General features: G+C 37.2%; 51 protein-coding genes and 1 pseudogene (2 of these 52 cut by a window edge). 8 read left to right on the top strand and 44 right to left on the bottom strand.

The features are described from left to right. From MKX67_RS20235 to MKX67_RS20275, 9 genes are all read right to left on the bottom strand, one after another. A protein-coding gene (locus MKX67_RS20235; RefSeq protein ID WP_307318912.1) for a peptidoglycan DD-metalloendopeptidase family protein crosses the window boundary here: on the bottom strand, nucleotides 1-403 show its start. It extends 980 nt beyond the left edge of the window; only the first 403 of its 1,383 coding nucleotides appear in the window; the start codon lies at nucleotides 401-403; the stop codon falls past the left edge of the window. A gap of 91 nt (nucleotides 404-494) precedes the next feature. Next, nucleotides 495-1,388, bottom strand: a complete 894-nt coding sequence (gene ftsX / locus MKX67_RS20240) for a permease-like cell division protein FtsX (protein WP_095371855.1) — start codon at nucleotides 1,386-1,388, stop codon at nucleotides 495-497. Then, nucleotides 1,378-2,064 carry a cell division ATP-binding protein FtsE gene (ftsE, locus tag MKX67_RS20245; protein ID WP_095371854.1) on the bottom strand — a complete coding sequence of 229 codons (687 nt, stop codon included), beginning with the start codon at nucleotides 2,062-2,064 and terminating at the stop codon, nucleotides 1,378-1,380. Before ftsE ends, ftsX begins: the two co-directional genes overlap by 11 nt. Before the next feature lie 526 nt (nucleotides 2,065-2,590). Beyond that, nucleotides 2,591-2,944, bottom strand: a complete 354-nt coding sequence (cccB, locus tag MKX67_RS20250; protein ID WP_095371853.1) for a cytochrome c551 — start codon at nucleotides 2,942-2,944, stop codon at nucleotides 2,591-2,593. 56 nt (nucleotides 2,945-3,000) lie between these two features. Beyond that, nucleotides 3,001-3,876 (bottom strand): YitT family protein, encoded by an 876-nt coding sequence (locus MKX67_RS20255; protein WP_095371852.1) that lies wholly within the window; start codon nucleotides 3,874-3,876, stop codon nucleotides 3,001-3,003. Between the two features lie 521 nt (nucleotides 3,877-4,397). Continuing rightward, nucleotides 4,398-5,486 (bottom strand): hypothetical protein, encoded by a 1,089-nt coding sequence (locus MKX67_RS20260; RefSeq protein WP_342488678.1) that lies wholly within the window; start codon nucleotides 5,484-5,486, stop codon nucleotides 4,398-4,400. Nucleotides 5,487-5,670: 184 nt separating this feature from the next. Then, nucleotides 5,671-6,781, bottom strand: a protein-coding gene (gene prfB, locus MKX67_RS20265) for a peptide chain release factor 2 (RefSeq protein WP_157733891.1) whose coding sequence is annotated in 2 segments (ribosomal slippage) — nucleotides 5,671-6,708 and nucleotides 6,710-6,781 — 1,110 coding nt in all. Because the reading frame shifts where the segments join, the coding sequence is not laid out codon by codon here. Nucleotides 6,782-6,911: 130 nt separating this feature from the next. Then, entirely contained in the window at nucleotides 6,912-9,437 is a 2,526-nt protein-coding gene (secA, locus tag MKX67_RS20270; protein ID WP_307319552.1) for a preprotein translocase subunit SecA, read from the bottom strand. A gap of 190 nt (nucleotides 9,438-9,627) precedes the next feature. Further along, nucleotides 9,628-10,695 carry an SEC-C metal-binding domain-containing protein gene (locus tag MKX67_RS20275; protein ID WP_307319554.1) on the bottom strand — a complete coding sequence of 356 codons (1,068 nt, stop codon included), beginning with the start codon at nucleotides 10,693-10,695 and terminating at the stop codon, nucleotides 9,628-9,630. 350 nt (nucleotides 10,696-11,045) lie between these two features. Between MKX67_RS20275 and MKX67_RS20280 the strand changes: the two genes are divergently transcribed. Next, entirely contained in the window at nucleotides 11,046-11,351 is a 306-nt protein-coding gene (locus MKX67_RS20280) for a DUF1232 domain-containing protein (protein WP_095371847.1), read from the top strand. Between the two features lie 420 nt (nucleotides 11,352-11,771). Next, a complete protein-coding gene (locus MKX67_RS20285) occupies nucleotides 11,772-12,197 on the top strand; it encodes a VOC family protein (protein ID WP_095371846.1) in 426 nt (141 codons plus the stop codon). A gap of 244 nt (nucleotides 12,198-12,441) precedes the next feature. On the opposite strand, the gene MKX67_RS20290 is transcribed toward MKX67_RS20285, so the two are convergent. Genes MKX67_RS20290 through MKX67_RS20320 form a run of 7 tightly spaced genes read right to left on the bottom strand, consistent with a single transcriptional unit; the run spans nucleotide 12,442 to nucleotide 19,296 of the window. After that, a complete protein-coding gene (locus MKX67_RS20290) occupies nucleotides 12,442-13,509 on the bottom strand; it encodes an ABC transporter ATP-binding protein (RefSeq protein ID WP_095371845.1) in 1,068 nt (355 codons plus the stop codon). 20 nt (nucleotides 13,510-13,529) lie between these two features. Further along, the gene (locus tag MKX67_RS20295; RefSeq protein ID WP_328198144.1) at nucleotides 13,530-14,345 is read right to left on the bottom strand and encodes a carbohydrate ABC transporter permease; all 816 of its coding nucleotides are present in this window, start codon (nucleotides 14,343-14,345) and stop codon (nucleotides 13,530-13,532) included. Nucleotides 14,346-14,358: 13 nt separating this feature from the next. Beyond that, nucleotides 14,359-15,321 carry a sugar ABC transporter permease gene (locus MKX67_RS20300; protein ID WP_342488680.1) on the bottom strand — a complete coding sequence of 321 codons (963 nt, stop codon included), beginning with the start codon at nucleotides 15,319-15,321 and terminating at the stop codon, nucleotides 14,359-14,361. Nucleotides 15,322-15,345: 24 nt separating this feature from the next. Next, nucleotides 15,346-16,671, bottom strand: a complete 1,326-nt coding sequence (locus MKX67_RS20305) for an ABC transporter substrate-binding protein (protein WP_342488681.1) — start codon at nucleotides 16,669-16,671, stop codon at nucleotides 15,346-15,348. 18 nt (nucleotides 16,672-16,689) lie between these two features. After that, nucleotides 16,690-17,514, bottom strand: coding sequence for a metallophosphoesterase (locus MKX67_RS20310; RefSeq protein WP_307319379.1), 825 nt, complete (start codon nucleotides 17,512-17,514; stop codon nucleotides 16,690-16,692). 22 nt (nucleotides 17,515-17,536) lie between these two features. After that, on the bottom strand, nucleotides 17,537-18,322 hold the full coding sequence (locus MKX67_RS20315) for a tyrosine-protein phosphatase (protein ID WP_342488682.1): 786 nt from the start codon (nucleotides 18,320-18,322) through the stop codon (nucleotides 17,537-17,539). After that, on the bottom strand, nucleotides 18,319-19,296 hold the full coding sequence (locus tag MKX67_RS20320) for a metallophosphoesterase (protein ID WP_342488683.1): 978 nt from the start codon (nucleotides 19,294-19,296) through the stop codon (nucleotides 18,319-18,321). Before MKX67_RS20320 ends, MKX67_RS20315 begins: the two co-directional genes overlap by 4 nt. Before the next feature lie 214 nt (nucleotides 19,297-19,510). Here MKX67_RS20320 and MKX67_RS20325 point away from each other — a divergent pair, with 214 nt between their 5' ends. Next, nucleotides 19,511-20,158, top strand: coding sequence for a GntR family transcriptional regulator (locus MKX67_RS20325; RefSeq protein WP_095371839.1), 648 nt, complete (start codon nucleotides 19,511-19,513; stop codon nucleotides 20,156-20,158). A 128-nt stretch (nucleotides 20,159-20,286) separates the two neighbouring features. On the opposite strand, the gene raiA is transcribed toward MKX67_RS20325, so the two are convergent. From raiA to MKX67_RS20425, 20 genes are all read right to left on the bottom strand, one after another. Next, a complete protein-coding gene (gene raiA, locus MKX67_RS20330; RefSeq protein ID WP_095371838.1) occupies nucleotides 20,287-20,835 on the bottom strand; it encodes a ribosome-associated translation inhibitor RaiA in 549 nt (182 codons plus the stop codon). A gap of 151 nt (nucleotides 20,836-20,986) precedes the next feature. Beyond that, nucleotides 20,987-21,364, bottom strand: a complete 378-nt coding sequence (locus MKX67_RS20335) for a hypothetical protein (protein ID WP_180316929.1) — start codon at nucleotides 21,362-21,364, stop codon at nucleotides 20,987-20,989. Nucleotides 21,365-21,373: 9 nt separating this feature from the next. After that, nucleotides 21,374-21,724, bottom strand: a complete 351-nt coding sequence (locus MKX67_RS20340) for a hypothetical protein (protein WP_251162128.1) — start codon at nucleotides 21,722-21,724, stop codon at nucleotides 21,374-21,376. Next, a complete protein-coding gene (fliS, locus tag MKX67_RS20345) occupies nucleotides 21,721-22,119 on the bottom strand; it encodes a flagellar export chaperone FliS (protein ID WP_095371835.1) in 399 nt (132 codons plus the stop codon). The genes MKX67_RS20340 and fliS overlap by 4 nt, the downstream gene beginning before the upstream one ends. An 11-nt stretch (nucleotides 22,120-22,130) precedes the next feature. Continuing rightward, nucleotides 22,131-24,230, bottom strand: coding sequence for a flagellar filament capping protein FliD (gene fliD / locus MKX67_RS20350; RefSeq protein ID WP_342488685.1), 2,100 nt, complete (start codon nucleotides 24,228-24,230; stop codon nucleotides 22,131-22,133). A 125-nt stretch (nucleotides 24,231-24,355) separates the two neighbouring features. Beyond that, nucleotides 24,356-24,706: a flagellar protein FlaG gene (locus MKX67_RS20355; protein ID WP_342488686.1), complete on the bottom strand. Its 351-nt coding sequence runs from the start codon at nucleotides 24,704-24,706 to the stop codon at nucleotides 24,356-24,358. 205 nt (nucleotides 24,707-24,911) lie between these two features. Continuing rightward, nucleotides 24,912-26,105 (bottom strand): flagellin, encoded by a 1,194-nt coding sequence (locus tag MKX67_RS20360; protein ID WP_342488687.1) that lies wholly within the window; start codon nucleotides 26,103-26,105, stop codon nucleotides 24,912-24,914. Between the two features lie 238 nt (nucleotides 26,106-26,343). Then, entirely contained in the window at nucleotides 26,344-26,571 is a 228-nt protein-coding gene (csrA, locus tag MKX67_RS20365) for a carbon storage regulator CsrA (RefSeq protein WP_095371831.1), read from the bottom strand. Next, complete coding sequence (fliW, locus tag MKX67_RS20370; RefSeq protein WP_322909704.1) at nucleotides 26,559-27,011, bottom strand: flagellar assembly protein FliW; 453 nt, start codon at nucleotides 27,009-27,011, stop codon at nucleotides 26,559-26,561. The genes csrA and fliW overlap by 13 nt, the downstream gene beginning before the upstream one ends. Before the next feature lie 12 nt (nucleotides 27,012-27,023). Next, nucleotides 27,024-27,602 carry a DUF6470 family protein gene (locus MKX67_RS20375; RefSeq protein WP_328198155.1) on the bottom strand — a complete coding sequence of 193 codons (579 nt, stop codon included), beginning with the start codon at nucleotides 27,600-27,602 and terminating at the stop codon, nucleotides 27,024-27,026. Nucleotides 27,603-27,665: 63 nt separating this feature from the next. Then, a complete protein-coding gene (gene flgL / locus MKX67_RS20380; protein ID WP_342488688.1) occupies nucleotides 27,666-28,718 on the bottom strand; it encodes a flagellar hook-associated protein FlgL in 1,053 nt (350 codons plus the stop codon). A 14-nt stretch (nucleotides 28,719-28,732) separates the two neighbouring features. Beyond that, a complete protein-coding gene (gene flgK / locus MKX67_RS20385) occupies nucleotides 28,733-30,592 on the bottom strand; it encodes a flagellar hook-associated protein FlgK (protein WP_322909707.1) in 1,860 nt (619 codons plus the stop codon). Nucleotides 30,593-30,616: 24 nt separating this feature from the next. Further along, nucleotides 30,617-31,099, bottom strand: a complete 483-nt coding sequence (locus MKX67_RS20390; RefSeq protein ID WP_095371826.1) for a flagellar protein FlgN — start codon at nucleotides 31,097-31,099, stop codon at nucleotides 30,617-30,619. A gap of 12 nt (nucleotides 31,100-31,111) precedes the next feature. After that, entirely contained in the window at nucleotides 31,112-31,387 is a 276-nt protein-coding gene (gene flgM / locus MKX67_RS20395) for a flagellar biosynthesis anti-sigma factor FlgM (RefSeq protein WP_095371825.1), read from the bottom strand. A 146-nt stretch (nucleotides 31,388-31,533) separates the two neighbouring features. Further along, nucleotides 31,534-31,941 carry a TIGR03826 family flagellar region protein gene (locus tag MKX67_RS20400; protein ID WP_095371824.1) on the bottom strand — a complete coding sequence of 136 codons (408 nt, stop codon included), beginning with the start codon at nucleotides 31,939-31,941 and terminating at the stop codon, nucleotides 31,534-31,536. Between the two features lie 58 nt (nucleotides 31,942-31,999). Continuing rightward, nucleotides 32,000-32,683: a ComF family protein gene (locus MKX67_RS20405; protein WP_340976514.1), complete on the bottom strand. Its 684-nt coding sequence runs from the start codon at nucleotides 32,681-32,683 to the stop codon at nucleotides 32,000-32,002. Next, nucleotides 32,676-34,163, bottom strand: coding sequence for a DEAD/DEAH box helicase (locus tag MKX67_RS20410; RefSeq protein WP_342488689.1), 1,488 nt, complete (start codon nucleotides 34,161-34,163; stop codon nucleotides 32,676-32,678). Before MKX67_RS20410 ends, MKX67_RS20405 begins: the two co-directional genes overlap by 8 nt. Before the next feature lie 84 nt (nucleotides 34,164-34,247). Next, nucleotides 34,248-35,087: a DegV family protein gene (locus MKX67_RS20415; protein WP_095371821.1), complete on the bottom strand. Its 840-nt coding sequence runs from the start codon at nucleotides 35,085-35,087 to the stop codon at nucleotides 34,248-34,250. Nucleotides 35,088-36,519: 1,432 nt separating this feature from the next. Further along, the gene (locus tag MKX67_RS20420; protein WP_224937162.1) at nucleotides 36,520-37,203 is read right to left on the bottom strand and encodes a response regulator transcription factor; all 684 of its coding nucleotides are present in this window, start codon (nucleotides 37,201-37,203) and stop codon (nucleotides 36,520-36,522) included. A 73-nt stretch (nucleotides 37,204-37,276) separates the two neighbouring features. After that, nucleotides 37,277-38,419 (bottom strand): sensor histidine kinase, encoded by a 1,143-nt coding sequence (locus MKX67_RS20425; protein ID WP_095371820.1) that lies wholly within the window; start codon nucleotides 38,417-38,419, stop codon nucleotides 37,277-37,279. A 337-nt stretch (nucleotides 38,420-38,756) separates the two neighbouring features. On the opposite strand from MKX67_RS20425, the gene MKX67_RS20430 reads away from it, so the two are divergent. Together MKX67_RS20430 and MKX67_RS20435 are read left to right on the top strand one after the other, a co-directional pair. Next, nucleotides 38,757-39,395 (top strand): YigZ family protein, encoded by a 639-nt coding sequence (locus MKX67_RS20430; RefSeq protein WP_342488691.1) that lies wholly within the window; start codon nucleotides 38,757-38,759, stop codon nucleotides 39,393-39,395. An 88-nt stretch (nucleotides 39,396-39,483) separates the two neighbouring features. After that, a complete protein-coding gene (locus MKX67_RS20435; RefSeq protein ID WP_307319510.1) occupies nucleotides 39,484-40,590 on the top strand; it encodes an LCP family protein in 1,107 nt (368 codons plus the stop codon). 269 nt (nucleotides 40,591-40,859) lie between these two features. Here MKX67_RS20435 and MKX67_RS20440 read toward each other — a convergent pair whose 3' ends face one another. The 4 genes from MKX67_RS20440 to MKX67_RS20455 form a co-directional block, all read right to left on the bottom strand. Continuing rightward, on the bottom strand, nucleotides 40,860-41,843 hold the full coding sequence (locus tag MKX67_RS20440) for a hypothetical protein (protein ID WP_342488692.1): 984 nt from the start codon (nucleotides 41,841-41,843) through the stop codon (nucleotides 40,860-40,862). 234 nt (nucleotides 41,844-42,077) lie between these two features. Then, nucleotides 42,078-43,127 carry an MraY family glycosyltransferase gene (locus tag MKX67_RS20445; RefSeq protein WP_307319514.1) on the bottom strand — a complete coding sequence of 350 codons (1,050 nt, stop codon included), beginning with the start codon at nucleotides 43,125-43,127 and terminating at the stop codon, nucleotides 42,078-42,080. A gap of 144 nt (nucleotides 43,128-43,271) precedes the next feature. Beyond that, nucleotides 43,272-44,378, bottom strand: coding sequence for a glycosyltransferase (locus tag MKX67_RS20450; RefSeq protein ID WP_322909713.1), 1,107 nt, complete (start codon nucleotides 44,376-44,378; stop codon nucleotides 43,272-43,274). 76 nt (nucleotides 44,379-44,454) lie between these two features. Further along, complete coding sequence (locus MKX67_RS20455) at nucleotides 44,455-45,186, bottom strand: WecB/TagA/CpsF family glycosyltransferase (protein WP_095371816.1); 732 nt, start codon at nucleotides 45,184-45,186, stop codon at nucleotides 44,455-44,457. A 99-nt stretch (nucleotides 45,187-45,285) separates the two neighbouring features. Between MKX67_RS20455 and murJ the strand changes: the two genes are divergently transcribed. Further along, on the top strand, nucleotides 45,286-46,821 hold the full coding sequence (gene murJ, locus MKX67_RS20460; protein WP_307319521.1) for a murein biosynthesis integral membrane protein MurJ: 1,536 nt from the start codon (nucleotides 45,286-45,288) through the stop codon (nucleotides 46,819-46,821). A gap of 62 nt (nucleotides 46,822-46,883) precedes the next feature. Here the strand turns inward: murJ and MKX67_RS20465 are convergent, their stop codons facing one another. From MKX67_RS20465 to MKX67_RS20480, 4 genes and pseudogenes are all read right to left on the bottom strand, one after another. Further along, the gene (locus MKX67_RS20465; RefSeq protein WP_322909715.1) at nucleotides 46,884-48,182 is read right to left on the bottom strand and encodes an O-antigen ligase family protein; all 1,299 of its coding nucleotides are present in this window, start codon (nucleotides 48,180-48,182) and stop codon (nucleotides 46,884-46,886) included. Nucleotides 48,183-48,348: 166 nt separating this feature from the next. Next, a complete protein-coding gene (locus MKX67_RS20470) occupies nucleotides 48,349-51,126 on the bottom strand; it encodes an SH3 domain-containing protein (RefSeq protein WP_322909716.1) in 2,778 nt (925 codons plus the stop codon). Between the two features lie 365 nt (nucleotides 51,127-51,491). Further along, nucleotides 51,492-52,688 (bottom strand): annotated as a pseudogene (locus MKX67_RS20475) (CDP-glycerol glycerophosphotransferase family protein); the annotation flags it as partial. Between the two features lie 28 nt (nucleotides 52,689-52,716). Further along, on the bottom strand, nucleotides 52,717-56,043 hold the full coding sequence (locus MKX67_RS20480) for a CDP-glycerol glycerophosphotransferase family protein (RefSeq protein ID WP_322909717.1): 3,327 nt from the start codon (nucleotides 56,041-56,043) through the stop codon (nucleotides 52,717-52,719). A gap of 426 nt (nucleotides 56,044-56,469) precedes the next feature. Here MKX67_RS20480 and tagD point away from each other — a divergent pair, with 426 nt between their 5' ends. Both tagD and MKX67_RS20490 read left to right on the top strand, forming a co-directional pair. Then, nucleotides 56,470-56,868 (top strand): glycerol-3-phosphate cytidylyltransferase, encoded by a 399-nt coding sequence (gene tagD, locus MKX67_RS20485; protein WP_307315881.1) that lies wholly within the window; start codon nucleotides 56,470-56,472, stop codon nucleotides 56,866-56,868. Beyond that, nucleotides 56,861-57,671, top strand: partial view of a CDP-glycerol glycerophosphotransferase family protein gene (locus tag MKX67_RS20490; protein WP_322909718.1) — the 5' portion only. Its footprint extends 404 nt past the window's final position; the window shows 811 of its 1,215 coding nt (coding positions 1-811); its start codon is at nucleotides 56,861-56,863; the stop codon falls past the right edge of the window. The genes tagD and MKX67_RS20490 overlap by 8 nt, the downstream gene beginning before the upstream one ends.

Genomic DNA, 57,671 nt, shown 5'->3' on the forward strand with positions numbered 1-57,671 from the left:
CACCTGATTCTTGCATCGAACGTGCTCGGTCTTTTAAAAGTTCATTTCTTTGTTTAATACGTTCTTTTAAATCTTCTATTTCTTGTTCAAGCTTTTTAATTTCTGCTTTCTTTGCTTCAATTTCTTTGTTTTTCTCATCTATTTGCGCTTCTGCATCTGAGATTTCTTTCGTTAGTCTTTCTACAGCAGTCTTAGCATCCTCTTGTTCGCCTACTAATCTTTCAATCTCTTTTTGAGACTTATCAATCTGCGAATCAATATTAGATTGCTCTTTCTTAAGTTCTTCACTTTGACTTTCTAAATCACCAAGCTTATCGGCAAAAGCATTCGTTGGCAATGTTGCCGTAACCGTTCCAACACTCATCATTGCGGCTAAAGATAATGTAACCATCTTTTTCTTCAATTTCATTTTCCCCTCTCGTATGTTTCTCCCCGTGGCAAATATGTATAAAGAGCTGAAGTCAGCATCTCATGCCAACTCAGCTCAAGCATCCTTATATTTTCAAAAACTTACGAACAGACATTAAACTTCCCCAAACGCCAATAATTGCGCCTAATAGTATGAGAATCGCACCTACTTGATAAACAAATGGTGTTACCTCTAACAGTTGAATAAAATGTCCTTGAAGTTTTGGCGATACGTAATCATAAAAGTAATAATAAGCTGTACCTACAGCAGCGACAGGAATAATCGAACCGAGTAACCCTAGCCATAACCCTTCTAAAAAGAATGGCCAGCGTATAAAGGAATTTGTTGCCCCAACTAATCTCATAATCTCAATTTCGTGACGTCTTGAAACGATAGTGATTTTAATCGTGTTTGAGATTAAGAACATAGCAGTAAATAATAAACCAACAATTAAAATAATGCCTATATTACGGCCAAAGTTAATGGTAGAAAATAAATTCTCAACCGTTCCTTGTCCATAATTCACGTTAGCAGTGAATTCCATTTCATCGATTTCCTCAGCTAATGGAATCGTATCACTTGGTGTTTTTGCTTGCACAACGTAAACATCATTTAATGGGTTGTCCTGTTGGAAAAGCTTAAACGCTTCTCCCTCTTCACCTAAGCTACTAATTAAACTATCTAGTTCTTCATCTTTCCCAGAGAATGTCACAGAATCAACTTTCGGCAGTGCAGCTATCTTCTCTTCTAATGCTGTGGCATCTTCTTCTGTTGCGGTTCGGTCAATATAAACTCGAATCTCAACATCACTTTCAATACTGCTAGCCATATGGTTAAGGTTCATCATAATGGCAAAGAATACACCAACAAGAATCAATGTAACCGTGACGGCACTTGCAGAAGCAAATGTCATCCAACCGTTACGACCTAAGCTTTTGAAACTTTCTCTTATATGCCTTAAAAAAGTATTAGATTTCATATCCGTAATCACCTCTTTGCTCATCACGGACAATTCTGCCACTCTCAATCGCAATGACACGATGCTTAATCGTATTAACGATCGTTTTGTTGTGGGTAGCCATGATAACCGTTGTACCTCTCGTGTTGATTTCCTCAAAGATATTCATGATTTCCCAAGATGTATCAGGGTCTAAGTTTCCTGTTGGTTCATCGGCAATAACCAACTTAGGCTGATTGACAATCGATCGTGCGATGGAAACACGCTGTTGCTCTCCACCTGAAAGCTCATCTGGAAACATGCGCACCTTATGCTTCAAACCAACTAAATCTAATGTATCCATTACTTTTTTCTTTATATTTTTCGGATTCTCTTCAATAACTTCAAGTGTATACGCTACATTTTCATATACATTCAACTTCGGTAGCAACTTAAAGTCCTGGAAGACAACTCCGATATTACGCCTAATGAGTGGAACTTTACTGTTCTTTAATGAACCCATATCTATTCCATTTAAAGTGATTGTACCGCTTGTTGGCTTTTCTTCTCGATACATCATTTTTATAAATGTAGATTTACCTGCACCACTTGGACCAACGATATAGACAAACTCACCTTGGTCAATCTTCACGTCAATGCCATTTGTTGCAGTAACACCATTTTTATATTTTTTATATACATTTTTCATTTCTAACATGTAGATCACCTTATATCCGGAGTTTATTTTTAGTAAAAATTGCGCAAGCCTAACCCAATTATTTTTTATAAAATAATCATCAGTTAAAGTGGGTTTCTTTTCCTTAGGCGGGGCAATTGCGGTGTGTGAATGATAAAGATGCATTTAATCGACATAAACTGACATCTTCTTCTAAAAACCATTGACTCGAGGGATCAAACAACATTTCTTACGTTTACTTCACCCATTATAACATCATATATTGTCAAAATAACGCATAAAATTATTACATTTTCTTTTCAACACAGTAATATTATAGGTAAATATGTCTACTTTTGAGGAATTATAATAGAATTATTTTCCAATATTAGATAATTAGACCTTTCTTTTGTCGCAATTTTCCGTTTAATATTATGTAAGCAGCTCTATTGTTGACTGGATATGCTAGTGACGTTTTTCACCCTAAGGTAATGTAACATTTGTCGATTTTTCTTTATTTTTCCCAAAGAAAAAACGCGCTGTGAGTGAGCGCGATTTTTCTCTTTTATTACTTTTTAGCTGCAAGCCATTCAGCAACTGTATTTGCTTCTTCTTCATTCAAGAGTCCGCCAGGCATTGCACCTTTACCGTTGATAATAATATCGTGAATTTCATCAGCAGAGTAGTTAGCACCGATTTTATCTAGCGCAGGTCCAGCGCCCCCTGAAAGATCGCCACCATGACAACTCATACAGTTATTGTCATACAGTTTTTGTGCATCTCCCGCATCTGCTGTTGACTCTTCACCACTCGTATTATCATCTGTTGCAGTGTCTTCACCTGCCTCATCATTGCCACCACATGCAGCGAGTGAAAAAACAAGAGCTGAGCCGAAAAGAATTGATAAAAGCTTTTTCTTCATTACATTTACCTCCCTTTATAGGAAAATTTACAGATTACAGTGAAATTATACCAATATTACGCCCGTTTAAAACCCTCTCCAAGTACCTCTGAAGCATCGCTAACAATGATAAAAGCAGATGGGTCAATTGATTGAACCAGTTGTTTCAATTTCGTGAACTCTGTCTGATCAACCACACACATTAAAACAGGACGTTCATGATCTGTATATCCACCGTATGCTGATAGTTTTGTCACACCTCTATCAATTTTATTCAAAATTCCATCACGAACTTCATCTTGACGGTTAGTAATAATAAGCGCCATTTTTTTCCTACCAAGGCCAACCTGAACTATATCAATGGTTTTACTCGTTACATATAGGCCAATTAATGCATATAAACCTTTTTCAATATCAAACACTACAGCAGCTGCTATCACAATCAATCCATCAATAAGTGCCACACATACACCGAGAGATAATCCCGTATATTTATGAATAATCTGAGCTGCTAAGTCAGTCCCACCTGTAGATGCCTTCCCGCGGAAAGTAATACCTAGACCCAAACCGACACCGATACAACCGAACAAAGAGGCAAGTAGCGGATCCATAGTCCAAGGCTCCAAGTCTTTTGTTAAGAAAACGACGAAAGGAAGGAATATGGTTCCTACTAATGTTTTAATACCGAATGATCCACCTAATAATATGACGCCAGCAATAAATAGGGGAATATTTAGTGCCCACTGCACATAAGCTGGCTCCCATCCTGTAATTGCCTTCAATATTGTACTAATCCCGCTTACTCCCCCTGAGGCCACTTCATTTGGTAGTAAGAATAAGTTAAAACTGATAGCGACAAGTGCCGATCCAATCAATACGAATACGTATTCAACTAGCTTTGAGTTCCCTGATCCTGTCTTTCGTTTCTTTTTATTTACTTTTTGAGTATTCATTTACGTAAAATGCCTCCTTAGTGCCAAGTCTTATATGATGTTCATTTGCTAAAGGACACGAGGCAATAAGAAATCGTCTCAATTACGAGTAAATGCACACAATTCAATCTTTTCATCACCTTTGTCTTTTCAGAGAGTGAGTATAGCATGGCTTTTATCCTATGTAAATGACATTCAACTACTGTGTTAAAGGGGTAAATAAACAAAGATATAAATTTTATTATGAGTTGTGGTGGATGGGATTATGCGGGAAGACTATACGTTCTCTATTTAGATTTATTTTAGGGATACATGTGGTGGGTGTAAGGAGAGGCTTACTTTAAAGGGAGCTGCTTGGTTTCAGCTAGTTGTATTTTTTGATTTTTTGTAGCCATGAATAGCCGGATAATTCTAATTCGTATAGAAACTCAATCCTTTTTCCATTGTGGAATCTTCTTGACTGGATGCGCTAATTGTTCGTCCTCAACATAGATGTGAAAACCTTTCAAGGGATACGGTAGCTGTGCTTCCACTTCTGATTTTCATTTTGAGTGACTTGCTATTTCTGTTTGTGAAGCTCTCAGCTTCGGTTCTCTTTCTGAGTGACTTGCTATTTCAGTTTGTGAAGCTCTCAGCTTCAGTTCTCTTTCTGAGTGACTTGCTATTTCTGTTTGTGAAGCTCTCAGCTTCGGTTCTCTTTCTGAGTGACTTACTATTCCTGTTTGCGAACCTCTCATTTTCGGTTTTCTTTCTGAGTGACTCACAATTCCAGTTTGTGAAGCTCTCATTTCCAATTTTCCTGCTGAGTGACTTACTAATCCAGTTTGCGAAGCTCTCAGCTTCAGTTCTCTTTCTGAGTGACTTACTAATCCAGTTTGTGAAGCTCTCATTTCCAATTTTCCTGCTGAGTGACTTACTAATCCAGTTTGCGAAGCTCTCATTTTCAGTTCTCTTTCTGAGTGACTTGCTATTCCTGTTTGCGAAGCTCTCATTTTCGGTTCTCTTGCTGAGTGACTTGCTATTCCTGTTTGTGAAGCTCTCAGCTTCGGTTTTATTTCTGAGTGACTCACAGTTCCAGGTTGTGAAGCTCTCATTTTCGGTTTTCTTTCTGAGTGACTTACTATTCCTGTTTGTGAAGTCCTCATTTTCGGTTCTCTTTCTGAGTGACTCACAATTCCAGTTTGTGAAGCTCTCATTTCCAATTTTCCTGCTGAGTGACTAACTAATCCAGTTTGTGAAGCTCTCATTTCCAATTTTCCTGCTAAGTGACTTACTAATCCAGTTTGCGAAGCTCTCCTTTTCGGTTTTCTTTCTGAGTGACTTGCTATTTCAGTTTGCGAAGCTCTCCTTTTCGGTTTTCTTTCTGAGTGACTCACTAATCCAGTTTGCGAAGCTCTCCTTTTCGGTTTTCTTTCTGAGTGACTCACTAATCCAGTTTGCGAAGCTCTCATATTCGGTTCTCTTTCTGAGCGACTTGCTAATTCAGGTTGTGAAGCTCTCAGCTTCGGTTCTCTTTCTGAGTGACTCACTAATCCAATTTGCGAAGCCCTCATTTCCATTTTTCCTGCTGAGTGACTCACAATTCCAATTTGCGAAGCTCTCTTTCCCAATTTTCCTGCTGAGCGGCTCACTAATCCACTTTACAAAGCTCTCATTCTCATTCCCCTTCTTCTTTCCAAGTGACTCACAAACCCCGCTTCACATAGCGTTCATCCCCCCTCACTTCTGCCCCACTTACCAAACCTCGTTTCCAACATAAAACTATCACCAATATAAGAAAAGCAACGTCCTCCATTGCGGACGCTGCTTTCCTTCTTATTCACCTAAGCTCAATTTAGAGCGTAGGTAAGCGTTGATGAAGATGTCTAGGTCTCCGTCCATGACGCCTTGTACATTGCCTGATTCGGTGTTTGTACGGTGGTCTTTGACCATAGAGTATGGGTGGAAGACGTAGGAACGAATTTGGCTTCCCCAACCAATTTCTTTTTGTTCTCCACGGATCTCTAGTAATTCTTGCTCTTGTTCTTCGATTTTCTTTTGGTAAAGTTTCGCTTTCAACATTTTCATTGCTTGTTCGCGGTTTTTAATTTGGGAACGTTCTGACTGGCATGTAACAACGACATTTGTCGGTAAGTGCGTAATCCTTACCGCTGAATCCGTTGTATTGATATGCTGTCCACCTGCTCCACTGGCACGGTACGTATCAATTTTCAAATCCTCTGTCCGGATATCAATTTCAATTTCATCGTTGAATTCTGGCATTACTTCACAAGATACGAAGGAAGTATGGCGACGGCCAGAAGAATCAAATGGCGAAATACGTACGAGTCGATGAACGCCTTTCTCCGCTTTTAAATAGCCGTATGCATTATGTCCTTTAATAGACAATGTTACGCTCTTAATTCCCGCTTCGTCACCTGGCAGGTAATCTAATGTTTCTACTTTAAATCCTTTTTTCTCTGCCCAACGAGTGTACATACGTAATAACATCGAACCCCAGTCCTGAGACTCTGTACCACCAGCACCTGGATGAAGTTCTAAAATCGCGTTATTTTTATCGTATTCTTCACTTAAAAGCAATTGCAGCTCAAAATCAGCTAAACGCTTAGATAAAGCGACGATCTCCGTTTCAAGCTCTTCTTGTAGCTCTGCATCTGCTTCTTCTTTTACTAATTCATATGTTAATTCGAGATTCTCGAACGTCTCATTTAAATCATTGAACTCATTGACTTGTTCTTTTAATGCATTGGACTCATTGATCACTACTTGTGCGGCTTGTTGATCATCCCAAAAACTAGGATGAAGCATCTCGTTATCAAGTTCTGCAATACGTGCCTCTTTGTTTTCTAAGTCAAAGAGACCCCCTAAAGTCCGCTAAAATTTTAGCTGTTTTCTCTAACTCATGACGAATCTCTGCTAATTCCATCTTGGTCACCTCTACACATATTTTTAACCTTTATATTATATAACTTCTCCCGGCAAAGTGAAACACTTCGTGTAAAAAGCCGGCAGCGACCCTTATAAACAGGTTTTTGCCGGCTCTTATTCAGATATTGTTAACCTTTTGCACCACAGCAGTTTTTATATTTTTTTCCACTGCCGCAAATACATGGATCATTACGACCAACATCCATTTGTTTGACAACAGGCTTTTTCTTCTTCTGTTTACCGTCTTCACTTTCTTTCGGGTTGACAGCTTGGCCTTTTGCTACTTCTTGACGTTGAAGATTGTCACGAATTTCTGCTTTCATCACATATTTCGCTACATCTTCTTCAATAGCAGCAATCATCATTTCAAACATGTGGAATCCTTCTTTTTGATATTCGCGCAGTGGATCAATTTGTCCATACGCACGCAGGTGAATCCCTTGACGAAGTTGATCCATGGCATCAATATGATCAATCCATTTTGTATCAACAGCACGAAGCATAATTACTTTTTCGAATTCGCGCATTTGTTCACTTTGCATTTTTTCTTCTTTTTCATTATAGAAGGCAATGATTTTATCCCAAATATGATCGATTACTTCATCCGCTTCTTTTCTGCGAATATCTTCCACCGTAACCGTTCCTTCTGGAAGAAGATTTCCTTTAACGTAATCAATTAATCCTTCATAGTTCCATTCATCGTCACCATCTTCTTCTGTTTGTGAAGCAAAAGCGTGGACGTTCCGTGTTAAGACGCTATGAACCATACGCTCGACAATTTCTCTTAAGTTCTCTGAATCAAGCACTTCATTTCTTTGTGTATAAATAATCTCACGTTGCTGACGCAAAACATCATCATATGAAAGCAATTGTTTACGTGCGTCGAAGTTATTTCCTTCTACACGTTTTTGGGCGGATTCAACTGCACGTGAAACCATTTTACTTTGAATCGGTTGCGAATCATCCATGCCGAGCTTCGACATCATGTTTTTCATATTATCCGAGCCAAAACGACGCATTAATTCATCTTCCATTGATAAATAGAACTGGGTGACACCAGGATCACCTTGACGACCAGAACGACCACGGAGCTGGTTATCAATTCGACGACTTTCATGTCGCTCTGTACCGATAACAGCTAAGCCGCCAACTTCTTTGACACCTTCACCAAGTTTGATATCAGTACCACGACCAGCCATATTTGTAGCAATCGTAACGGCGCCAGACTTACCAGCATCTAAAATAATATCTGCTTCACGACCATGGTTTTTCGCATTCAAGACATTATGCGGAATCCCTTTTTTCGTTAAGTATTTTGAGATAATTTCAGACGTTTCAATGGCAACTGTACCAACAAGGACTGGTTGCCCATTTTTATGGCGTTCTGCTATGTCTTCCACTAAAGCACGATATTTTCCATCCACCGTTGCATAAATTAAATCAGAACGATCATCACGTGCAACAGGACGGTTTGTCGGAATTGCAATGACATTCATATTGTAAATGTTACGGAATTCCTCTTCTTCTGTTTTTGCTGTACCTGTCATACCTGATAATTTCTCATACATACGGAAGTAGTTCTGGAATGTAATGGAAGCAAGGGTCATACTTTCATTCTGAATTTCTAAGCCTTCCTTCGCTTCAATTGATTGGTGAAGACCATCACTATAACGACGACCTTTCATGAGACGGCCAGTGAATTGGTCGACAATCACAATTTCGCCTTCTTGTACAACGTAGTCCACATCTTTATGCATACTTGTGTGTGCCTTTAGCGCTTGCGTAATATGGTGATTCAAAGAAACATGAGAAACATCAAACAAATTTTCAATGCCAAAAGCTTTCTCGGCCTTTGTCATCCCTTCTTCCGTTAATTGCACACCTTTTGTTTTTTCATCGTAAGTGAAGTCTTCCTCTACCTTTAAGCGGCTAACAAAGGCATTCGCTTGTAAATAAAGTTTCGTTGATTTTTGTGCGGATCCAGAAATAATTAATGGTGTACGCGCTTCATCAATTAAAATCGAGTCAACCTCATCAATAACTGCAAAATTTAACGGCCGTTGCACTTTTTGCTCTTTATAAAGCACCATATTGTCTCGTAAATAATCAAAACCTAATTCATTGTTTGTACTATAAGTAATATCAGCTGCATAGGCTGCTTGTTTTTCCTCTTTAGACATACCATTTAAGTTCAAACCAACAGTTAGTCCAAGGAAATCATATAGTTGTCCCATTTCAGTAGCATCACGAGTCACTAAGTATTCATTGACTGTTACAACATGTACACCTTTTCCTGAAATCGCATTTAAATAAACCGGCATCGTCGAAGTTAAAGTTTTACCTTCACCGGTTTTCATTTCAGATATATTGCCATCATGAAGTGCTGCCCCACCCATTAACTGTACGGGATAAGGGTATAAGCCAAACACACGTCTTGACGCTTCTCTTACCACAGCAAATGCTTCTACTAGTAAATCATCAAGCGATTCACCTTTTTGATGACGCTCTTTGAACTCACCCGTTTTCGCTTTTAAGTGTTCATCACTCAGCGCTTCCATCTTCGAAGCTAATGCTTCTATTTGTTCCGCCGTTTTCGTTAGGCGTTTTAATTCACGTTTATTCACATCAAAAACCTTATTTAAAATCCCAAGCATACAAACGCTCCTTTATCTATTGGAGATGTCTATTTAATGTGTCATCCTGAAACAATGATATATGGTATTAATGATACCACTTCGCATGGGTAGAGACAACTTTTGTCAGGTGTGAGGGTGTAATTTTTGTCATATAGGGCGGCGAAATAATAAAGAAAGAAGCTAGATTCATTACTAGCTTCTCTCCCATTTAAATATCTTGCTTTGTTTTATTAAAAATATCGTCAATAAATGCAGCTACTTGGCTCTGAATATCCCTATAGTAAGTGGATACGCGGCCAGCTGTTAGCCCGTATTTTTCCCCAAGCTCTTTTTGTGTCATACTTGATTCGACACCTGACTGTTCATAAACAAAATAACGTAGTGCAGCAATATAATTTTCTGCTTTTTGAATACGTTTATTCGTTTGTTTAATGTATTCTACCCACACACCTACACCGAAGTTAATGACCCATTGCGATTCTCCCGCTGTAGTCATATCTTTTTCAAATTGCTCTGCCACTTGTTTAGCCCCTTCGGTTGGCCATTCATAAGCATCCATATCTACACTTGCTGCTGCCTCTGGAAGGCGATGCATGAGCTCCAAGAAATGATCTTCGAGATATTGGATAGCATGATTATTTCCGATCGCTGCAAAATCATCTTTTAGATAACCTTCATAATCTGCTGCTTTTCCTTCTGATACTTCGAATAGGCAAGGGAAAGCGGTATATTTGTCCTCATATGGGAATAATACACCGAAAGCAAACCAACCTTCAGAAAAATCATTCATTGCTTCATCTAATACGACTGTATACGATTCATTTGTCAGTGTATCTACAAAATGTAGGTCTCTATCATCAAGTCCAATCACTTTCCCAGCTACCGGGATCGCCACTTTCCAAGATTGTAGAATTTCATGTAATCTTGGTCTTAAGACAGCTGATTCTTTATGTTCAATAAACTTATGAAGAATCGTTTCACCGTCTTCAACCGTTTTAAACGGAATATACCAGAAAGGCATCATAAATTCGAAAAATTCCGCGTCATCTTTATCGGTATCTTCCAATTTTTCCATTAGTTGTTGATACTCACTTCTAATGGCGTTACCATATCTTTGATACGCAAAAATACGTAATTCTTTTTGTAACTCGCTCACTTCATTATCAATGAGTTCTGTAATAGTAATTGTTTCCTTTTTCGCACAGCATTTTTTGTATTTTTTTCCACTGCCACAAGGACAAGGGTCATTTCGATTAATTTTCACAGCTGTTTGCATATTTCATTCTCCTCTCATCACCTAGGAACAGCTTGTTCTATTATATATGATTAGTTATCTACTTTCGTTGATCGCGGATATACCAACTCAACTAAAAGCCGACTCACAATAAGTGCCCCCGGCTAACCTACAAAATTATCGCTATTCTATACTAACATTAATCTAGGGCTAAGGTCATTTAATAGAAAATTAGAAAAGATGGAATGATTCAGTATAATTCAACTGATAGAGTAAAGGATATCTTCTAAAGAGTAGGGGTAATGAACATAAACAGCATTTAGATTGTCAATAATCATCTCAACAGGTATGATGAGGGAAATAACAGACAACACTCGGAAAGGAAGAGGAAGATGAAGAAATTCTTTAAACGTGTTGGGTTTGTCCTAACCTTCTGGAGATTCATTCCTTTTTTCTTTGAATACTTAGCAGCTAAAGATATTCCTTTATGGAAGAAACTACTTCCTGTAGGCGTATCGATTGCCTATATTCTCATTCCAATAGATCTCATTCCAGACTTTCTTTATATCATCGGTATCACAGATGATGTACTCTTCACAACCTTTATCCTCCAAAGCATGGTTAAATATGCACCGGACCGGTTGAAACTGAAGTACTCGAAGCTCTTGGATGACAACCAGAAACCCGTGAAGAAATAAATGCTTATATGTGGATTGCCCTCTGTTCTTGTTGAGGGCTTTTTTTGCGTTTAATTAAGACAATGAATCAATGTAAGCTATTGAAGCAAAAATCTTGTTTACTCAAGGCTGTCGGTAAGAAGTGAAGTCGAAGTGACTTTTGAAAGAATATTCCTTTCGTAATCTCCTATGAAGGGGAATCTAAAGAAACTTATGCCTGTTGATTTTCCCAGGCAGATAAAGGCTATGGTAGAGGGTACTTATTAACACTATTTTCGGATTATCTAAAGTATGAAGTTAAGAGAGAGCTTAAATGCTTCTCTTTTTTTTACGAAATAGAAGGTGTAAATCTGTTTTAGTAGAAATATAGAAATAAAGTTTGATACAAGGTATACAAATAAATATTCTGTGGTAAAAAAATGAGACGATGAGGTGCTAAAAATGATTGTAGCAGTAAACCCTTATGTAGTAACAAACGGAAATGGAAAAGAAGCAGTGCAATTTTATGTTGATGTCTTTAACGCAGAGCTTATTTCGTTGCAAACATTTGGAGAGATGCCAGAGGATCCGGATCACCCACTTCCAAGTGAAGCACAGGACCGTGTATTGAATGCTCAATTTAAAGTAGGCAATACCACTATGATGCTTTCCGATAATTTTCCTGGAGCTCCTTATACGATTGGAAATCAAGTAACCATTGCCATTCAAATCGATTCAGTGGATTCATCAAAACAAATATTTGAGAAATTGTCTAAAGAGGGGAAAGTTACAATGCCTCTACAAGAAACGTTTTGGAGCCCATCATATGGACAAGTAACTGATAAATATGGAGTAGAGTGGCAAGTTTCAGCTCTTCCGCAAGACTAATGTAAATCAGCCCTTTCTTCTACTTTAGAAGGGGCTTTTGTTTATTCAGCTTTTTGATCATGTATCCTAAAATAAGCGATATTTAGCAAAGGTTGTGAGCGATACAACAAACGTCGAAATTTTACTGTGGGGGCACAAATAAAAGAAGCACCAGAAAAAATTCGATTCGGCAAATGAATAATTCCCGGTGGCCCCTACAAAACTTAAAAAAGCGCAATCTCCTACCTGGAATTGCGCATACCTGTTATAAAACTACTGGTTCTCTTCTATTATTACTTACCTTCATATCTGCTAAAAGATTTTCTACCAAATTAACATCTCTCACTCTTTCCCCACTCTTATCAAATACCAAGACATCTTCTTTTGAAAATGCGATTAGGGATTCTTTAGTAGGTGTTTGCCAAGTGGACTCACCTTTTACAAAAACTTTCCCCCAATCCGTTGTAAGACAATAGATAGATTCTCCACCTAAATGTTCAGTAGAAACAACGGCACCTGTTAATACATAATCAGCATTCACATTAAGGTCATCTTCCTTCATACTCATATTTTCTGGTCGGATACCGATGGAATAATCACCATAAGACAATATATTTGTGGGGGGTGAGCCGATAAATTGTGCTACGAATAGATTGGCTGGATTTGTATAGATCTCCTTCGGTGTCCCTTTTTGCATGATATGACCATTGTTCATAATAATGATATATGACCCCATTGACATCGCTTCAATTTGGTCATGTGTGACATAAAGAAAGGTAGTTTGTAATTCTTTTTGTAATTCAATAAGTTCTTGTCTCATTTGATTCCTCAGTTTTGCATCCAAGTTGGACAAAGGCTCGTCCATTAGAAACGCGTGCGGCCTTTTAACAATAGCCCTCGCTAACGCCACCCTTTGCCTTTGCCCCCCTGATAACTCACCTGGACGCTTATTAGCGTGTTCTGTTAACTCCACCATCTCAATCACTTTATTTACCATGATCAGACGTTTGTTTTTCTCTATTTTTTTTATTTTTAATCCGTATTCAATGTTCTTAAATACTGTCATATGCGGATACAATGCATAATTTTGAAAAACCATGCCGATATCACGGTCTTTAGGCTCGCTATAGGTAATATCTTGGTCATTAATAAAAATAGACCCACTTGTCGGTTCTTCTAAACCAGCAATCATACGCAATAGCGTTGACTTACCGCATCCTGAAGGACCTAGTAAAATGGCAAAGGATCCATCTGGTATATCAACATCGATTCCTTTTAGTATTTCTTTTTGACCGAAAGATTTCTTCATTTGTTCAACTTTAATACTCCCCATAATTTACGCCTCCAGCTTATTTATTTGATGCCAAATCGAACAAAAGAGTCAACGATATGTTTTTGTAAAAATAAGTAGATAAGTAATATCGGTATACATGAGATAGTTGTAGCTGCCATCAGTGATCCCCACATATTCACATCCGAATTGACAAAAGACTTCAATCCAATTTGAATGGGTGCATTCTCCATTTCTTTCGTCACTAACATTGGCCATAAATACTCATTCCAAGCATTAATAAAAAGAATAATGCCCAATGAAATGACGGTCGAACGAATATTTGGAAGGATAATTCTTAATAAAATACCGAGGTCAGACTCTCCATCTAACCTTGCCGCATCAATTAGTGCTGTAGGAAATGACTTAAAACTTTGATAGATTGATAAAATAGCAAAGGTTGATGCAGCGAATGGTAAGACAATACCTAATGGATTTTCATTTAAGCCTATTTGATTAATCAACACATAGTTTGGAATCATTACCGCTTGAAAAGGAATCAGCCAAGTTAAGCTAAGTAATGTAAAAATTAAAAGTTTCCCTTTAAAACTCCATCGGACTAATGCATACCCCGCTAATAAACTGGTTGACAACTGCAAAATCGTCATTAAAGTAGCAACTACAAATGAGTTAAATAACATTTGTATAATAGGCATTTCTGCGAATGCATATAGATAATTTTGCCATGTTGGTGCCTGTGGTATAAAAGAACTTGTGAAAATTTCAGATTCATTTTTAAATGAAGAGATAATCATCCAATATAGTGGGAAAATAGCGATGATACTCATCATTATTAATAGAAAATGCTGAAGTACCGTTACTGATTTTATCCGTTTCATCACTTTTACTCCCTTAATTATCATAGAATGCAAATTTTTTCGTTAACACATTTAAACCGATAGCAATGATCGCAAATACAATAAAAAATAACGTCGCGGCTGCTGAACTTAATCCTGCATTTAAGTTACTGAATCCATATTTATACATCTCATAATAAATATTCGTTGACGTACCGAACGGACCGCCTGCTGTTAAAATATCAATATAAGCGAAGGTAAATTGACTAGAAAATAGAATACTCATTGTGAGCATAAACAATATTGTTGGTGACAATAAAGGAATAGTGATCGTCATTAATTGCTTCCATTTCGTCGCACCATCTAAAGCTGCTGCTTCGAAATAATCTCTGTTAATATTGGTCAATGCTGCAGAGAAAATAATCGTACTAAATCCAATCAAGCCCCATCCTGTCATCAAAAGAATGAGCCATTTCGCATAGACTGAATCAGTAAAGAAAGAGATGTTTGCATCGGTGATTCCAAGTTTTTGTAATGTAATATTGACTAATCCATTGGCAGGATGAAAGAGCCATCTCCAGATTGCCCCTACAGTTACTGGTGCCAATATCATTGGGATGAAAAACATTGCCCGATACACATTTTTCACTCTGCCATTTAACCCATTTGTTGCTACAGCTAAAAGCATTGGAATGATGATAGAGAAAGGTAGTATACCCACTGTATAAAAAATTGTATTTTCGATAGATTGAACGAAGTCCTTAGTTTGGAACAAGCGAATAAAATTATCTAACCCTACTGCAATAGGTTCTGTGCCTGGGACCATACTCCACTTTTGAAAGGCTAAAACAAAAGTAGATAGTAACGGTTTATACATCCAAACCCCTAATAAAAGAATTGCAGGTAGTAAAAATAAATAAGGTTTCCATTTTATAAGTGAACGAGCAACACGTCTGTTTTTCTGCCCGTTCACTTTTTTTCCTTGCTCTGATACGGTTATGCTTTTTACCTCACTCATAAGATTCCCTTCTCTCATGAACACCTATTGTATTAATTGGTTAATTTCTTCTTCTGCTGCTTTTAAAGTTTTTTCTACATCTGCATCCGTTGAAACCGATTGAACAATCGCATCTCTAAATATATTGGACATTTCAGTTGCATATTCCGCTGGCCAAATTACTGCTGGTTGGATGTTTTTCAATTGCTCCAAGTTGATTTTATATAATGGATTTTCGTCAATAAATCCTTTTAAATAATTGGGATCATCAGCTAACTCTGTTCTGAGCGGTAAATAGCCTACCTCAGAAGTTATAATTGTATAGCCTTCATTACCAGTAACATATTTAATAAACTCCCACACCGCTGCCTTTTTCACATCATTATCTGGTCTAACAGCTAAAACACTTCCAGAGTTCACTGGTACAGACGGATTGTTTCCGAATGATGGTAAACCAGCGCCGTAAAGTTCCCAGCCACCTGCTTCGGAAGCATTTTTAAATCCGCTATGCAATGCAGTAGAAGTAATGTACATTCCTAGATTACCAGCCATAAATTGCTCGGGTAACTCCGTATCACTCCCAACTGCATGGGCACCGTTTTGATAGAGATCCTTCCACATTTCAATCGCTTCAATACTTTCTTGATTTGCGAATTGCGCTTCCTTACGATCATCAGAAAGTACTTTGCCTCCATTACTTAATATCACACCTTCAGTTGTCCAACCATTATCCGGTGCTAACGCAAAGCCATCTTTGCCTGTCGCTTCATTTATTTTAAGTGAATATTCCTTAACCTCTTCCCACGTTTGTGGTGGCTTTGTTGGATCTAAGCCTGCTTCTTCGAATAATTTTCCATTCATAAAAACAATCGGTGTGCTAAATGTAAATGCCAACCCATATGTCTTTCCATCAATTTTCCCTAAACTCAATGCATTATCTGAAATGCCATTGAAATGATTGTTTAATTCTTCTGCTGGAAACACATCTTCATAAGCTTGGAATCCGAGAGTTTCTCTTGAATTATCTAATGTTGAAAAAGTATGTTGAACAATATCAACCGCTTTTCCAGCCGCAATATCTGCCTTAAACTGTTGATAAGAGGCATCAGCAACCCCTTCAACAATGACACCCTTTTCTTTTCCAATTGTGTCATTGAACTCATTAATTAGATGTTCCATACCCTCTTTCATTGTTGGAGCAGCTAAACTATAAGAATAAAAAGTTATCTTTGGAGGATTCTCTGGGTCTAATTCGCCCATTTCCTGTGAGTCGGTTGAAGCGTCAGAAGAGCTACAAGCACTTAACACTGAAGCGATACCTAACAATAGAGTGAGCATAATAAAGAGCCTCTTACTTTTTAATTTAACCATTTACCTCTCCCCCTTCACTTAAGAATGCTGAAGCATCTGCTTCAATTCTACTGATAAAAATGTATCAAACTTATCTGGGTACCTAACTTGTTCTACACTTGCACCATTTTCGCCTAATGTACATATGCTATAGCCCGTACGATTATTAAACGAAGCTAATTCTTGACCAATTTCCATACTAAAAGAAGTTCCTCCCGCAGTAGATAATAGAATATTTTCATAGGTAGTTACTTTATTCTGATGAGTATGACCACTAAGAACTAGTTTGACATCGGTATTTTTTATAATAGCCAATACCTCTGCTGAATTCGATAAGCTATGGCCATCGACCACATGTCCAGCTTCCAATGGATGATGGACAACAACAATCGAACCATTAGGGGCAGGCTGAGCTAATGTCTCCTTTAACCATTGTAGTTGTTCCTCACTCACTACACCTTTTCCACTATGATCATAGCTAGAATCTAGTACGATTAGGCGATAGCCTTGAATAATTGCTTCGTAAAATAAGTCCCGCTTCTCTCCTTTTACGTTGCCTATACCTTCCCAGTAAGCTTCTGTCACATCATGATTCCCTAAAGCTAAATAATAAGGAATATCTATGATATGATCTTCTAGTAATTTAGCTAAGAAAGCATAATCTTCAACTGTCCCTTCGTGAACAAGGTCCCCACTAATTAAAATGAAATCTGGCGCTTTTTCATCTTGTGTGATTGCTTGTAGTATTCCTTTCAACGTTTCAGTTGGGTTATTGTCAACACCTGTTAATGTTTCAATTAAACTGCCTTTATATTCTCTTAGAATATGTGTATCTGATAAATGAGCAAACCTTAATTTATCCATGTTCATTTCCCCCTTTAGAAAATTACTCTTGCAAGCAGAAATCTTTTATTTTTTTCCTTATTTCATTTGTTATTCCAAACTCTAGGTACAAATAAGTGTCAAAATCGCCGTATATTTCTTCTATAGCAGATTTAGTTGCAAGTAAATATTCTTCTTGCAATAAAAAGGCTGCTTTTAATTGCAAGAACTCCTCTTCCACAAGTGCTGCTTCTGCCTGCAGAAACATTTGCTCATGAAAGGTGGCTAAAGCAACATTAGAATAAAGGTAATCTTCCATCACAGTTGAAAATGGCACACCGAGTGTAAGTAAAATAATCATAGCGCCTATACCTGTTCGATCTCTTCCTCCAGCACAATGATGGATTAGCGGCAAGTTTTTCTCTGGTTCTTTTAATAAATTCATCAAAGCTTGGTAAGAAGCATTTCGAACCGGAAAAGTAGAATAGAGTGTTAAAAATGTTTCTTTAGTATAGTGTTTGAATACATCTTCTTTTTTCTTTACTTTCGATACTTGCTCGGCGATATTATCCTCAGCGATTACCGGTACTCGTAAAAGCTTGGCACTACCAATTTCCGGATCAGGTTTTTCATTTGCTTCATCTTCTCTACGATAGTCAAATATATATTTAATCTTTTGTTTAGACAGTTGAGCAATATCATCTGTCGTTAATCCACTTAAATCTCCCGCTCTATATATGATGCCGCTTCGTACTTTTCGACCATCTACGGTAACGAGCCCTCCCATATCACGAAAATTCAGAGCCCCTTTTAGGGGAACAGTTTGTGAATAAAGTCCAATTGTTGTCATTGATTCACCTCATACTTTTCCAAATCACTGACACCATCATCTAGTTCGATAACTTGAAAACCAACTTCGCCATTTTTTACTGTTACAAAAAGAATATGATCGATCGATCCAACACTATCACCGTGCCAACATGCACCCGTACGACCCATTTGAATATAATTTCTGTTATTTTTTTTCGTTACTTCCAATTGATGAAGGTGTCCTGCAAACATCGTATACATTCTTGATTCAAGCATATTCTCAAATTGGCTGAACTTAGGATCCTTCGTTTTCCAAGCTGGCTTATGCATAAATACAAAAGTATGTTTCACATCATTATTTTCATGTAACACTTCAGCAAAAAACTGTAATTGCTCATCTGAAATATGAGGTAAGTTACCCTTCTCAATATCTTCCTCCGAAGCCCCTTCAGTCATTTGTCCGAAGAATTCTTCAATGTACCCTCTAGCTTTTGCTGGATTTTCAACTACTTGATTGGTAATATCCCTAAAACTCTTTACAAAAGATTCAGGCATACCTAAAGGATTTTCCTCTGTATTCAGCACTAAAAATAAATAATCATTTAATCGAAAAGCGTAATACTCAAAACCTTTTCGCTCACGCCAAACTTTAACCATAGTGTCATTTCCATAGTCATGGTTACCAACTGTTAAATAAAATGGGATGTCTACCTCTTTAATTAACTGATCAATATAGTCCCACTCTCCATGGGCCGCTTCCTCTTGATCCCAATAACCTTCAATGAAATCACCTACTGAAAGGACAAAATCAGGATTAAGGCCTTTTACCACCTGCAAACCTTTCTCAAAAATGCCTGGTGTTGTAATCCCACAGCGATCACCAACAACTGCAAACGAAAAATCATTTTCAAGGTGAGTGGACATGTCTCCAAACCAAGGTCTCTTACCATTCTTAGAAAAATCTTCTTTAAAATAATGTTGCGTCCCAAGCTTTTTTTGATCTATAACATGCATCCAGTTGTCCTCCTTTATTTAAATACAACTGAAGTATACAACTAGCATGTTAATAAGATGTTAATCTAACATGAATCATTTTATGAGTTTGGTGAAATTTTTAAATTTAGTGTAAATTCAAAGGTTACAAGATGTATTCTTAGGAAATCATCGCTATAATTGTATAATCATAAGATGTTCAATTAATGGATTTAGACAGAGAGGAATTAGGACAATGACAAAATCTTTAATAGATACCGCTTATCACACCATTCGAACGAAAATTCTTACTTGCGAATACCTACCGGGAAGCCTACTATCCATATATAAATTATCAGAGGAATTAGCTATGAGTCGAACACCCATCTCTAATGCGATTGCTAAACTTGAACTAGAAGGGTTAGTGATCTCCTTAAAAAATAGAGGTGTGATGGTGAAGGAAGTATCATCTAAAGAGATACTAGATATGTTCGAAGTCATTTTCACCCATCAAATGTATGCGCTTGAAAAGGTAGAAACAAATCCGCTTTATTCATTTAATTTATCACTTTTAAATGAACATTTAGAGCAACAACTACTAGATAAAGAGAACGATCGTTATTTCTCTTATGCGACTCACTCATTACAATTCATAAGACAAATCATAGCTGCTGGACAAAACCAAATCATGCTTCAAATTATGGATCAGCATATGGACAAAATCATCATTGGTTCTATGGCCAGTTACTTGCTTTACCCAGAAAAACGGATTTTTTCTGGTGCTCATTATAATGAAGCACTTTACCTATCCATTGAAGCAAAGGAATACGAACAAACAAAAGAACTACTAAAAGAATGGCGAGCTCAAATTAGAGAACGTATCTTAATAATGGGAGCTATATGAATACTTGCATGACTTACGAAGGGAAGACATATTAATGTTCTGCTAGTATTTATCTTCTGTGGCATCAACTTCTCTTCGCACATGAAAAAAGCAGGCAGTGCCATAGCACCTACCTGCTTCCTTTTATATTATTGCGCTTCGATGAGTCCGTAGCGCCCATCTTTTCGTTTGTATACAACGTTTGTTAAGCTTGTGGCTGCGTTGGTGAAGACGAAGAAGCTATGGCCGAGCATGTTCATTTGTAAAATGGCCTCTTCACTGTCCATTGGCTTAAGGTCAAAGTGCTTTTGGCGAACGACCTCTAAGTCATTGTCTTCTTCTGGGTGTTCTTCAGGCTCCTCAAAAGTAGCGAATAATTCGTTAATTCCGCCTTTTTCGCGGAATTTTCGATTGACTTTCGTTTTATGTTTACGAATCTGTCTCTCCAACTTGTCGTTGATTAAGTCGATGGCTGCATACATATCAGCATGAGCCTCTTCTGCTCGAAGTACAAGATTCGTCATCGGAATCGTTACTTCAACTTTTGACGTTTTATCATTATTGGTTTTCAGGTTTACGTTTACATTTACATTAGGAGTTTCAGTAAAATATCTTTCCAACTTCATAATTTTCTTCTCGACGTAGTCTCTGATTGCTGGAGTTACCTCAATGTTTTCACCCCGAATGTTAAAATTCATAAGTGAACTCCTCCTTCTCTTTATAAGAGTCATAAGGATGATTTAGCCTGTCCTTCTTCAGCTAATCCTTATCAGCTAGTCTTTAAATAAGACTATACTCTATATTTCTATGTTACCCGTAAAAAGTCCTGCTAAAACCTTTTTAACGTAATTAAGAAAATAAATAAGGTTGCAATTCATAGTCTATCATTCGGTGCCAAGCTGCAAACAAAGGGAAAAATTGCTCACGTAATATTTCTTGTTTTTCTGGCGCGTTACCGATGGTTTGCTCCAGTCGATCAGCTTGTTCCTGCACCTTTTCAAACACATGCATAATATGAACCATTTCACTGTTTTCCTTAAACAAATGCAGTAATTGCTCGTTCACTGCTTTGATTTGTGGAAAAGAATCAATAACCTCAAAAAGAAGCGCATCACCATCATCTTTATCTAAATCTGTGAAGCTATCTACAATATAGGTAAAGCTTTCTTCTAGTGTATTTAACACAGAACAATACTCTCTTAGGAGAATATACTGCTCCTCCTTCAACTTCATCACCTAATTTCGTTTATCATAAAAAACACCGTCGCTCATCCCAACAGCTTCATACGGATTCGCATATTGCTTACTCTTTACTTTCTGCACCTTCAATCTTTTGATATCATCCTTAATGATTTGCTGGTGCTGATCTAATAATTGTTTAATGGCGCGATCCTGCTTCAATAGCACGTCTTTCATCTTCTGAGCTTCTGTTGACTGAAAATCAACTTGTCTCATTAAAATAAATCGTTGATCAAGCAAATCATCCGTCTTCTTTATGTAAGCTTCTCGTTCATGTTCAGGTAAGCCTTGGTTTAAATGAAGCAATAACTCACGCGTACAAACGATCAAATCAGTTGTCGCTGTCATGATTGTTCACTGCTTACCATTTGGGGTTTTTTCTGCGCTAACATCATTTCTTTCCATGTATTACGAAGATCCATAATCATTGATTCCGCTTCTTTTAAGGCTGTTAGATCATTGCGTGTATTGGCGTCAACTAAGGTTCTCAACACATAATCATAGATTCGTAGCAGATCACTAGATATTTCAACCTCTTGATTGAGTGTCACCATAAATTCTTGTATGATGTTTTGCGCCTTCTGCATATTTTCATTGCGCTTTGCAACTTCACCTTGCTCCATTGCTTGCTTGGCAATGCTAATAAACTTCAAACAACCGTTGTAAAGCATCATCGTTAGTTCTGCCGGTGTGGCTGTATTAATAGAAGTTTGTTGATATTTTTGGTACGGGTTGGTTGTCATCTTTTCACTCCTTATTGCGAGCTATAACCGAATTGTGTGAGCATATAATTCATTTGCTCATTCATTTTTTGCATTTGGGTCTCCATCGCTGCAAATTGTGACCAATACCTTTGCTCTTTATCTGCTAATTTCGATTCTAGTTCAGTTATACGATTATTGATATCATCTAAATTTTTTCCAATAGTAAATTGACTATTTGTCTTCATGCCATTACCCGCTTTTAAGGTAAGCGCATCGATTGATTGTGTAACGGTATCTCGCAATCGTCTAGAAATCCCTTGTTCACCAAGTGTATCCCCATCTGCTGCAAACAAATTAAATACACCTTCTGCATCATTTTCCAATGCTTCCTTCAGCTTATCTTCATTGATTTCAAGCTTACCACCTTCTAAATAATTTTTCGTTGTGGTAATACCAATAGCTGACAGCTGGTTATATTCACTCGTAGCACCTTCTAGCGGTGTATAAAAGTTCATCCGCATATTACTTAGTAAACTACTTAATTGTTGATCTGAACGAAGTAAACCGCTTTTCGCTTTTTCTTCCCAAAGCTCAATATCCTTCTCAGACATCGCCTCACGTTGCTCACTTGTTAACGGTGCATAATCACGATATTTTTCTTCAGATAACTGTCCTTGTATATTATCTATTAATTCATTGTATTTTTCTACGAATTCTTTGATTTTTTCTACGGCTTTATCGGTGTCGTTATTGATTGAGATTGTAACAGGCGAATCGCCATTAACAGCATCAAATGTATCCTTCAAAGTAAAAGAAACACCGTTTACTGTAAACGTATTAGAGGTTCTCTCCGTTTCTAAACCATTTAAAGTAAACTTCGCATTTTCTCCACCTTTTTCATTATTGCTATCAAGTTTTAGAACATTATTTAAAAACGGACTACCATTAAAAGAAATCTCTTTCCCATCGCCACTTTGATTAAAATCACCTGTTGACGTTCGGGCAATCGTTACTTTATCAGAATGTTGGTCATAAAACATATTGACACCTAAGGACGATTTATTCACTTTATCGATCACTGTCGTTAAAGAATCACGGGCATCGAAAGTAAATGTTTGGCTCACTTCACCTGTTTCATTGTATGTAGACATACTGAATTCAAAGTATTGGTGGTCATAACTCACTTCCGCTTTTGCACCTGCTTGTAGGTCAGAGCCGAAAGTGATTTTGCCTGTTTCTTTATCTAAATAAAATTGATCTTCTGCTAGATTATTCATATCCGTACCAGCAGTAAATGTTTTCGTTTCTTTTATTGGGTCACCATTCGTGTCTTTAATGATGTTACCAGCTGCATCTTTTTTGTCCCATGTAAAAGTAATGCTATCCTCAAATTCTGTGATCCCTATTTGTGAAAGTTGCACTTCTTTTGTTGCAGAGCCAACAGAAATTGTATCTTTTTGAACCATACTGTATTCCACTTCAATTTTACTGTCGGCGGGAATTTGTTGGCTGAAAGTCATTTTGCCTGTTTTCTCATCTACAAACACTTGCTTTTGACTAGCATCTAAGTCATCTAGGCTCGTCACCACTTGGTAGTTGTCTGTACCAACTGTAACACTATCCATTTGTTCTATATGATGCTTACCAAGCTTTTGTAATGAAAATTCGGTTCCTGCTTTCTTTACTGTGATTTCTTCGTTTATACTTTGTTCGGTACTCTTCCAATCAAATGAACTATTTTCAAAAATGTCCTTTTGGCTATATAGACTTTTCGTTGTATCTAGTTTTTCATCTGTACTAGTTATTCTTCCCGCACTCGCATTCGTAGCAGAAGTCGCCAATCTACTCACGGCAGACAATGTATAAGATCCGTTCCCTGCTGTCGAATCTGCCGTTGCTGTGACTTTGTTGCTATTAGAAGAAGTCGTAATTTTTGATAAAAATGAAGATTGCAAGCGCATATTTAAAGTCATATCGCGGAATGATGCTAGTTTTAAGTTAATATCTCTATATGAATCGCGCTGCCATTCGAGCGTTTGTTTCTTTTGTGACAATTTATCAATCGGCACTCTCTGTACTCTCATTAAATCATTAATTAAGGATTCTGTATCTAAACCAGATGCTAAACCACCTATTCGAAAATTCGCCATGACCATCCGTCCCCTTTTCTCTCTATCTATTTATTATATCGACTATAGTCCTATCGTTTACAGTAAAAATATGACTAATTGCCACTGTTCACGAATAAAAAGCCACTAGCATCAGCCAGTAGCTTCTAGACTTTTTGATCCACCATAAGCCCTTGAAATTCTGTCATTTCTGCAATCATATCAAGGAAATCCTTCGGTGGTATTTCACGAACGACTTCTTTAGTATCCGCATCAACAACTTCTACATAATAGCGATCGAGCTTTTCATGTAATTGGAACTGTACCGAAGTATAATGCGTCTGCAAATGACTATTTGCCTGCTCCACCTTTGATTGCAAGAAGTCTTTTTGTACGTCATGAGCAGACACCTTTGCTTTATCTTTTATTGTAAAATTTATTTCAGGTTGACTTTTTTCTTTCTGCTGAATAACAAAAGGCGAGTCCACCATCATTCTCATATTCGACTCTACTCTCATCCCTATTCGCCCCTTACCGAAATCACCTATTTTCTCTTTATATCGGAAACAACCATAAGGCTCTCTATCAATCTAAAGTTCGGTTTTTATTAGAGAAAAAACAGCGACCTTTTTCTTATACATAAGGTCTTTTTACCTAAAAAGACAAAAAGAAGCCCCAGACAAAGCTGAGACTTCTTAGATGAAAATACCAATAAGCGACGAATTAACCTAATAATTGAAGAACCGCTTGTGGTTTTTGATTTGCTTGCGCAAGCATCGCTTGAGAAGCTTGAGAAAGAATGTTCGTACGAGTCATCTCCATTACTTCTTGCGCCATATCAACGTCACGGATACGTGATTCAGCTGCTTGAAGGTTTTCAGATGAGTTGTTTAAGTTAGAGATTGTGTGCTCTAGGCGGTTTTGACTAGCACCTAGTTTAGAACGCTCTGCAGATACTTTATCAATTGCTTCTTGGAATTTAGTAACCGCTGCAGCTGCATCTTCGTGAGTTAATACACTTAGTGCAGATTCTTGAATTGTTGAGCTTGTCCCGTCAGTTACACCTAATTTAGAATCAGTTGTATCAGCAGTAGTGATTCCTAAAGCAGATGCTCTCATATCAGAAATATTGATGCTCATGCTTTGGTTTTCGTTTGCACCAATTTGGAAAGTAATGCTAGAACCTGCTCCAGCAGCTTTTCCTTCTGCTCCAGCTGTATTAACAACATCAGTGCCACCAACTACAGTTGCTGCTGTTGCAGACTCTTGGCCAGCATTTTGTGTTAATAATATTTTTGTATTATCATCAGGATCAATTGCAGCAGTATATTTTGCGCTTAATTCTGCATCCCCATTAATTTTACCTACAATTGCAGCTAAATCATCAGCAGCCTCAATAGTAACGTCAGTACCATCAATCGTTAGAGTGGCGTCAGCACCAGTAGCTGCAACAAATGATGTTGTTCCAGCAACAGCTGCTACTGCTTCTGAACCATCTTTCCCACCATCGATTAATTTTTGTGTATTGAATTCTGTTGTATTACCGATACGGTTGATTTCTGAAGTTAATTGGTTGATTTCTTTTTGGATTTCTTCACGGTCAGATCCAACGTTTGAATCATTGGCTGCTTGTGTAGCAAGTTCACGCATACGTTGAAGAATGTTTTGTGATTCTTGTAGCGCTCCTTCAGCAGTTTGGATCATTGAGATACCATCTTGAGAGTTACGGCTAGCTTGGTCTAAACCGCGGATTTGCGCGCGCATTTTTTCAGAGATTGCAAGTCCTGCTGCGTCATCTCCTGCACGGTTAATACGAAGACCTGAAGATAATTTCTCCATCGCTTTAGCGTTTGCATTGTTGTTTACGCCTAATTGACGATACGTGTTTAATGCTGAAATATTATTGTTGATAATCATTTGAATTCCTCCATGAGTTGTATTTTTCCACGTCCGTGTGGATTGAAGTAAAGCTTGTCGCTTTATTCTTATTTATTATCGGAGTGCTATAAAGTTTGTTTAATACTTTCTTATAAAAAATTAATAATTAAAAAAATACTTGTCTCTATTGCCTTCTCATTACTCCAACATGAATTCTTGTTTCCTTTGTTTATCTTCAGACAAATATATAAAAAATAAACCTATATCTCCAACCGGCTTATTTCTCAGTATTATTTTTCAATAGTGCCATTAAATCAACAGGGTTTTGTGCGGCTTCGTTGTTTTCTGTCTGGATCTGTAGGTATACTTCTTTTCTGTAGATGTCGATGTCTTTTGGTGCTTGGATGCCAAGTTTGATTTGGTCTCCTTCGACGGCGACGATCGTGATTTCGATGTTTTCATTAATGATAATCGATTCGTTTTTGCGACGGGTTAATACGAGCATGAGGCATCCTCCTCCATAAGCTGGAATAACGGATGCTTCGTCTTGTAGCGCGCATCATTTAAGACAAGCTGTTTCCCCATTCGTTTTTTCATATTAATCACCAATGGACCTTGCAAATTCGCCGTTGATGACTTAAACGGTTCCTTTAACGTGAGAATGACAAAAGTAGCTACATCTTCCGGTTGTTCAATTTGCAGCGCATGTTGCGATGCTTCATTGAGCTGAAATTCGTAATCAGCAAAAAAGGCATACGGGTCGACAACGACAAACGCTAACTCAGCCGTATTGATTGATTGTAAAATAAAATAAGGGAGTTCTTCTAAAAAGGGAAGAAGCACATATTGCTGTTCTTCTGGAAACCCTGGCAAGCCTACCGGAAAATGAAGGTGTTGCTCTGCTGACACTTCAACTGTCCCTTGATATTTTGTCTCAATTTTCATCGTAACACTTCCTTAAATAAGCTGATCCACTTGAAAATCTCTTAGTTCAAAGTTAATCGCTTCTTTTTGCTGTAAATAAATTTGTGCTTGCCAGTTTTCATGAGCGATTTGTGGTCGATTGATATTTACATCAATGGCTGGCGTTTGCGGGGTTACGTTCACATCGACGCTCCCTGGATCATAATCGATTTGTACCCGGAAATGGTTTTTCGGTAAATAGCCGATCCCTGGTGTCTTTTGGTTGGGCTCACTATTTTGTTTCGCAATTTGTGGAATGGCACCTGCTCCGTTTTCAATTTTCATCATCGCATCACCTTCACGAACCCGCCTAGAGATCCCTGTAATTGCCGTCATCTTTGCCTGTTCAGCCGCTTCTGCGACTCGCCTGCCTGCCCCTTTATTATCCAGATCAGCTCGCGCCTCTGATTGATCAATAAAAAGCCGGGATGCTTCATGACTAATTGTAAGCTTTGCTGGTGGCTGATGCATCGAAACGTCTGCTTGCGACTGTTTGATTTTCATCACAGGTTGATAATAATTGATACCAAGTTGCGCCTGTTTTGTCGTTATTTCTAAATAAGGTGTATGCATAGATTCACCGCTCTTTACATGACGAGCGGCCCATCTCTAGAGATGAACCGTCGTCAGCGTTTTTTATCGTAAAAAGTCCATTAATGTTGGTTGAATAATGCTTGCTCCTACTGCTAAAGAAGCACGGTGGAGGGCTTCTTGGGATGTTAATTCAATAATGACCTTCTCTGCATCGATATCTTCATTATTAGACATCATGGTTTTGGCAAGTATCTCTTGATTCCCTAAACGACTTTCAACCATCTCTACTCGATTAGATTTAGCACCGATATCTGCCATTTCAGAGATTACATTATTATGGTGATGATCAATCAAATCCAGCTCCCCAGATAAATCATCCGCTGTTGTATCAGGTGAATTCAACTTATCAATTAAGTTGCCAATATCTTTAAATAAATCTAATGAAAAGACATTTTGCGGCTTACTATTCACATCGAGATGAATGCCTGCAGAAACTTCAATTTTTACGCCTTCAGCATTGCTAGCAACCGCCCCTTTTTCTTTCGCTACAAAAGAATCTGGTATCGGGAATCCGATTTCAGTGCCATCTTGAGCTTTAAATGCATTCGAAGATTCATTCCAAACAAGCTGACTACCCTTCTCATCGAAAAGTACATAATCCTTGGCATTATTCGCATCAATTGTGCTGATATCAACATTTTGATCAATTTTCTTTAAATCTACTGGCTTATTCGTTGTATCTGAGCCGTTAAAAATATACTTATTATTCACTTTAGTATTGGCAATCGTTTCTAATTGATTTCGCAGCTGTTCAATTTCACTAGCCACGTTCTTACGTTGACCTGCATCATATGAATCACTGGAAGCCTGTACCGTAAGATCACGGATACGTTGGATAATTTTATTCGTTTCATCCAGTGCCGATTCCGTATTATCCATCCAGTTATATACTTCACCTAAATTGCGTTGATATTGGGATACAGCCGTTACTTGGGAACGGTAATTGACCCCTTTCATCGCTGCTACAGGATCATCAGACGGGCGATTCACTTTTTTGCCGGTATATAACTGCTCTTCTAACTTACCAAGCTTTTGATAGTTGTTTTGAATATGTTTTAGTGAATTTTGTGAAAGCATGGATTGTGTTACGCGCATCAGTCATTACCTCCTTATCTTCCAACTCTGCCCATACCATTAATGATGGTATCAAGCATTTCGTCTATTGCAGTGATTTGTCTAGCCGCTGCACTATAAGCATGTTGAAACATGATCATATTCGACATTTCTTCATCAAGAGAGACCGAACTTACAGAAGAACGGTTAAATTGGACCGTGTCGGCTAGCGTAGCAGCATTTTCCGTCATTCGATTTGCCTCTTGTGTAGTTACTCCTAACTCACCAATCATCCCTTGGTAGAAGCTCATCATATTTGTATCTGATCCATTAAAATCGAGCATCATGTCTTTTACATTTGCCAGAGCAACTGCATTAGAACCGTCGCCAACAAAACTTTCACTCGAAGGATTTTGTCCAATACCTGTTAACTCAAATGACCAAGTAGAACCAGATTGTAAATTAGAGATTGTACTAGTATCGATTTTAAGGCCAAAGAGATTCATATTTTCTTTCACTGCTTGATTTTGATGGTCAGCTATTGGGTTGCCGTCTAAATCATAAGCGGAGTACTTCCATGAACCATTATCATAAGTCAACTCAATTTTTGCCTCACTAATCGTGATCGGCGGGGTGTCATATGTTTGAATACCACTGAACGCACCCAGAATCGTTGGGTTACCAGTCGATGGGTTGTCCGCATGTTTCGTAATAGAACCCGTAAATAACTCACTACTTGAGGAAGCGGCAATATGATTTAAATTATTCATGATTGAATCAGACACTTTTATACTGGCTGCTGCCCCTGCTGCATTATCGCCAATTTCAAAGAAGTCCACACCGTTCTTAACGCCGCTCTCAATTTCAGATAAACTCCAGCCACTTTGATGGACAGCATTAAAGGCCGTGGCAAAGCGGAAAGCCATTAAGTCCAGATTCGCAAGCATATCAGAATAAACACCTGTTTCCTTCCCAGTGGCATCTATTTTGCCGTACATATCTATATTCGCAAGTAAGCTCCCTTTCGAAGTAAAATCTGATGCCGCCATCGATTTATTACCGATTTGCAAACTAGCAATAGCTTGTGTTTCAGGGTCTTTTTTGACACTCAATGATTGGACGATATCATTTTTCCCATCGAGTAAAGTACCGACACTTTTACCATTCCCATCGACTAATTCAATCGAATATTTCCCGGCAGCTTGACTACTTGCATTCCCACCACTTGGTGTAGCACTCACTTTAATGTTGACTAAGCCTGAGAGTTGATCAACAAGTACATCCCTTTTATCATATAAATCATTCGGCAAATAGCCATGTGGTTCTACGCTAGCAATTTGCTCATTGATCTGGTTAATTTGTGTGAGGATTGAATTAATTGTTTTCACATTCATATCAATTTGCTCACCGACATCTGCTTTCTGAGCGCTCAGTTGTCCTGCCAAATAATTAAAAGTATCACTCACGGCAATCCCACGCTGACGAACAACCGAACGAGCACCTGAATCTTCAGGGTTAGTTGATAAGTCTTGCAAAGCATTCCAAAATTGATCTAATGTATTCGCAAGGCCAGTATCTGACGGCTCATTCATGACACTTTCAATTCGGGAAAGCTCACTGCTTCTCGTATTCCAATAACCGAATTTATTGTGCTCATTACGGTACTGTACATCCAAATAGTCTTCGCGTATGCGTTGAACCGATCCTGCCTGAACACCCGTTCCAATTTGTCCTGGCATGTATGGCGCATTCATTCCAACAGACGGAAAAGCATTTGTTTGTGTAAAGTTCACCCGTTGTCTCGTATATCCTACAGTATTCGCATTGGCAATATTATGCCCGGTTGTATAGAGTGCACTTTGTTGTGTATGTATGGCTCTCTTCGCCGTTTCTAACCCCATAAAAGTAGATTTCATAACGTTTCCTCTCTTTTCTCTATCCTACACTTTAGACTGGAACATTCCTGTTGCAGCTTGAGATTTCGCTTTTTGCGGATGAATATAATTCATATTTTGCGCAGCTGCTTTCGGATTGACGAGATTCATAGATAAATTCACATATTGTAAGGAGTGATAAATCAGTTGTTGATTCAATTGATTTTTCTCTTTTAATTTGTCAATAACGGATGATAACTGCTCTCTTTTTTCAAGTAAAGCTTGTTGTTCATGTTGTTCCAGTACTAATATACAGTCTGCTATTGTTGGCTTATCGATACTAGGTACAAGACTTGCTGCAATCTGGATACGCGCTTGTTCAAGCTTCTTTATTGTTGCGACATGGGTTTGTTCATCTTTTAGCATCTGATCTAATGCAGCCATATCACCCTTTTTAATCATATCTGTCTTCTGGCCTGCAAGCTCATAAAGGCTTTGATGATAAGATATTAAGCGTTCCATCGCAGTGAGAAGTGCTTCTGCAGACATACCACACCCTCCTTAAGAGCGTTTTTGTTGAAAATGTTGAACTAGGCTTTTCGCCAATTCATTCGCATCAACATGATACGTACCATTTTCCACTTGCATTTTTAATTGCTCCACCTTCGCTTGGCGAGCAGGATCTGATTGTGATGTTTTTTGCATTTCTAATGCTTTTGAAGAAATTTCGAGTTTATCTGCTTGATTCGTTTTCGCTTGTTCTACTTGCTTTGTCATATTCGCTTGGCGTTGGTAGGGATTGACCTGGTTTGCCGCGTTAAAATGATTAACCTTCATTATAAATCCCCCGCTTTCTTCGTCCCTTTTATTACTCCTATTATCGGTATAAATAGAATGAGTTTAAAGTGATATTACACTTTTAGTAAATTTTACATACATACTATCGTTCCGGAAGTAAACATTAGTTCTTTAGACTTCCTTCTTTAAGACTGTTTACCTCTATAAGAATAGTAGGTTCTCTCTCTTTCTTTTATCCGATCCTGCTCTCGTTCAAATTGCTCTAATTCTTTTTGTAATGCTTTGCGACAAGACTCACAAATTCTTCCTTCTTGAATTAATGTACCACACTGATCGCAAGGATAGCCTAGCTGGGGAAATTGCGCCACCTTTAATCGACCTGATCGAACAAACTTCTGCAGGAGCCACTCCTCTACTCCTGTTGCTTCTGTTATTCTTTGCATAGTAGCAGCACGATTTTCTCTTTTCCTTAGAAAGGCATATACGACTTCGTATGCTTCTTCTTCTTTTTTAAAACACGCTTGGCAAATGGTGCTGACTTGATTTTTCATAAATAAGGCATTACATCTAGGGCAGTTTGCGATCTCCGCCATTCTTTTCACCTCTACTGATAGCTTCTATTCTATATATCGTCAGCATCGGCTAACTTTTTTAACTTCTTGCCATCGTCAATGATCGAACCTCACTTGCTCCTGCCTCTTTTAGCAATTTAGCTGCATGATAAAGAGTCGTACCTGTTGTATAAATATCGTCGACGATTAACACTTTCTTCCCGCTTATTTCTTGTTGACCCGTGAATCGAAAAACTTGTGGTGTCTCTAATCTTTCCTTTCTTGTTTTCTTCGATTGTTTTTCTGTATGCATACGGGTGAGGAGAATGGTGGGCTTTTTGCCTAATGCGGTGATCAGTGCTTCTGATTGATTGAACCCTCTTTCATAGCGTCTTTCTTCACTCAGCGGAATCGGTGTAATAAGATCAAAGCTTATTTGTTTTAATTTGGATTTTAGCAAATCAGCAATTGCAACTGCGAGGATATAATCGCCACGATACTTATATTGAGCGAGCACTTGCTGACAAAAAGAGTTGTATGCTAATACAGAAATATTCTCGTCCAGACAACCGCTATATATTGGATCCGCCTGCCACTTCTTACAGTCGAGACAGATTTCAGCCGTTTCCATCCACCGGTGGCAAGTTGGGCAAGTGGGACCTTTGATAAATGTCCATTTTGCTATACAGTCTTCACACCAAAATGACTGCGCAGCTTTTTGAAACAATGCTTGAAATCCACCAGGAAGTTGCATTTCTTTTTGACAATAGAGACAGCTATTCATGAAGTAAGCCCCTTTGTTTTGCTTCTTTATTCATTTGCAGTATTTGCTTTTTAGCCCGTACCATTGCAGTTGTTTTACCATAATGAAAAAAAACAACATCTCCTGTTGGTGCCTCAACACTTCTCCCAACCCTTCCAGCTATTTGAACAAGCGCACTTTCTGTGAAAATACGCTCTTCTGCTCCTAATACAGCAACATCTATATGAGGAAAAGTCACTCCTCTTTCTAAAATCGTCGTTGTGAGTAAAATAAGCGTCTCTTGCTTTCTCATTTTCTGGACTTTTTCTTTTCGTAAAGGATCTTCCGCATGCACTGCCTCCACTTTAGGATGAATTTTTTGTATGAGAGGTAGCATATCATCTATTAGCTTAATTTTAGGAATAAACAGCAAAACCTGTTTCTCTTTTTCAATGCGTTGCTGTAACCATTTTTTTAACACAAAAGGGAGACGGGCGTTTTTTAGGGGGATTGTCCATTGTCCAATCCATTTAAATTGAGGAATCGGTAAAGGAAAGCGATGGAAACGAGCAGGGATGGTCATATATGCTCTTTTATTTTGCCGACATTCTTTTTGCCACTTCCTTGAAGGAGTAGCTGTTAAATAAATCGTGGCAGCTGCAGACTTTTTCGCTTGCTGAACAGCATACTGGAGTGTGGCATCCATTGTGTAAGGAAAGGCATCCACTTCATCAACAATGACTGTATCAAAAGCACGATAAAAGCGGAATAACTGATGTGTTGTACTGATGACTAGATTGGCAAAAAGGTGCCGGTCTTCACTTCCACCATACAGTGCGGCAACCGTGGTGTGGGGAAACACTTTTTTCAGACGGGGTGCGAGTTCTAAGACGACATCTGTTCTTGGAGTAGCAAGGCACACGCGCTGACCTTGCTTTAGTGCATGAGCGATTCCTGCAAAAAGCACTTCGGTTTTACCTGCGCCACATACCGCCCAAACCAGGTACTCTTTTTTGTTATCAATGGCTGCGACAACTGCCGTGGATGCTTGTTGCTGTCCTGTAGAAAGCGTCCCATCCCATTTTAACGGTTGGTCGACTATTAGGGTGCTCGGGCTTGGTCCATTCCAACTAAAAAGTGGAGTACAAGCCGACACTCTCCCCATCATCAAGCAATTGCGACAATAATGGCATTGCTCATTTCCACAACGAGCACATGGATATGTCGCTAAATGATGACTACTGCCACAGCGAGCACATTTGATTTTTCTACCTTCTTTTATGAAGGGTCGACGAAGCGTGATATAACCTTCGTTCACATGGGTGAATAATTCCTCTACAGGGTGAGAAATTTCATCTAGCAGTAATTGTTTACCAAATAGGAATGTCTGAATTTGTGGATTGAAGCGGTATGTAGGGTTGTGATTATGGTGAGGGATGTTCGGAAGTTCTGTAATAGTGTAAGAAGCTGAGTCGTGGTGAAATACGGGGATGAGTAGGTGATCTTTCATGAGTATTCGCATATAGACTCCTTTCGTGGCTAAAAAAAAGGAGTTATTTCAGCAGTGGTTCGTTTTGTCTGCGATAATAACTCCTTAGTAGATGTATTATTTTTTTACCCAGCCAAGACCCATTGAGCCTTCGCCAAGATGTGTACCAATAACTGCACCAAAATAGCTTATACCAAAAGTGACATTCGGTAATTGTGCTTCTAGCTCTTCCTTCCATTTCTGCGCTTCCTCTAAACGGTTTGCATGAATAATAGAGGCTTCATAAGCTTCTCCACTCGCTGCATCTTCCGCTAACAAATCAACGATTCGTTTCATTGCTTTTTTACGCGTACGGATTTTTTCGAATGGCACGATGAGCTTATTTTCAAAATGAAGCAATGGTTTCACTTGGAGAAGACTTCCTAAGATTGCTTGCGCACTTGATAAGCGGCCACCTCTTTGTAGATGTGACAGATCATCAACCATAAAATAAGCACGAATGGATTGTTTCATTTCATTCAGTTTGTCCATAATTTCTGCTGGCGACTTCCCGTCAGCTGCCATTTCGGCTGCTTTGACGACATAGAAACCTTGTACACGTGCGCTAATTTCTGAGTCAAAAGGATAGACGGTAATGCCTTCAACCATATTACCGGCAGAGACTGCCCCTTGATAGGTGCCACTAATCCCGCTTGATAAGTGGATGGAGATGATGGCATCATAGTCTTGCTTCAACGTTTCAAACAATGTGACAAAATCACCTACGGATGGCTGTGATGTTTTCGGCAAATCCTTATGTTTGACTTCCTCATAAAAACTTTCTGCAGTGATTTCTATTTCTTCTTTATATGATTCATTGCCAAATATCACACTCAGCGGGATCATGTGAATATTTAGCTTTTCTCTCAATTCTTGTGTGATATAAGATGTACTATCCGTTACTACGGCCGTTTTCATAAATAGAGTGACTCCTTCACTTTTTTCTCTACTATATGTTCTGTTACCATTCTATATGAAAGTTAATAAAAATGCATTAAGTTTAGAGAGGTTTAAGGGGAAATCTTTTACTTTTTGATGGGCTTTTGGGGTGGTTGGTTTGATTCATACTCGAAGTCTGGGGTTTTAACTTTTGCGGTGATGTAAGAGCGCAGGCTTTGATTGTATATTGTATGGTAGCTCCTTCTCCGGTCATGAGTCAACTCTTCCTCCATGATCCAGTTATGAAACACCTAGAGTAAATTAGGATTTAGACATTTTATTTGATAATCCCCCTTTTATGTGTGTCGCAACTCTCAGCTCAGGTTCCTTTTCTTGGGGACTTGGCGATATTTATATCGAATATCTTAGACTCGAGAGGGATCGGAGAAATTAATGCGGTTCCTTCTTTTAAGCTACTTATCTTCTCCTTTCTTCTTTTATTAGTCGGGATTCTCGCTTTTACGCTACTTATCTTTCACTCTCTTTTTTATTAGTCGCGATTCTCATCTTTGCGCTACTTATCTTCTACTCTCTTCTTTTTTTAGTCGCGATTCTCACTTTTTCCCTACTTATCTTTCACTTTCTTCTTTTTTTAGTCGCGATTCTTGCCTTTGCCCTACTTATCTTTCACTTTCTTCTTTTATTAGTCGCGATTCTCGCCTTTACCCTACTTATCTTCTCCTCTCTTCTTTTTTTAGTCGCGATTCTCACTTTTTCCCTACTTATCTTTCACTTTCTTCTTTTTTTAGTCGCGATTCTTGCCTTTGCCCTACTTATCTTCTCCTCTCTTCTTTTTTTAGTCGCGATTCTCACTTTTTCCCTACTTATCTTTCACTCCTTTCTTTTTTTAGTCGCGATTCTTGCCTTTGCCCTACTTATCTTCTCCTCTCTTCTTTTTTCAGTCGCGATTCTTGCCTTTGCCCTACTTATCTTTCACTTTCTTCTTTTATTAGTCGCAATTCTCATCTTTGCCCTACTTATCTTCTCCTCTCTTCTTTTTTTAGTCGCGATTCTCACTTTTTCCCTACTTATCTTTCACTTTCTTCTTTTATTAGTCGCGATTCTTGCCTTTGCCCTACTTATCTTTCACTCTTTTCTTTTATTAGTGGCGATTCTCACTTTTTCCCTACTTATCTTTCACTCTCTTCTTTTACTAGTCGCGAACCTTTTGCGCTCTCGTCCTCTTTTTTAATCGCAATTTCTTCTTTCACGCGACTCATATGTTCTACTCCTCCCCTATTATCTACGAAACTTCTACATTGCTCATTTTTCTTATAATTATGTCTCTCCCTTCATGAAATGGACTTCTTCCCTTCTCTTGTCCCACCTTTTTATCTTCGAACCGATCCGCATTTTCAACAAAAAAACACCCCAATGCGGAGTGTTTCTTCATATGTATGAAAGGCTGGGATTAGCGAACTTCTACCCAACCGTTTTTGATGGCTACGACAACCGCTTGTGTACGGTCATTGACGTTCATTTTTTGCAGGATGTTACTTACATGGTTTTTGACTGTTTTTTCACTAATATATAATGCTTCACCGATGCCGCGGTTACTTTTTCCGTCTGCAAGAAGTTGGAGCACTTCACACTCGCGTCGAGTAAGTAAATGTAGCGGACGACGGATTTCGATTTGTCCATAAGCGCCTGTTGTGCCAGTTCCTTCTGAAGCAAGGCGACGGTATTCGTTGACAAGATTGTGCGTTACTTTCGGATGAAGGTAAGAACCACCCTCTGCAACTACTTTTACTGCCTCAACTAATGCATCTGCATCCATTTCTTTAAGTAGGTAACCACTTGCTCCGGTTTTTAAAGCGTGCGTTACATAATTTTCATCATCATGGATTGAAAGAATGATTACTTTAGAATCTGGATATTTCTCTACTAATTGACGCGTTGCTTCCACGCCATTAATATTCGGCATGTTAATATCCATGATAACTACGTCTGGTTGATTTTCTTCAACGAGTCTGATCGCTTCGTCGCCATCGTCACCTTCTGCTACCACGTTAAATGTTTTTTCAAAATCAAGAATACGTTTTACGCCCTCTCGGAAAAGTTGATGGTCGTCAATAATTACTATTTTAGTATTCAAGTTCTTCCCCTCCCAATCTTCAACTGTTTTATATCTATCATGATGTTTGACCAGTTTCATCATCAATTAAATATTATTTCATATAAGGTACTTGAATAATAATAATTGTGCCTTTACCAATATTGGAATCTATCGAAAGCTGGCCCTCCAGAAGTTCAACTCTTTCTCTCATGCCGATAATACCAAAGGATTGTGCTTTTTTCTTATTAATATCAAACCCTTTACCATTATCTCTAATTACGACTGCTATTCTTTCATTATTAATTTCAGTTTTAACAATAATCTCTTCTGCATCAGCATGCTTCATCGCATTCTGCACAGCTTCTTGAATGAGTCGGAATAGCGCCACTTCATATTGACTTGGTAAACGAACCTCTTTACCAACATTCATGAAAGTGATTTTGGTCGAATTATGATATTCTTCGATTGTTTGTAGATACTTCTTTAATGTAGGAACAAGACCTAAGTCATCTAAAGCCATTGGTCTCAGGTCATAAATAATTCTTCTGACCTCATATAAAGCACTTCTGACCATTTTCTTTAAATTCCTTATTTCCTCCATGGCTTCATCTGTGCCACGCTCTTTATAAACACGTTCAATCAAATCAGAGCGCATCATCACATTCGCCATCATTTGCGCCGGGCCGTCATGTATTTCACGTGAGAGCCTTTTACGCTCCTCTTCTTGCGCCTCAATAATTTGTAAGCCAAACTCTTGTTTCATCTTCGCATCTTCAAGCATCTCACCCATTTGTTTGATGTCACTCATCAAGTAGTTCATGACAACAGTAATTTGGGAAATTAAATGCTCAGCACGCTCAATCGTATCACTAACGCCCACTAATCTTCTTTCAATGTCGTCTCTCCGGTCACGAAGCTGCTTTTCCATTTGCCGATTCATCGATAGATCCATTTGTAATTGATGGGCTTTTTCATATGCATCACGTACTTGCGCTTCAGTATAATCTTTGAAATGCATACTGACTTCAGATAATCGTTTACGCGCAAAACGTGTTTGACTTTCTAAACGGTCGCCTTCATCAATGACTTTAATAACCATTACCTTTACATCTTTCAGTTCTTCGGTTAAGGTCTCATAATCTTTTCGACATTGCTCACCAATCCGGAAAATTTCATTCTTACTCGTACCGACCGTTTCTATCATTTTTTCTAAAATTAAATCGAGCGACTTCGTATCAAATTTTTTTATACTCATTCGCGATTCCTCCAAGGGTATACCCTGTTGTTGCTATTCCTTATTTTACCTTGAAAAGCGGTATTCGACCATGTGTAGCGGCAGAAAATAATACCATTTGACACAAAATTCGATAAATAGTCGCACGCTTGAAAATTATTTATATGTCATATATCCTAATTTTATGTTAAAAAAAGAGGATTATTGGCAATATCTATAGTTATCCTCAGATATAAACTTATTATATCACTTCAGCGATTCGACAATATTAAAGTTTGTTTACAATCTATTAATATTTATGTTTTCCGAAGATTGTCGAATTATAATAGGAAGAGACTTGCAGGAAGGAGCGATATTTTTGCTTCCACAATATCATACCGTCAAAGGGTACGGGGAACATGAAATTATTATACAAAAATCTAGATTTATTGCATATATTGACCGAGCAGAAACAGAAGAAGAAGCGCAAGAATTTATTCAGAAAATAAAGAAGCAAAACTGGAATGCCACTCATAATTGTTCTGCCTATTTAATTGGTGAGCATGATTTAATTCAGAAAGCTAACGATGATGGTGAACCGAGTGGTACAGCTGGTGTACCGATGCTTGAAGTGTTAAAAAAGAGGCAATTAAAGGATACTGTTGTGGTAGTCACCCGCTATTTTGGTGGCATTAAACTTGGTGCCGGCGGTTTAATTCGCGCTTACGGTAAAGCTACATCCGAAGGTTTACTTGCTACAGGTATAGTTAAAAGAAAGCTAATGCGCATCATGCATACAAAAGTTGATTATACCTTTCTTGGAAAACTAGAAAATGAATTACGCGCTTCCATTTATCCAATAAAAGAAATCCATTATGCCGATATTGTTGAAATTGAAACTTATGTAAAAGATGAAGAAACAGCTAACTTCAATGCCTGGATGATCGAATTAACAAATGGACAAGCAGAAATAACTGAAGGTGACGTGTTATATTTAGAATCGACAATTTCTGAGTAAATATTTTACGTATATGCAAATCCATTGTAAAATAAACATTAACTATGTAAAGAATCGATTAAATTTTTACTAATAAAGGAGCAATCATATGTCTTATGATGGTCGTAATGCCCAAAAGGTGAGGAGACGTAAAGTGAAGCGCAGAAGACGTGTTTTCGCATTTATCCTTCTTCCTCTACTAGTCCTTGCCCTAAGTGCCACTGCCTACGGTGCCTATCTCTATAATAAAGCAGAGACAGCGATGAACAGCACATATAACCCACTAGAAAGAGAAACCAAGCGAGATGTAGCTGTACAACCTGATGTTGATAACTTTTCACTACTCATTATCGGAGTTGATGATAGTAGTAAACGGGGCTTTAGTAATTCAGCGCGTTCAGATGCATTAATGGTCGCAACATTTAATAAGGAATCAAAATCTATTAAACTATTAAGCATCCCTCGTGATTCTTATGTTCAGATTCCTAAGCTTGGTTATCAAGACAAAATCACCCATGCTCACGCTCACGGCGGACCACTCACTTCTATTGAAACGGTTGAGCAGCTACTCGATATTCCCATTGATTTTTACTTAAAGTTAAATTTTGATGCATTCATTGAGATTATTGATGCTCTAGGTGGAGTAGAAGTAGAAGTACCTTATGCCTTATCTGAGCAAGACTCAAATGACAACGCAGGGGCTATTCAATTAGAAGAAGGCTTGCAAACATTAAATGGGGAAGAAGCATTAGCGCTAGCACGTACGAGAAAGCAAGATAATGATATTATGCGCGGGCAAAGACAACAAGAAATCGTTAAAGCGATGATGAAAAAAGCCGTATCAGTAGATGCTATTTCGAAATACGGGGATGTCATCGAAGCAGTCGGAAACAATATGGAAACAGACCTTTCCTTCGACCAAATGAAATCACTTATTAGTTATGCGACTTCTAGTGGCATGACTCCAGATATTGAAATGCTCAATCTCAAAGGTCAAGATATGTACTTACCAAACTCTAATGGTAATCGTGTGTATTATTATCAAATAGATGATACTGGATTACAGGAAGTTATTTCAGAACTACAAAGCCATCTTGATTTAGGGACTACGAACCTCGGACAAAATGAATCTACTGATCCGACAAATGGCGAGAGTTCAACAGACGGCGAAATTTCTACTGAATCAAGTGAAGCTGGTTACAATAGCGGATATTAATAGAATTATGCTTTATAGGAACCCCCAAACAAAAAACTGTTTGGGGGTTTTTATTCAGACACACCTTACTCATACTGTTCTGTTGTACGTGTATGTTCTCTTTTGGGTGGGCTCATTCTCTCTTATTTTCTAGCTAGTGGTATGGGCATATCTCGTTTGTCCAGACTTCTTTCTATTTTTTTCTCTTCAATTAAAGGGGCACCTTATAAAGCTATTGATAGCCTTTTTATAAGAATGTACGGGAATTTATACATGCATTCCGTTTCTTGTTACTTTACACTTATACATGGCTTTCCCGCACTTCTCAGCCTTCTCCTTTTGGCTTTTGCACTTATACACGGCTTGTGCGCAGTTCCCTGGCTTTTCTCTCTCTGTTTTGCGCATATACTCGGCTTCCGCGCAATTCCGTGATCTTTCTCTCTTACTTTTGCGCGTATATGCCATTTGCGCGCAGTTCTCCGGCTTTTCCCTCTCATTTTTGCGCGTATACACCGCTTGCGCGCAATTCTGTGATCTTTCTCTCTTACTTTTGCGCGTATATGCCATTTGCGCGCAGTTCCCCGGCTTTTCCCTCTTGCTTTTGCGCGTATACACGGCTTGCGCGCAATTCCGTGATTTTTCTCCCTTGCTTCTGCGCGTATATGCCATTTGCGCGCAGTTCCCTGGCTTCTTCCTCTCATTTTTGCGCGTATACACCGCTTGCGCGCAATTCTGTGATCTTTCTCTCTTACTTTTGCGCGTATATGCCATTTGCGCGCAGTTCTCCGACTTTTCCCTCTTGCTTTTGCGCGTATACACCGCTTGCGCGCAATTCCGTGCTCTTTCTCGCTTACTTTTGCGCGTATATGCCATTTGTGCGCAGTTCCCTGGCTTTTCCCTCTCATTTTTGCGCGTATACACCGCTTGCGCGCAGTTCTCCGACTTTTCCCTCTTGCTTTTGCGCGTATACACCGCTTGCGCGCAATTCTGTGATTTTTCTCCCTTACTTTTGCGCGTATATGCCATTTGTGCGCAGTTCCCTGGCTTTTTCCTCTCATTTTTGCGCGTATACTCGGCTTGCGCGCAATTCTGTGATTTTTCTCCCTTACTTTTGCGCGTATATGCCATTTGTGCGCAGTTCCCTGGCTTTTCCCTCTCATTTTTGCGCGTATACACCGCTTGCGCGCAATTTCGTGATCTTTCTCTCTTACTTTTGCGCGTATACTCGATTTACGCGCAGTACTCAGGCTCTTCCTTCTTCTTTTTGCGCGCATATACTATTTACGCGCAGTTCTCTCTTATTCTCTTTCACTTTTACACAAATAGGATCCACGGATCGTGCGCAGTTCCCATTCTACCTTCTATTCGGCATCATCCTTCTAACAGCTCTCGCCACTTTTGTAGTTAACCAATGGCTCTAGATAAAGCTTTTTTCCCTTATCAACCTTATCAACCTTATCAACCTCTTAATCTACAAAAAAAGCTAACCAAATTGGTTAGCTTTTGTATCAGTTGCCTTTTCCTTTGAGTCTTTTCAATAAGGGCTGGTAGTCTTTCCCGAGTAGACCGATCAGTTCGGCAAATAATTCGAGCATTACAAGGACAACGGCTATTAGTAAGATGGCTCCCCATACTTTTGCTTGAGAGAAGATAATGGCAATCATGCCAAAAGTAGCTGCCATCGCGTAAATTAATAAGACTGTTTGGCGATGGGTAAAGCCTGCATTCAATAAGCAATGATGGAGATGTGATTTATCTGGTGCTGATATCGGTTGTTTGTTTAAAATCCTTCTAAATATCGCAAAAATCGTATCGGATAATGGGACACCTAAAATTAAAATAGGGATAATAAACGAAATCACTGTTACATTTTTAAAGCCGAGCAATGACAAGACAGCAATCATATATCCTAAAAAGAGAGCACCTGTATCACCCATAAATATTTTCGCTGGATGAAAGTTAAAGACAAGAAACCCGAGTGTAGCTACCATTAACAAAGAAGCCATGGCAATTACATACGTATTCCCCATGAATACAGCCATCCCAGCAATCGTAAATAGCGCAATCGATGATACTCCAGCTGCTAATCCGTCAAGACCATCAATTAGGTTAATTGCATTCGTCACACCAACAATCCATAAGATTGTAATAGGGATGGCAAAATAACCAAAGTCGATTCGATTATCGCCAAAGAATGGGTTGTTAATAAATTCAACTTCCACATTTCCCCAAAAAACTACGATTAATGCAGCAGCAATTTGCCCTAGCAATTTATATTTAGCAGGTAATTGATATTTATCATCTAACATACCGATTACAACGATGATAAATGCACCGACCATGATTGGGATATGCACTTCTTTATTTGGTGAGAAGATTAGCACACCGAGCATGAAGCTTAAATAAATTGCTAAACCACCTAAACGAGGCATCACTTTTTCATGGACTTTTCGATTATTTGGTTTGTCTGTTGCTCCTATCTTAAAGGCCAGTCGTTTTACCAGCGGTGTTAAAAGAACGGAGCATATAAAACATAATATTAAGGTCAAATAAATCATAAAGACCCTCCTTATGGATAGCATGCCCCTCTTTCACACTTGGAACCAGGCATAATTTACAAATTCGTACAAATGTATATCGAACCTATTATATCATAGTTGTACCATTTAAAAAGGTACTTTTTTTGACAAAATCCGCAAGATTTATGTCCAATTTTTGTAGGCGTCCATCACATTTTCCCGAAAATGCTCCACGCTAAACCACCTTGATGCATGTTTATAGAGATTTTCACCGATTTTTTTCAAGGACCCTACATAATGGGCATTTATCGCCTCTTCAATTGCCAGAGCTAATGCGTCCACATCTTTCACTGGAACAAGCCAGCCATAATCTTTCGATGGAATCAATTCACAGACTCCACCAACATCGGTTGAAATCACCGGCTTTTTCGCTCTTGCTGCCTCTAATAAGACAATTGGAAAATTCTCACTTAATGATGATAATAGATGAAGATCTGAAATTTGTAATAAGGCATCAATATCCTGTCTATATCCTAGAAATTTTATTTGTTTAGCTAATCCTTTGTTGTTCACAAAAGCTTTTAATTCTTGTTCTAAAAAGCCATCTCCTATTAAAAGGAGTTTGACCTGAGGTGCTTTAGCCATGACACGGCTGATGGCTTCTAAGGCAATCCGATGGCCCTTTACAGGTGTGAGTCTCGCCACCATAGCAATCACAAAATCATTCGCCTCAAGCCCTAACCCTTTGCGTTCAAGCGTACAAGACTGCATTTGTCTGTTAAAATCTATCCCATTGAAAATAGTCTTCACTTTACTCCCATCCACACCATGGGAGAGCAAGAGCTCTTTGGAACGATTAGAAATGGCGAAATAATAATCAGGGTGCTTCAAAAGCCATAAATGCAACTTAGTAAAGGCTTTTCCTTTCAAGCCCCGATTAAGAAAATCATCATAGGGATTGCTATGTAATGTTGTCACCCACTTACATTCTCGGGAGGTTTTTTTTAGCAAATAACCGTAAAGATTTGCTCGCGCACCATGTGTATGAATCATGGTCATTTGTTCTGCTTCAATATATTTCTTTAAACGCTGAATGACTGATAGATCATATCTTTTTTTCGTAGCGAAAAGCTTTACGCGAATCCCTCGCTCTAGTGCCTTCTGATAAATCGGCCCAGGTTCAAAAATCCCTAGCGTAAAAACAGTAGGGTCACTATTCTCTAATAAATCAAGAATATGTGTCATGCCCCCACCTGTATCATTCCCTGCATTTAAATGGAGTACTTTCATCGTTGATATTCCATCCTTCTTCATAGTATCAGACGGAACAGCTTAGAAAATAGTTGCAGATTCTAGGGTTTTTACATCAATCTCGCTTTCTGGATTGCCGTACTTGCTTCACAAATTGAGGTAAAACGAGCACCCTTCTCCAACGAGAGGGCTGCTTCAATAGGCGGTAAAACCACTCTAACTTAAGGTTTTGCCAAAATTCAGGCGCTCGTTTCATTTCACCAGATATAATGTCAATCGTGCCACCGACCCCCATGAATAACCCTTTAGAGAAGCGATGATAATTAGTGGTAATCCATTCTTCCTGACGTGGAAAGCCTAAAGCAACCAAGACGATATCTGGCGCTTTAGCTGCTACTTCTTCAGCCACTTGCCCATCTTCCCAATCAAAATAACCATTATGTCTACCGACAAGGTTAATTCCCGGATAATCTTTTTCTATATTTTCAGCTGCTCTTTTATTTACTTGTTCCCTTCCTCCGAGAAGATATACATGCCAGCCTTTTTTATTTCCTTCTTCTAATAAGGACATTGTTAAATCAAAGCCTGTTACACGCTCTTTTATCGGCTTTTGAAGCATATTAGCAGCAAGTAGAATCCCATTACCATCAGGCACCACGTAATGAGCAGACTGAATGATCTTTTGATAATCTTTATTCTCTTTGGCATACATAACGATTTCCGGGTTCGCTGTCACAACAAATGTTTTTTCTTGTTTATCTATATGGTTGGTTAAAATGGATTCCATTTCTGCAAAGCTTGTATTAATAAAGGGAACCCCAAGTATATTTACGTAATCATGACTCATTTTATAACCTCAATCTTTATCTTAATAGTCGGTGTTTTAGTTTATACCGTTCTGATTATACTAATAATAAAAAGCACTTTTCCTTAAAGGAGATTCATGATGAAAAAACAGCTTATCCAAGCTGCGGGACTCATAACAGGTATTGCAATCATTAGTAAGGTTCTGGGTTTTGTAAGAGAATTGCTTATGGCCTCTTATTTCGGTACTTCAACAGTGGCTGATGCTTACTTTGTAGCATCCATTATCCCTGTTTTATTATTCTCAGCAGTTGGCATGTCCATTACAACAGGTATCATCCCTCTATATGCTGAATTAAAAAAACAGCATTCACTAGAAGCACGAAACGTAGTAGGGGTACTTACGACTTTATTCCTCATTCTTGCATTAGCGATTACTGTCATCGCAATTCTATTCACCCCTATCATTACCCAATGGATGGCACCAGGGTTTACCGAAGAACAGTGGTATGTAACAAATGTATTAACGATTATCATGCTACCAAGCTTCTGCTTCTACGTTTTATCTGCCGTTTCAACTGGCATTTTAGAATACGAAAAGGAATTCGCACCACCAGCAATGGGAGCCATCCCGCAAAATATCCTGATTATCATTAGTATTGTCGTACTCTCACAGTTCTATGGGATATACGGTGTAGCCATTGCCACTTTGTTAGGAGCCATTAGTCAATTTCTTGTACAATACCCATTTATAAAGAAGTATAAAGTAATTCGACTTAATTTTCATTTTAAAACCTATTCTCTATTCATTAAAAGAACCTTTTTTTCTTTTATGCCATTAATTATTACGTCCATTGCTTTTCAGTTTAATACAGTCATTGATCGCTTTTTTGCATCTGGATTGATAGATGGTAGTGTTTCAGCCTTAAACTATGCAAACAAGCTGATGTTTCTGCCATTAAGTATCATTCTCCTATCCTTTATCACCGTGTTGTTTCCATCCATTATTGATACGGCGGCAGAGAATAAGAAAGAGCTTATACCACTGATCATTAGCGGTATGACGATTATTAGCTTAGTAGGCATACCTATTAGTGCGGTCATGTTAATAGAAAGCCGGACATTAATTGAAGTAGCTTATGAGAGAGGCGCATTCAATACGAACGCTACTACTATAACGAGCATTGCCTTTTTCTTTTATTCCATCGGTATGATCGCAATCGCATTAAAGGAATTTTTAAATCGTTCATTTATTGCCTTACAAAATGAGAAAATGACCATGATAGCTGCAATCGTCTCTATTATCGTCAATATCATTTTTAGTTTGATTTTAACACCTTTAATGGGCATTGGTGGTGTAGCCTTGGCTACTTCTATCAGCATGGTCTCACAGACGGCTGTTTTGCTATATTTTTTACGGAAGGAATTAGACATACCGAGAAAAGAGATGAAGGATTTATTATTTTCTCAAGGGAAAGTACTCACGATGTTCTTACTCGTAACTGGCGTTCTTTTCGGCTTACATAAGCTCTATCATTCCTACTTACCAGCACTGCTGTCGATATCAGTGACAACCTTCATCGCCGTCATTTTCACTATACTAGTCGCTACATTATTGAGAATATCCGAAATGGAAAAGTTGACTGAATGGGCAAGGACACTCAAGAGAAAATTCTAACATAATCAATCAAACGTTTGTTTAAAAATTGCGTTCATTCGAAATGTGCAGCTTGAGAATTCTTAGTTCATAGAATTCTCAAGCTGCACGTATTGGATTCCACAGGCTAGCCAAGCCATTAGTACAGCTAAATAAATACTCACACCAGGCGCTGTTAATACATGACCAGCGATAAAAGCGATACCAAGACCTAGAGCTATTCCAGTGAGTACTAAAATGACCTCTAAGTCCATCATTCGTTTCATATTTTGAAATGCTTGTTTAATCAATTGCCAAAGCATATAGACAAAGGGCAGCAAATATAAGCTAAACCCTATCATTCCTAATGAATAGAATAAATCTAAAAAATCCATCTCAATCGTTTTAGCTTCATCCGTAAAGTTGCCACCATAACCCATGCCAAAAAGCTTTTGCATCCAAGGCGCCTCTTGAAAATAAGCTTGATACTCTTCCCAGTAAGTTTTCCTGCCGCTATAGACAATGTTATCCTTTTGTTCACTTGTTATCACTTGTGTTTTCCCTTCTTCTTTTGAAACACCAAGCCAATCAAGCTGTAGCTCCATGTTATGGGCAACTGGAGTATATGGTGTCATAAGAATAAAAACAACAAACAAAATGCCAAGTGTAACTAATTTAGTTCTTTGTATGTATTCTCTTTTTACCAAACGAAGAACAATAGAGGTACCAATGCTGATAAGCAATGTAATCAAAATCGCCCCATAACCCACTTTCGTCCCTAAAGCCAGCAACCCATACATAACCGTGAGTAATCCTACCATTAACCACCACGAACCTTTTAAGGCAAAATATAGTACAACCGGTAACCCCATAGCCAAAATGGCACCAATCTCATTGCCAGCATAAAACCAGCCAACATGACCACTCTTCCAATAATCATAACTAGGAAACGCAGTATCAGAAAGCCCCGCCACCGTCATCATCGCCCCAGTCAAAATCACAGCTATCATCAAATAATAGAGCGGAGAAATCCTAAACCCTCTGCGAAAAACCACTAGAAAGAATAGAAAACAGACAACAAAATAAACATTTTTCAATAACCATTTCAGCTCAGTTCCCCACATAAAAACAGGTTTCATCGTAAACTGAACCCCAATCGAAATCACAATAAACAAGCCAAATAACAACAGATAGCCTAAAATCACGGGTTTTCTTACATATGATGTAAATAATAAGTAAACACATATAAATAATAAGAAACAAAAACGCATCGCTAAACCAAGCGTAAATGCCTGATCATTCAAACGAATAGACAAAGATGTAAGCACATCAATAATTGGCTGTAATAACAAAAAAAGCATACTCAGCCACAACACCTTATTTCTCTTTTCAGTCTTCAGCATAAATAAACAACCTCTTTGGTGGAATTTGTATGGTTTTAGTATGTGAGGAAATTGGGAATTTACTATAAGAGGTGCAAAATATGTTCATTAGATTTTCCCGTACTATTTTAGAAAAGAGAAACATGTAAACACAAAAAAACCGAGGGTATTCCCCTCGGTATAGTCATTATTTAAATTGCTGTAGTAAATCATAAGAAGAAGTATAAACTTTTGCTTGTTTTGCATTTGTAAAGGTTAAATAGTCACCGTAAATCCAACCTTGTTTACCATTAACTGAAATGCGATACCAAGTTGTATCATATGGATAACTGCCATTAGTTTTTACATCCGTGTTATATCCTAATACAATCACTTCAGTTGAAACTTTTAATGTGCCAATGACATTACTATTATTATTAACATAAGGGAACGATCTCCAATTCGCATTGGTGTTGATTGTTGCCTTCGTACCAGCCGGCATGTTTTTAACAACATCTGATGGATATGGCTTGCCTGCTGGAATATCCCTACTCCAATTACCTGATGGTGCAGGACCATTGCTCGTTACAACATTTGTAGACGAGTAGTACTTAGCGTCATACGGCTGTAAATCTTCCATTAACCGAGCAATTTTATTTTGCCAATCTTTATCCGTTGCATATTTTACATTCATGCCAATTAAGTCTGGTCCATTGTACCATTTACCATTAGGAGTTAAATAATCGGATTTCACTTGGTACGCTACATTACTAATACTATCTTCTACACTATCAAAATAGTAACCGCAAGTGAATGGACAAACATCATACGCCCCGTATCCATATAAGTTATTTTTATAATCGAACAAGTTGGATTGCTTTCCCCAACCAGTCTCTAAAATTGTATGCGCTACTAAGTAAGTTGCGTTTACCCCATATTTATTTTGAACATTAATAAATTCTTGGGCATAATCCTTTAACTTACTATCCCCATGACCTTTGCGATCAAATAAAGCTTTGATTTCCTGTACAGTCAGCTTTGCAGGTTTTCTTAAGTCAAGATTGAGATAACCTGGTTTTTCTGTACTGAGGTCATCTTTGTGGATGTAGCCTGTTACCCAATTTCCGTTTACAGAAACAGTAGCCCTGTACCATTCTGAAGTAAATGGATAAACTTTTAGTAAATCACCTTGTTTGTATTTTTTAATTGCACTAGAAGATTTTGACGCAATGTTATATACGTTCAAAGTGTCTGGCACTGCATATAATCGTACATCCTTCGAGGATTGCGAAGCATTTTCTACATGACTAGCTGCAATATAACCTGTTTGTTTTTTCCCATTCACATAGACTGTTGCCTTATACCAACCACTAATAAAGGATTCATATTTCAATATGCTACCGATCTTATATGATTTCCATGTACCGGAAGTTACATTCGCCATTTTATAAATAGGAGTAGATGATTTCAATGCCACCCCTTGATAAGTAGCAGGGTTTTTTACAGGGATTTCCACATCAGAGGCATGGATATATCCTGTTTGTGGCTTGCCACCAATATAAACAGTAGCCTTATACCACCCTGTAATAAATGTCTCAAATTTTAATAATGTTCCTTTAGCATATGACTTATGGGAACCAGAGCTTCTAGAAGCACTTTTATACACATTAACAGAATCTTTCGATGCTACGCCATGTAATGTTTCTGGATTAGTTGTAGGTAAGGAAACATCTGAAGACTTTATGTACCCAGTGGTTGCTTTACCATTAATATAGACCGTGGCAGAATACCATCCAGAAATAAAACTTTGGAACTTCAAGATACTACCTTGTGAATAGGTTTTTAAAGTTTTAGAACTTGTAGTTACTTGTTGATAAACTTTTGTTGGTGATTGTAAACCTACACCCTGATAAGTATTTGGCTGAGAAGTAATATTTTCTACATCACCTTTGTATATATAACCCGTTTGCCATTTTCCATTTACAGAAACGGTAGCCTCATACCAACTTGAAGTTAGGGTAGTATACTTCAAGACGCTTCCAGTATTATATGATCTTAGTACACTTGCATTTTTTGATGCCTTAGAATAAACCTTTGTAGTTGTAGTTGCTACTCCTCGAAGTGTTTTCTTATCTTGAATGTTCTCTACGTCTGTCTTTTTAATGAAACCGTCGCGCCACTTTCCATTTACTGATACAACCGCTTTATACCAATCGTTATTATAAGCTTCATATTTCAGGATTGACCCTTGAGCATAATTTTTTAAAGGCTTGGCACTTTGATTAGCGCTATCATAAATTACAGTCGGGCTTTTAAGTGCAGCACCATAGAGTGTTTGACTGACAGTTGCAGCAAATGTAGACATTCTTGCTTTAGGCTCTACAACCTCTTCTTTTTCTTCTTGGCTAACTTCCAATTCTCCATCGAGATCTTCACTTGGTGTACTTTCTTCCATCTCAATAGAATCAGTTTCTTCTAAAGAGGAAGCGTTGTCCTCAGGTTCCTCTACTGTTAAATTCTCACTTTTATCTAAGTTTTCTTGTGAGTTGTTTTGAGGAACCTCATGGTCTTCAGCCACATCGATTTCTTCCGTTTCGCCCGGCTCATTCTTTGCCTCTTCATCATGATTGTTTAAATCAAATAGCCTTGCTTCGCGGAATTCATTCGCTTCCGCTTTTTCTACAATTCTACTATTCTCTATATAACCTTGTTTTGTTTCTGTTTCATCCTCAAAAGAATATTCTACAAAGGAAAAATATTGTCCCCAGTTTAATACCAATACTTCAGAATCATCTTTTATAGTAAATAAAACTTCTGATTCACTATTTTCTTCTTCGTAGACAGAAATATCACCATCAATTTCTTCAGCAAATACCATTGCCACATATGTTTCAGGTAGAGATTCCGCTTTAACAAACGAAATATTCTGTGGTATACTCTGTAAAATTAATAGCAAGACTAAAAAACTAACAAATATTTTTTTCACTACTTTTCCCCCATGTAAATCTATACTTTATCTTAGGGATACATGTAGCGGTCCTTACATAACTATCAGATTTACACTTGAAGCAAATATTTAATTTTTCAAAAAACCGGTAGCTATCATAAGAGATTTCCTCTACACGCCCACCTAATACTAAATAAAACTCTACACCTCCTAAACTCACAAAATTCACTTTACCAAAGCCATTGACTAGTAACCAGCATTACTTTTAATATCGACAATTTGTCTTATATTTTTACAATTTTTTATAGATTGCAGTTCTTTTGACGCGTATTTATTCCTACACAAGCAACAAAAAAAACGTACAAAAGGCACTTTTAAGATGCTTTTGTACGCTTAACTTTATATTAAACATTTTCCACTTTTCCAAAGACTGTTTCTACAACTTTCTTGCTTGATTTTCCTTCTTCAAGAGAACAAAACCTGTTATAAAATTCATCAAAATATAGTGGAAGCTTAAAATTATTCTTCTCTAATAATTTAATTTCTTCGATTAATTGTTCTGTTTCTTTCACTAATGGTCCAGGCGCATACTTCTCAAAATCAAAGTAAAAACCTCTTAATTGATCACGATAACTCTCTATATCATAAACATAAAATAACATAGGTCTTCTTAGATTGGCATAGTCAAAGAACACAGATGAATAATCAGTAATCAACAAATCAGAGATTAAATATAATTCCCTTATATCTTCATAAGTTGATACATCATATACGAATGGTTTGTAAGAAGTTATATCTATATTTTCAGCAATCAAATAATGCATTCTTAATAGAATAACATATTCATCACCTAAGGATTCTTTCAAGCTTTGTAAATCTAACTTTAAATTGAATCTATACATCCCTACTTGATGGTATTCGTTGTCTCTCCAAGTGGGAGCATATAAGATTACCTTTTTATTCAGTGGTATGTTTAATTTTAATTTAATTCGTTTTATTGTATCTTCTTCGTTACCCAAGTTTAAAATATCGTTTCTCGGGTAACCAGATTCAATAATTTGCTTATTAAAATTGAAGGCTCTACAAAAGATTTCTGTAGAATACTGATTAGGTGAAATTAAATAATCCCACCTAGAAGATTCCTCTAAAAAGTTTCTCTTATATTTTTCTGTCGTTGTCCCAGGCATATGAACTTCATTCATATCTGCTGCCAACTTTTTCAATGGCGTACCGTGCCATGTTTGCAGATAAATTGTATTCTTGGGTTTCGGAATCCATAATGGAGTCCGGCTGTTAAAAACCCAGTATTTTGCTCTTGCCATAATTAATAACCATGAAATCGAAAATCTATTAATAGTTTGTAAATCCTTGCCTTTAAATGCTTCTTCATACCTAGGGTCAATACTCCAATACATATCATAACCCGTACTATTTATCTTTAAATACTCGTATATAGCTCTAGGATTACAACTATATTGTTTTCCCAAAAAACTTTCAAAAACGATTACATTTTTCCTTGCTGGTAACATACCAAGGACTTTAAATATTAATCGGTATACCTTCTTAATTATACCTAACTTTTTTATTTTCGAAAGCACTCTCCATCACCTTAGTACTCGTCAATACAATTTATTCACTAAAAAATTGGTTGACTATTTTATTTGAAGCATTCCCATCTTCTAAAGAACAGTACTTATCTTTAAACTGTTGATATTTATTACTGTACTTTAGATGTACATTTTGAATTTCTTTAACTGACTGGACAATATCCTCAGTATTATACAGAAAAGGACCAGGTGCTTCTTTTTCAAAATCCATATAAAACCCTCGAACGTCATTCTTATATTCTTCAAAATCATATGTGAAAAACAAAAGTGGTTTTCCTGTATTAGCATAATCAAACATAACTGAGGAGTAATCTGTCATTAATATATCACTGATCAAATATAGCTCCTGAATTTCTGGATAGTTCGATACATTGTATACAAACTCTCTTAGTTCACTAGGTATTGTTAGTTTATTACTAATGACGACGTGCATCCTAACTAAAAGAATGTACTCATCTCCTAATTCTTGCTTCATTCTATTCAAATCCATATTTAGTTCAAACATAAATTTATTCGTACCTTGTGTTACATTATCCCTAAATGTTGGAGCGTATAAAATAATTTTCTTATCGTTAGGGATATTTAGTTGTCTCTTAATAGTAGCAATTTTCTTCTCATTACTATCCTTATAAAAAATGTCATTTCTAGGGTATCCTATTTCTAATACCTCTCCTTCATACTTAAATGCGCTTCTAAATGCATTTGTCGCATATTGACTAGGTGAAATTAGATAATCCCAATTCTTCGTGGCACTATGAACTCTTTCTAGATAAGTATCATCCCTACCTTGAATTGTCTCTATATCAAATAACATTCGCTTCAAAGGTGTGCCGTGCCATGTTTGAATATAAATAGTATCAGTTCTTTTCTTAATATATGTCGGGAAGTTTTGATTATTAATCCAATACTTAGCTCGAGCTAAGTAATAATAATACCTAATACTTAACCTTTTAACCTTTATTGTAGAAGGGTCCATGAAACGTTTGTTCTTATTGTATATCCATACAGTTTTATATTTTTTATCTCTCTTGACTAACTCTTCATAGATATACCTTGGACTATCAGCATATTGCTTCCCTAAACCACTTTCAAAAATTATTAACTTTTCATCGATTGGTAAGACAAGCTTCATTATTTTATATAAAACTTTTACAATCGGGAAATATAAACTTCCTTTTCTAAACCTTTTATATATGGCTCTAATATATTCACTTCCATATAATATTTCCTTTACAGACTTTCTTTTATGCTTCAACTTTTCAGTTGCTTTATAAATTCTTTCACAAGATTTTTCATCTTTGTATTTCAAGAATTTTTTTGCTCTTATAATATTTTCTGGTTTAGTTTTAAAATCCTTTTCAGCATACAGTTCTAACGTTTTTAAAATTTCCTCATGATCATATAAAATATCTCCAGGTAAATCATTATCTAAATCAAGATGTGATGGCCTCTTACCAATAAACCTATTTCTATCGAATTGATAGTAAATAATTGGTTTTTCTAAAAAGCTAAAATCAAATGCAACACTTGAATAATCGGTTATCATCAAGGAACTTTCTTTTAAAAGATCTTGGACATCAACTTCCCCTTGTGTAACTATCTTAATAGGGCTATCGTTAAAAAACGATGAAAATCTTTGCATATTGGGGTGTAGACATAAAACTATATCAAAATTATATTTTTTTGATAGTTCATGGAGCTTTGGATGATTAACAAGTTGTTTATATCTAGCGAAATACTCACTTTCGAAAAAAACTTCGTCATTAACAATCCACTCTCGCCACGTAGGTATAATTAATAACTGCCTTTTTACTTTAGTTTTATTATCAAATAAGCTATCAAATCTAGAAAGACCAGTAACTGCTACAGTATCTGGTGAATAACCAAAGTCTTGTACAATTATATTTTTTTCATAATCTGAACTAACGATAAACATGTCTGTATCAAAACTTGGAGAATTTACTCCATAGAAATGTTTTGTGTTTTTAGTTCCTATAACACCATGTTGGAGAAATACTTTTTTAGCTTTAACCAATTTCTTAAACTTTTCAGTTCTCATTGGGAATAAATAATCTGCATGATGAGAACCCAATATTTTTGATGCCATAAGAGTATACAATATATGTTTTTTAGATCCATATATTAGAATGTTCCCTAATGATTCTACATTCCTTCTCTCAGGAGAATCCTCTTCTATAACATAATATACATTCTTATTTGGATGGTTTTCTCTCATATATTTAAAAAAACGATATCCTGTATCCTGAGCTTTATATGGACGTTCACCAACAATCCAAATATCCTTTCTTTTATAGAAAGGTCTTAATAACCATGCAAAATTTACCACATTATTCAAATAACCAAAGATATCTTCCTTAAACTTATTTACTTGCAAAGATAAATTAAAATGCTTGATGGTAAAATATGGGGTCAACACTAGAACATTGTTACCCTCTTTAAAATTAACTTCTTTAGAATATCTCTTAACTTTTCTATTTGGACGCCCTAACCTAACAGTTTTAGCTTCAATTTTATTTCCAAAATCGATTTCAAAAAAGAAATCAAATATATCTTCTACAACTAAATCCATACCCTTATAATTATTAAATTCAATGGAAGCATAAAAATCGTATAAATGTCTCCCACTTGAATTATAGGATTTTTCATTGTTTATTTTTATATCGACTGGTATATTTATTTTATTTCCAGACTCTCTTCCAGAAAGTAACAATGAAGCACTTTTCACTTCCATATACTTAGTGTTTAAAGTACCTTCTAAGCTAAATACATCACTATTAGATTCAATTTTAGTCAATTTCACAATAGGCTTTATAGATATTTCACTGTCTACTGCCATTGATAATATTTTTGATTTATTGATATATAATTGCATGGAGGAATCTGTGTCTTCTACCTTTTGTAGCCCAGTACAAATGGTTTCTAGATATTTACCTATTGGGCTCAAATATTCTATAAATTGTTGATTACCTTCGACGATTTCTTCAAACTCATGTTTACTTATTTTTTCAAAGCGTTTTTCACTTAATTGCTCTCTCGGAACCCTTATTAGAAAGAAAAAATCATATATTCCTTCTGTTAGTGATTCTTTATATTGAAATAAGTTAAATTCAAATGAGAATATGTTGGTTGCTTTCATTTCTGCTAATTTGCAACTAAAATCCCTCTCCCTAGACTTCACCCAAACTTCTTTCACAGTATAACCATTCAATAATTCACCGGTTATCGTAATATTCATCATACTATCTTGAATAATATTTAATTTCTTTTTAAATCCATTATTTTTTCCTTTCTTAGAAAAGAATACTTTTTTTAGACGTTTAAAAGCCATGATTGTTATTCTCCACCTTATATTTCCAAATTGAATTTTATGTTATTTTCTTGTTTTAAACGTTCACTTTAAACCTCTCTACAATTATCACAAATTTAATAACGTTGTCAATAAAACCTTTAATCATACGATATATGTACTATCTATTGTAACCTTTTTTAAACAATGTATTTAAAAAACTAATTACGTACAAATAACATTTCTTACATTATGATAAAAATAACCTTGAATTTTAGCTTTATGACTTAAATTGATATATAATACTTACATAAGGTGAATTGTTGGAGGAATTAGCCATAATAACCAACTTTCTAACTTGATAAGACTATCAATTTGTTTTAAAATTGAACTATTGATTTTTACAAAAAACGACATTTACCAACGAAATTATAAATTTTACTAAACCTATTCTAGGAGGTTTTTCGTATGAAAAAGGTATTAACATATGGCACTTTTGATTTATTGCACTGGGGCCATATTAATCTATTAAAAAGAGCAAAGGACCTTGGAGATCATTTAACAGTTGCTATTTCTTCTGACGAATTTAACAAAATTAAAGGTAAAGAAGCTTACCACAGTTTTGAAAACAGAAAAATGATTCTAGAATCTATTCGTTATGTAGATAAGGTCATTGCTGAAGATAACTGGGATCAAAAAGTTCAAGATGTAATTAATAACGATATTGATGTTTTTGTTATGGGCGATGATTGGGAAGGAAAATTTGATTTTTTGGAAGAATATTGTGAAGTAGTATACTTGCCTCGAACAGTAGGTATTTCTACATCTAAAATTAAAAACGATCTTTTCGAAGTACAAAATGGCTAGAGAAATAGCTATAAATATCTACTTATTCTTTTTTGGAATGGTCTTTAAATTTTTTAATATTCTTTTTCCAAGTAAGGATAAAGTTGTTCATGTAGTTTCTTTTTCTGAGAATAGCATAAATATATATAAAGAATGGAAGCGACAAGAGCAATCTTGTCGCACTATTTTTTTATTGACGAAAAGTTCATTAACATCTGAATTCAATGCTATTAAACAAGATGATGATCAAATTTTACAATTCACCCCATCATCACCCATCGCCTTTTTAGAAGGCTTGTTTCATCTGGCAACGACAAAAATTGTTTTAGTCGATAATTACTATGGTTTTTTAGCAAATATTCGATTTAAAACAGAGGTGAAGTGTTACCAACTTTGGCATGCGAATGGAGCGATTAAACGTTTCGGATTGAAGGATCCTTCAAATAAAAAAAGAAGTAAACAAGCATTAATACGTTTTCAAAAAGTATATAAACAGTTCCACCAAGTCATTGTTGGATCGGATAAAATGAAGGAAATTTTTAAAGAAGCGTTTAACCTAAACGAAAATCACTTCCTACCTATTGGGATACCAAGAACAGATGTGTTTTTTCACGAAGAAAGTATTTATAAGAAAAAAGAGCGATTACTGCAACAATATCCTGAACTGCGTACCAAGAAATTAATACTATATGCCCCTACATTTAGGGATGAGAACTTAGAGACTTATGAGCTCAAAATTGACTTAGAACTATTGTATCAAGATCTAAGAGATTCCGATTACCTCATACTTTTAAAGCTTCATCCAGCAATCAGAAATACAGTAA

The organism is Cytobacillus sp. FSL W7-1323, from assembly GCF_038595015.1.
Classification (GTDB): domain Bacteria; phylum Bacillota; class Bacilli; order Bacillales; family Cytobacillaceae; genus Cytobacillus; species Cytobacillus kochii.

What these genes read in the sequence shown, in the direction of transcription:
- MKX67_RS20295 (WP_328198144.1), bottom strand. Translation starts at nt 14,345, where the DNA reads ATGAAACGGATAAAATCAGTAACGGTACTTCAGCATTTTCTATTAATA.
- MKX67_RS20455 (WP_095371816.1), bottom strand. Translation starts at nt 45,186, where the DNA reads ATGAGTCATGATTACGTAAATATACTTGGGGTTCCCTTTATTAATACA.
- MKX67_RS20310 (WP_307319379.1), bottom strand. Translation starts at nt 17,514, where the DNA reads ATGGATAAATTAAGGTTTGCTCATTTATCAGATACACATATTCTAAGA.
- MKX67_RS20285 (WP_095371846.1), top strand. Translation starts at nt 11,772, where the DNA reads ATGATTGTAGCAGTAAACCCTTATGTAGTAACAAACGGAAATGGAAAA.
- MKX67_RS20480 (WP_322909717.1), bottom strand. Translation starts at nt 56,043, where the DNA reads ATGGCTTTTAAACGTCTAAAAAAAGTATTCTTTTCTAAGAAAGGAAAA.
- flgK (WP_322909707.1), bottom strand. Translation starts at nt 30,592, where the DNA reads ATGAAATCTACTTTTATGGGGTTAGAAACGGCGAAGAGAGCCATACAT.
- MKX67_RS20280 (WP_095371847.1), top strand. Translation starts at nt 11,046, where the DNA reads ATGAAGAAATTCTTTAAACGTGTTGGGTTTGTCCTAACCTTCTGGAGA.
- MKX67_RS20305 (WP_342488681.1), bottom strand. Translation starts at nt 16,671, where the DNA reads ATGGTTAAATTAAAAAGTAAGAGGCTCTTTATTATGCTCACTCTATTG.
- MKX67_RS20290 (WP_095371845.1), bottom strand. Translation starts at nt 13,509, where the DNA reads ATGGGGAGTATTAAAGTTGAACAAATGAAGAAATCTTTCGGTCAAAAA.
- MKX67_RS20340 (WP_251162128.1), bottom strand. Translation starts at nt 21,724, where the DNA reads ATGACAGCGACAACTGATTTGATCGTTTGTACGCGTGAGTTATTGCTT.
- MKX67_RS20465 (WP_322909715.1), bottom strand. Translation starts at nt 48,182, where the DNA reads ATGCTGAAGACTGAAAAGAGAAATAAGGTGTTGTGGCTGAGTATGCTT.
- MKX67_RS20425 (WP_095371820.1), bottom strand. Translation starts at nt 38,419, where the DNA reads ATGAGTATAAAAAAATTTGATACGAAGTCGCTCGATTTAATTTTAGAA.
- flgL (WP_342488688.1), bottom strand. Translation starts at nt 28,718, where the DNA reads ATGCGCGTAACACAATCCATGCTTTCACAAAATTCACTAAAACATATT.
- MKX67_RS20375 (WP_328198155.1), bottom strand. Translation starts at nt 27,602, where the DNA reads ATGCATACACCTTATTTAGAAATAACGACAAAACAGGCGCAACTTGGT.
- ftsX (WP_095371855.1), bottom strand. Translation starts at nt 1,388, where the DNA reads ATGAAATCTAATACTTTTTTAAGGCATATAAGAGAAAGTTTCAAAAGC.
- MKX67_RS20255 (WP_095371852.1), bottom strand. Translation starts at nt 3,876, where the DNA reads ATGAATACTCAAAAAGTAAATAAAAAGAAACGAAAGACAGGATCAGGG.
- MKX67_RS20435 (WP_307319510.1), top strand. Translation starts at nt 39,484, where the DNA reads ATGTCTTATGATGGTCGTAATGCCCAAAAGGTGAGGAGACGTAAAGTG.
- MKX67_RS20300 (WP_342488680.1), bottom strand. Translation starts at nt 15,321, where the DNA reads ATGAGTGAGGTAAAAAGCATAACCGTATCAGAGCAAGGAAAAAAAGTG.
- murJ (WP_307319521.1), top strand. Translation starts at nt 45,286, where the DNA reads ATGAAAAAACAGCTTATCCAAGCTGCGGGACTCATAACAGGTATTGCA.
- secA (WP_307319552.1), bottom strand. Translation starts at nt 9,437, where the DNA reads ATGCTTGGGATTTTAAATAAGGTTTTTGATGTGAATAAACGTGAATTA.
- raiA (WP_095371838.1), bottom strand. Translation starts at nt 20,835, where the DNA reads ATGAATTTTAACATTCGGGGTGAAAACATTGAGGTAACTCCAGCAATC.
- MKX67_RS20275 (WP_307319554.1), bottom strand. Translation starts at nt 10,695, where the DNA reads ATGCAAACAGCTGTGAAAATTAATCGAAATGACCCTTGTCCTTGTGGC.
- fliS (WP_095371835.1), bottom strand. Translation starts at nt 22,119, where the DNA reads ATGACAACCAACCCGTACCAAAAATATCAACAAACTTCTATTAATACA.
- MKX67_RS20355 (WP_342488686.1), bottom strand. Translation starts at nt 24,706, where the DNA reads ATGAGAGTAGAGTCGAATATGAGAATGATGGTGGACTCGCCTTTTGTT.
- MKX67_RS20360 (WP_342488687.1), bottom strand. Translation starts at nt 26,105, where the DNA reads ATGATTATCAACAATAATATTTCAGCATTAAACACGTATCGTCAATTA.
- MKX67_RS20390 (WP_095371826.1), bottom strand. Translation starts at nt 31,099, where the DNA reads ATGTCTGCAGAAGCACTTCTCACTGCGATGGAACGCTTAATATCTTAT.
- cccB (WP_095371853.1), bottom strand. Translation starts at nt 2,944, where the DNA reads ATGAAGAAAAAGCTTTTATCAATTCTTTTCGGCTCAGCTCTTGTTTTT.
- MKX67_RS20400 (WP_095371824.1), bottom strand. Translation starts at nt 31,941, where the DNA reads ATGGCGGAGATCGCAAACTGCCCTAGATGTAATGCCTTATTTATGAAA.
- MKX67_RS20410 (WP_342488689.1), bottom strand. Translation starts at nt 34,163, where the DNA reads ATGCGAATACTCATGAAAGATCACCTACTCATCCCCGTATTTCACCAC.
- csrA (WP_095371831.1), bottom strand. Translation starts at nt 26,571, where the DNA reads ATGCTCGTATTAACCCGTCGCAAAAACGAATCGATTATCATTAATGAA.
- MKX67_RS20415 (WP_095371821.1), bottom strand. Translation starts at nt 35,087, where the DNA reads ATGAAAACGGCCGTAGTAACGGATAGTACATCTTATATCACACAAGAA.
- MKX67_RS20445 (WP_307319514.1), bottom strand. Translation starts at nt 43,127, where the DNA reads ATGATTTATTTGACCTTAATATTATGTTTTATATGCTCCGTTCTTTTA.
- MKX67_RS20450 (WP_322909713.1), bottom strand. Translation starts at nt 44,378, where the DNA reads ATGAAAGTACTCCATTTAAATGCAGGGAATGATACAGGTGGGGGCATG.
- tagD (WP_307315881.1), top strand. Translation starts at nt 56,470, where the DNA reads ATGAAAAAGGTATTAACATATGGCACTTTTGATTTATTGCACTGGGGC.
- MKX67_RS20315 (WP_342488682.1), bottom strand. Translation starts at nt 18,322, where the DNA reads ATGACAACAATTGGACTTTATTCACAAACTGTTCCCCTAAAAGGGGCT.
- ftsE (WP_095371854.1), bottom strand. Translation starts at nt 2,064, where the DNA reads ATGTTAGAAATGAAAAATGTATATAAAAAATATAAAAATGGTGTTACT.
- MKX67_RS20320 (WP_342488683.1), bottom strand. Translation starts at nt 19,296, where the DNA reads ATGCATGTTATAGATCAAAAAAAGCTTGGGACGCAACATTATTTTAAA.
- MKX67_RS20440 (WP_342488692.1), bottom strand. Translation starts at nt 41,843, where the DNA reads ATGCGCGCAAAAAGAAGAAGGAAGAGCCTGAGTACTGCGCGTAAATCG.
- flgM (WP_095371825.1), bottom strand. Translation starts at nt 31,387, where the DNA reads ATGAAGGTTAATCATTTTAACGCGGCAAACCAGGTCAATCCCTACCAA.
- MKX67_RS20405 (WP_340976514.1), bottom strand. Translation starts at nt 32,683, where the DNA reads ATGAATAGCTGTCTCTATTGTCAAAAAGAAATGCAACTTCCTGGTGGA.
- fliD (WP_342488685.1), bottom strand. Translation starts at nt 24,230, where the DNA reads ATGGCGAATTTTCGAATAGGTGGTTTAGCATCTGGTTTAGATACAGAA.
- MKX67_RS20325 (WP_095371839.1), top strand. Translation starts at nt 19,511, where the DNA reads ATGACAAAATCTTTAATAGATACCGCTTATCACACCATTCGAACGAAA.
- fliW (WP_322909704.1), bottom strand. Translation starts at nt 27,011, where the DNA reads ATGAAAATTGAGACAAAATATCAAGGGACAGTTGAAGTGTCAGCAGAG.